We start from the raw sequence: 56,687 nt of genomic DNA on the forward strand, positions 1-56,687 counted from the left end.
CCGAGGGGTCGAGGGGACCACTGCTGAGGAACCACACCGGACACCGGGACAGCTCGCGGGCGTACCGCCGGCCGAAGCGGCGCGCGGGCTCACGCGCCCTTTCCGAAGGACCGCGGGTTCAGAAGGACCGCGGGTTCAGAAGGACCGCGGGTTCAGAGGAAGCTGAGAACTTGCTGTGCAAGGCTGACCCGCCCCACTGGCCGGCACGGAGAGACCGTGCGAGCACCGGCTCTTCACGGCCCGCCTTCTGGAGGAACACCCGATGAGCCTCACCGTCGTCAACGGTCTGCCCGCGCACGTCCTGGTCGTGCACTTCGTCATCGTGCTCGTCCCCTTGAGCGCACTCGCGGTCGTGATCGGCGCGATATGGCCGAGTGCCGCCCGGCGCATGGGGCTCGTGCTGCCGCTGCTGGCCCTGGTGACGCTGGCGAGCGTGCCCCTGGCCACGCACGCCGGCGAATGGCTGGAGGAGCACGTCGGCAGCAACGCCCTCGTACGCCGGCACGCCGAACTCGGCGACGGGTTGCTCCCCTGGGCCGCGGGCCTGTTCCTGCTGGCGACGGCGGTCTGGTGGACGGCCCGGAGGTCGGCCGTCGCACAGGCCGCCTCAGGGGACCGGTCCCGGTCCGCCTCGTCCCGGACCGCGACGGTCGTCCGCGTGGCGGCGGCGGTGCTGTCCGTCGGGGTGGCCGCGGGCGCCGTAGTGGACGTGTACCGGATCGGCGACTCCGGGGCGAAGGCCGCCTGGCAGGGCAGCTTCTCCAAGACCGCCACGGGCGACGGGGGTGACAACGGCTGACTCGGTCCGCTCGGTCGGTGGAGCGGAAAGAGCGCGGCCATGAGAGAAGCCTGCCCGGTCACACAGAAGCAGAGCGCGGAGGTCGCAGGGCTACTGAACCTGCGATTGCTCAGGCACGTGCACGTGCTCGGTGTCGCACTCGTCCACGGACTCCGGAGGTGGTGGTTTCCGGTCGGCGATCGCCTCGCGAAGGCGGCGTTGCGCGGCGGCGGACGCGCCCGCCGTCAGGAGTGCCTCGGTCACCGCCCCCACCACCGGTGGTACGTCGAGCACGCGGGGCCGGGCCAGCGGGGCCTCGACGGCCAGCCGTGCGTGGATGTGGTCCCGGAGCAGCACCTGATCGTTCTGCAGAGTTCCCCCGCCGAGCACCACCGGCGTCGGGGTGCGCAGGAGGCGAAGCCGGCGCAGCAGCGCGGTCACCATGGTGACGATCTCGTCGCCGAGCCGTACCACGATGCCCCGCGCCACGGCGTCGCCGCTCGCGGCGGTCGCGAAGACCAGGGGTGCCAGGCCGTGGAGGGCCGGAACCGGTATCTCGCCGCTGCTGACGGCCAGCGCGACGGATTCGACGCTGGCCAGGCCGAAGTGGGCAGGAAGATCCTGCCTGAGCCGGGTCGCCGGGCCCCGTCCGTCGCCCGCGCGGACCGCGGCCCCCAGTCCGGCCCGGGCCACGGCGAGCCCGCCGCCCCAGTCCCCCGTGATGTCGCCGAGGGAGAGGAAGCGGGCCGAGCGGCCCCCCGGATGGACTGCGGCCGCGTTGATGCCGGCGCCGGACACCACCGCGACCCCCCAGCCGTCCGGCGCCCCGGCCCGCAGCACGGCGAGCGTGTCATTGCGTACGACCGCCCGTTCTGCCACACCGAGCCGGGTCAACTGCCGTAGCGCCGACCGTTCCTGGGCCCGCCGGTCCACATTGGCGAGGAAGTACGCGCCGACCGCGACCGGGGTCGTCTTCGCGATACCCGCCTCCGCCAGTGCGCGCCGGCCGAGGTGGGCGAGCCGTTCGGCCGTGACCTCCATGCCGTCGGTGTGCGGGCGGGTGCCCTCGCCGCGGGCCCAGGCCAGCAACCGTCCCTCGGTGTCCGCGAGGACGAGGTCGGTCTTGGAGTTCCCGCCGTCGACGCCCACCACAAGGTCAGGCATCGACGGCCTCGCTTGCGAAGAACCGGGGAAGATGGCGGCGGTTGGCCTCCAACAGCGCGTCGAGGAGTGCGTCCGCCCGGCCCCATTCGCGTACGAGGGGGTTGGCCACGAGGGCGCGCCGGGCCACCGTCCGGTCCCCGGTCAGGGCCGCCTCGACGGTGAGGGTCTCGTACGCGGTGACCGACTGGACGAGCCCGAGCATCTCCGGCTGCAGCGGAGGTACGGGTTCCGGGTGCGGTCCGGCGGTGTCGACGTGGGCCGGTACCTCGACCACGGCGTCGTCCGGCAGGCCCGCCAGTACGCCGTCGTTGCGCACGTTCACGTAGTGGTGCGCACCGTCGCCGGTGAGCAGGCTGGTCACCAGGGCGGCCGCTGCCTCGCTGTAGTACGCCCCTCCCCTGCGTTCCAGCAGTTCGGGTTTGCGGTCCAGCGCGGGGTCCGTGTAGAGGGTGAGCAACTCCCTCTCGATGGCGATGACTTGGTCAGCCCGGTGGGTCCCGGCCTGCTGGCTGCGGACCTCGTCGTCGGTGCAGTAGAAGTAGTGCAGGTAGTACGAGGGGATGGCACCGAGATCGCGCAGCGCACCGGCCGGGACGCTCACCTGAGCGGCGAGTTCGTGGAGGGCGTCGCCGGTCAGCAGCTCCGGCAGGCGGTCCGCTCCGTCCACGGTGACCGAGCGGATCCAGGACAGGTGGTTGAGGCCCGCGTGGCCGAGCCGTACCCGGTCGGGGTCGGTGCCGAGCCGGGCGGCCAGCTGCCGCTGGAACTTGATCGCCACGTTGCACAGGCCGACGGCCCGGTGGCCGGCGTCCAGCAGTGCGCGGGTGACGATGCCGACCGGGTTGGTGAAGTCGACGATCCACGCGCCGGGCAGGGATCTGCGGCGTACCTCCGCGGCGATGTCGAGCACCACCGGTACCGTGCGCAGCGCCTTCGCGAAGCCGCCGGGCCCGGTGGTCTCCTGGCCGAGCAGCCCGAACTCGTTCGGCAGTGTCTCGTCCACCAGCCGGGCCGCCTGGCCGCCCACGCGCAGCTGGACGAGCACCGCGGCCGCGCCGTCCAGCGCGGAACCGAGGTCCGTCGTGATGGTCAGCCGGCCCCGGTAGTGGTGCCGGTCGAGGATGCGGCGGGACAGGCCGCCGACCACGGCCAGGCGTTCGGCGTCGATGTCGTGCAGGACGAGTTCGTCGACCGGCAGCAGTTGGGCACGCCGGGCGAAGCCCTCGACCAGTTCGGGTGTGTACGTACTGCCACCGCCGACAACGGTGATCTTCACTCGTGCTCCCAAGGCTGTGGGTGTGGGGGGCGCTGCGGGTGTGCGGGGTGTCAGCCCTTGACGCCGGTCAGCGCGATGCCCTCGACGAAGACCTTCTGTGCCAGGAAGAACAGCACCAGGACGGGCAGCAGGAACATCAGCGAGGCCGCCATCTGCAGCTGGTAGGCGTTCTGGTGCCCGTTCTTGGCGAGCTGGCTGAGGGCCACCGCGAGGGTCTGGCCGGTGTCGCTGTTCCCGGTGTAGAGCAGCGGGTTGTAGAAGTCGTTCCACGCGTACAGGAACGCGAAGAGGCCCACGGCGGCGATGGCCGGCCTGGTCATGGGGACCAGGACCCGCAGGAGGATGCGCAGCTCCCCCGCGCCGTCCATCCTGGCGGCCTCGGTGAACTCGTCGGGGATGGTGAGGAAGAACTGGCGCAGCAGGAAGATGCTGAACGCGTCACCGAAGAACGTGGGGACGATGAGCGGTTTGAGGGTGCCCACCCAGCCGATGTGCGAGTACATCACGTACAGAGGCAGGCTGGTGACCTGGGCGGGGATCATCATCGCGGCGAGTACGACCATGAAGACGGCCTCGCGGCCCCGCCACCGCAGCCGGGCCAGCGCGTAGGCCACCGGCACCGAGGAGACGACGACGCCGATCGTGGACAGCCCGGCGTACAGCATGGTGTTCACCAGGTCGCGGCCGAACGGCATGGCCGAGAAGACCTCCCGGAAGTTGCCGAACTCCCAGGGCGAGGGCCACAGCGAGCCGGTACCGGCCTGGTGCTGGGTCATGAACGCGGTGAGGACGCAGATCGTCAGCGGCAGCAGGAAGCAGAGGGCGACCGCGACGGCGGGCGCGTGCTCGGCCAGCAGGTACAACAGACGCCGCCTGAGCGGTCGTTGACGCCTCGTCAGATCGAGAGTGCTCATCGGCCACCGCCCGCGTGGTGTACGAAGCGGCGCGAGGCGCGGATGAACACCACGGTCGCCGCGAAGATGACCAGGAACAGCAGCCAGGCCATGGCCGAGGCGTATCCGGTCTTGAAGTAGGAGAAGCCCTGCCGGTACAGCTCCGTCGAGTAGAACAGCAGGGAGTTGCCGGGATAGCCGATCAGGTCGTTGCTGGACGACGTGGCGTTGGCCGAGCTGGAGGCGACGAACGCCTCGGTGAAGTACTGGAAGGTGTAGATCATCCCGGTGAGCAGGGCGAAGAAGATGACCGGGGAGATCGCCGGCAGGGTGATGCTCCGGAACTTCTGCAGGGCGTTCGCGCCGTCGAGTTCGGCGGCCTCGTACAACTCGCGTGGTACGTCGAGCATGGCGGCGGAGAAGATGACCATCACGTTGCCGCTGGCCCACAGCGCCATCATGACGAGGCTGGGTTTGGACCAGGCGGGGTCGGCGAACCATCCCGGGCCGCTCAGGCCCACCAGGTCCAGCAGCCGGTTGAGCGGTCCGACCGGGTTGAGCAGCACGATGAAGGACAGGGCGGCGGCCACCACCGGCACCATGGACGGCAGGAAGAACAGGGTGCGGTACACGGCCCTGCCGCGCTTGACGCGGATGATCACCCAGGCGGTGAGCATGGCCCAGCCGGTGCGCAGCGGCACCATGACGACGACCATCCACACGGTGTTCCGCACGGCCACCCAGAAGGTGTCGGACTGGCTGAACAGGGCGCGGTAGTTGCGCAGTCCGACGAACTGGACGGGCCGGTACGAGCCGGCCTGGAAGTCGGTGAGCGAGTAGTACAGCGTGGCGGTCACCGGGTACAGCACGAAGACGGCGAACCCGATGACGAACGGGGACAGGAAGCCGAGCACGACCCACCAGCGGGCCCTGCTCGGACGGCGCCGGGAACCCCGGGCGGGGCGCGCACGCGTCCCGCCCGGGGCGTCGCCGACGGGGGCGACCACGGTCGTCATCGTCACTGCCCGCTCTCGGAGTTGAGAGAGTCGATCTTCTTCCCGACGGCGGCCAGTCCGGCCGCGGCGTCCTTCACCTTGCCCTGCTCGTACTCGAGCAGGAACGCGCGCCAGGTGTCCATGTCCTCGACGCCCGCCGGGGTGAGCGTCTTGTAGGAGGAGTCCGGGTTCTGGAAGATGTCGACGAACGGCTTCCAGTGCGGGTCCGTGGCCTTGTCCCACGCCTTCAGCGCGGCGAACGTGGTGGGGATGTTGTAGACCGTGTCGGCGAGGGTGTTGAGGAAGGTGGTGTCGGTGGTGAGCTGCTGGAGCGCGAAGAACGCCTCCTGCTTGTGCTGCGAGCCGGCCGACAGATAGGCGACGGTTCCGAGGGTGGTGCCCGCGCCGTACGTCCCCGACGATCCGTCGAGCACCGGCATCGGGACGACGCCGTAGTCGAAGTCCTTCTTCTCGGAGGCGATCTCACCGACGTGCCACTCGCCGTCGAGTTCCATGGCCGCGGCGCCGGTCAGCAGCGGGTTGCCCGCGTCGTCGGCGTGCGGCTGGTAGCGGCCGACGAACTTCTGCACGTTCGCCTTGCCGTAGTAGTCGATGAGGTCCTGGTCCCACTTCAGCAGCTGCTGCCACTTGGGGTCGGAGGCGAAGGTGGTCTTGCCGTCCTTGCCGTAGAAGTCGCTGCCGCTGTGCGCCCCGGTGAAGGCGTACCGGTTGACGTCGAAGTCGGAGCGGGGCACGAAGCCGAAGGTCTTGATGGAGCCGTCCGCGTTCTTCACGGTGAGCTTCTTGGCGGCGGCGGTCAGCTCGGCGAGCGTCCTGGGCGGTTTGAGGCCGGCCGCGTCGAACATCTTCTTGTTGTAGTAGAGGGCGAACGCGTCGGTCAGCAGCGGCAGGGCGCACTGCTTGCTCTGGTAGCGGGTGTAGACGAGGGTCGCGGGCGGGAACGTCTTGGCCGTGTCCACACCGGCCGAGGACAGATACGGCTTCAGGTCGGCGACCGTGCCGTTGTAGCAGAACTTGGCCACGTTGTCGGGAGTGGAGCTGATGAACACGTCGGGCGGGTTGCCCGCGGCGACCGCCTTGGCGTAGGCGGCGTCGTCCTTGTTGGGCACGAACTTCACGGTCAGCCACGGATACTTGGTGTGCAGTTGGCCCAGCGTCGCCTTGAAGGCGGCGACCTCGTTGGAAAGGTGGTTGAACGTCCAGACGGTGACGGTGGTGGGCTTGTGTGACGCGCCCGCCGAGATGGCGGTATCGGGTTCCGACGACGTGGGCCCGGCGGACGTACAGCCGGCCAGCAGCAGTACGCCGGCAGCCGTGACGGCCGCGGCCCCGGTGATAGATTTGAACACTGATCGTCCTTCCTCGGAGATGGCATTCCCTGGGTGACGGATCGGTCGGTCGGTCGATCCGGGCGTGGCAACGCCCGGTGACCTATGGCGGCGACGCTGTCCGGCAAGACGGCGTCGCCGCGGTGCGTCAGGTCAGAGACAGCGGTGGCTCCGCCGGTGCGTCGGGGGTGGTGGCGGCGGCGAAGGCGGACTCACGCGCCAGCTCCGCCGACATGGTGGTGGCACCGGTGAGGACGGCGTCCGGACCGAGATCCGAGACGACCACCGGGGGCCGGAACGTACTGAAATCAGCCAGGTGACGAGCGACCGGTTCGAGGAGCAGGTCACCGTTGGCGCCGATGGCGCCGCCCAGCACGATGAGTGCCGGGTCGATCAGGGGCACCACGCAGGCCACCACGTAGGCGACGCTGCGGGCGGTGTCGTCCACGACCCCGAGCGCACCGGGATCTCCGGCACGGGCGAGTTCGAAGACGGTACGCGGACTGCCGTCACCCGGCAGACCCAGGCTGTGCGCCTGGGCGCTGATGTAACGCGCGCCCAGGTGGTCCTGTACGAGGTCCCGGCGCTGCCCGACCGGCGCGATCATCCGGTCGCTGGGCAGATAGCCCGCCTCGCCCGCCACTCCGGTGGCACCCCGCCGGACGCGGCCGTCGACCACCAGGCCGAGGCCGAGGCCGACCCCCAGGCTGACCAGGACGAAGTCGTCGACCTCCGTGCCGCGCCCGTGGGTGCGCTCGGCCAGCGCGGCGAGATTCACGTCGTTCTCCAGGACCAGCGGCACCGGTACGACGCGGCCGAGCGCCTCGCCGAGCCCCCGCCCGGCGTCGGGCAGGCCGGCCGCGTACGACAGGCTGCGTCCGTCCGGACCGACGGCGGCCGGCAGTCCCATGACGACCTGGGTGATGTCCTCCAGCGGACGGTCCACCCGCCGGGCCAGATCCACGCACATCCGAAGGACCTGCCCGACGAGCGCGTCGCCGCCCCGGTGGCCGAGCTGCTCGGCCTCCGACCGCGCCCGGACCCGTCCGGTGACGTCGGCGACAGCGGCGCGGATCTTCCGGTGCCCCACGTCCACGCCGATCGCGAAGGCGCAGTCGGCGTTCACCCGGTACTGCGCCGGTGCCGGCCCCTTGCGCCCGGTCACCGGACCCACCTCGGTGATCACACCGCGCTCCAGTAGCAGCCCGACGGCGGCCGCCACGGTCGGCCGTGACAGGGGGAACCGCCGGGCGAGGTCGGTGGTCGTGATCGGTCCCGCCTCGTCGATCGCCTCCAGCACGGCGCGCCCGTTGAGCGAGCGGAGCAGCCGCTGTGGGCCTGCTGGATAACGGCGGGTCACGGTGCGCCTCATCTCGCCATCTGGGCTCTGTAAGAAAGAAAGTTGCTTATTTATACGCGGCCGTCTGGCCGGAATCAACCCTTCGCCGAGCTCACTTCCGCACTCCTGGTGCCCGCTCGCGCGACCTCCGCGATACACGCCGCGAGCACGGCCCGATCCCGCGGTGAAGCCAGACGCCGTCCCGTCAGACATCGGTCCACTTTCCGCCTCCGCGGAGGGCGTCCGACCGAACTGCCCGCCTAACCTGCTAGTACAGCCCTCACTGATTTCCAATACGTCGGAGGTCTTCCCCTACGGCTCCTGGGGCCTGCACTATGCCCAGGAAGTTCACAACCAGAAATGGGAGGCACCTACGTGACCGCGACCCAAGTGAACGGGATCTCTCGAAGAGGCGTGATCGGCACGGCGGTCGCGGTCGCCGCCGGGGGCTGGTCAGCCGGGTCCGGCACCGCCTGGGCGGCGCCCCGGTCACCCGCTGGCGCGGAGGACGCGTACGAACGCATGGCCACAGCCGCCGCCTTGCGGTGGCGGCGGTTGCCCGGCGACTGGAAGGACGGCCCCTTCCTCGGCAACGGTCTGCTCGGGGTGCAGGTCTACCGAGGCGCGACGGCCAACTCCGTGAAAGTCATGGTCAGCCACAGCCAGGTGCAGGACCAACGACCTCAGTGGCGTGCCCCGTACGGTTTCTCCCGGTTGCCCATAGGGCATTTCGACCTCACGCTCGCCGGTGAGGTGACCGGCGTCGACTGGACCTTGGACATCTGGGACGCCGAGCTGCGCGGTACCGTCACCACCACGCGCGGCAGCGTCCGTTTCTCGATGCTGGTGCACAACGCCCGCACCGCACTGCTGATCTCCACCCGGCCCAGCGCCGGCGAGGAGACCGCGGCCTGGTCGTTCACATGGCTGCCTGCCATCTCGCCCCGCGAAAAGGACAAACCCGCCGACTACACGGGCAACCCGGACCCTCGCACCGGATCCGCCGGCCCCACCCACTACGTCGAGCAGCCGCTGATCGCGGGCGGCGGCTGGACCACCGCCTGGCGCGAACGGCGCGTCGGCAGCGGCAGGTTGCTGGCCGCGCACATCGTCTACGGCTTCCCCGAGGACCTGTCGCGCACGACGGAGCGGGCCGTCGCCGAAGTGACGCGCACGCTCTCCGCGGACCCGGACGAACTGGTGCGCGCCCACCGCGCCTGGTGGCACCGCTTCTACCGGCGCAGCCTGGTCTCGGTACCCGACAAACGCATCCAGAACTTCTACTGGATCCAGCTCTACAAGGCCGCCTGCGCCACCCGGGCCGGCGGGCCCTCGATGTCCGAGTGGGGACCGTGGTACCCGGAGACCGGCGGCAGTTGGAGCGCCGTCTGGTGGAACCTCAACGTGCAGATCGCCACCTGGCTGATCCAGGGCTCCGGCCACCCCGAACTCGACTCCGTCACCTCCACCTTCAAGAACTTCGAGAAGTACCTGCCGCTGTCCGTCCCGCCGGAGTACCAGGACGGCGACACCTACGCCCTGGCCCACCCCTCGGACTGGATGCTGCGCCCCGGCGCCAAGACGGTCGGCATCCCCGGCACCTCCACCAAGACCGACAACAACGGCAATCTCATCTGGGCCATGCACAACGTCTGGCTCAGCTACCGCCACACCATGGACGTGTCGATCGTGCGTGACGTCCTCTACCCGATCCTCGTCAAGGCGGTGAACTTCTACGACCACTTCCTGTACGAGGGCAGCGACGGAAGGCTGCACCTGCCGCTGACCCGGTCGCCCGAGTGGGCGGACGCCACCGACTGCACCTACGACCTCTCCCTGGTCCGCTGGGGCTGCGCCACCCTCCTCGACTGCCTGCGGATCCTCCGTACGGACCATCCGCGTGCCGGACGCTGGCGCGAGATCCTCCAGCGCCTGGTGGACTACCCCCGTGACGCGACCGGCATCAACATCGGCGCCGGCAAACCCCTCACCGAGTCCCACCGGCACTTCTCGCACATGCTGTGGCTCTTCCCGCTGCACGAGCTGGACTGGGACCGCCCATCCGACCGGGACACCATACGGACCACCTTCGACCACTGGGTCAAGGACCGCAGCCTGTGGGCCGGTTACAGCTACGCCGCCGCGTCCTCGATGGCTTCCTTGATCGAACGGCCGGAGGACGCCCTAGACTTCCTGACCTTCTTCACCGACGGCAACCTCATCAAGAACGCGTGGATGACCGCGAACACCATGTACGTGGAGGGCGGGAACCTGGCCATCGAGAGCCCGCTGACGGCGGCCCAGTCGGTCCTCGACATGGCCGTACAGAGCCACGGCGGCGTCGTACGGGCCTTCCCCTCCGTGTCCCGGCGCTGGCCCGACCTCTCGGTCCAAGGCCTGCGCACCCAGGGCGCGTTCCTCGTCGACGCGGACCGATCGGGCGGCCGGACCCGATGGGTGCGGGTCCACAGCGAGGCCGGCGCGCCGCTCGTGCTGCAGCACGGCATCGACGGCGCCGTCGACGTACGGGACGAGCGCGGGCGGCGGCTGCGCTACCGGGAGACAGGGCACGGCCGTATCCAGATCCCGCTCGGCCGGGACGAGACGGCCGTCGTACTCCCCCGCGGCACCGACCCGGACCTGGGCCCGCGTGACGTGCCGGCCATCGGCGACGCGAAACCGTGGGGACTGCCGGACTGAGCCGACGCCTCCTTCGAGCACTCAGGCATGGGGCATGCTCGTGGCCATCCGACGCCGACACCGTGGCCCGGCACCGCTACGGGATCCGCTCCTCAGAGGTCGTCCCGGACGTTCTCGCCCGGCGGGGGGGGGGGGGGGGGGGGCGGGGCCCCCCCCCCCCCCCCCCCCCCCCGCGGGGGGGGGGCCCCCCGGGGGGGGGGCGGGCCCCCCCCCCCCCCCCCGCGGCCGGGGGGCGCGCCCGCCCCCCCCCCCCCCCGCCCCCCGGCCCCCGCCCGCCCCCCCCCCCCCGGGCCCGGGGGGGGGGGCCGGCGCCCCGGCCCCCCCCCCCCGGCCCGGGGGGGGGGGGGGGCCCGGCCGCCCCCCCCCCCCCCCCCCCCCCCCCCCCCCCCGCCGCCGAGTTCGGCGCTGCCCAGGTGGCCTTGGTACCGGCCGACCTGCCGCATGCGGCGCTGTCGTTCACGGGCCGCCAGCGCCGCCGCGGCCTCCTCCGTGTGTACGTCCGCACGACGTGAACCCGACGACGTGAACCCTCCGCACAGTGTTCGCGGTCGCGTTCCTCGAAGTGGTACGACGTGGTCCCGGCGGGAAGCAGCAGGGAAGCGGCGTGACCTCCCCAGGCGTGCGCCGCTTCCCTGCCAGCAGCACGCGACTACCCAAGGTCGTTCGTTCTAGACCCGCCTTCCCCCGACAGTGCGCTACGCCACACCGCGGTCGCGGCCGCCGGATGTTTGTGCAGATCCGTGCGGCTGCGTCGGCTTGCGCGCCGGACACCGGAAGCCGAACGACCCCAGTCGCGCCCGCTTCCCGGCCTCCCCTACAGTACGTCCGTGGAAATCAAGTGCAGCCAGTGTCAGGCCACCGGGCTGCAGCCCGGGTTCATCGAAGACGGCGGTGACCACTCCAGCGGGTTCACCCGCTGGATACCCGGGCAACTGGAACGGGGGATCTTCGGAGGGGCCAAGCGCTGGGGGCGTCCGAGGTACCAGATCGACGCCTACCGGTGTTCCTCCTGCGGCCACCTCGAACTCTTCGCCCCGCACGAGGTCTGACGGCGCCCCCGTCGGCCCAACCCTGCCGCGCACGGGGCAGGCTGCGACGGCCTCGCCCGCACCCGTCGGCGACGGCACGCCGCCACCTGGCCGGAGCCGCAGCCGGCACCGGCCGGGCATCACGAGTACGCGACAGAGCCTGCGCCGGACACACAGCCGACCGGACACCAGGGCCAGGTGCGGACGCCCGCTCCGGACGAGACCCCCCGCGATGCCATCGCCGCCACGCTGTTGCGTTCCCTGTCGATGGACGGCGAGCTCGACAACGCCAGGCTCACCGCGTATCTCGATCTGGCCCTGCCCCCGGAGAAGACCCACTGACAGCCCGGTCCGGGCACGCTTCACTCTCCTGCGAGACGAGTTGGGCCCGGCCGCCGTCAACACCGCTGAACCTACCGGCAATTATGGCGCCCGCCCACCAGGGAGGACCCCGTGGACCGGCAGCCGGCGACCGCAGCACCCCTTCGGTGCCGCCACGGTCGAGTCCTGGGACACCTACAACGACGGCACCCGCAGGCCGCTGCTCACCGTGCAGCTGCCCTACGAGGTCGCACGTTGGGCGGCCGCCACCCGCTTCCAGCGGTGGGCGGCATCAGAACTCAAGGACATCGGCTTGCAGACCGAAGACGTCCTGACCAACGGCATGCCCTGGGACCTGGCCGCCGCGACTCATTTCCAAGTCAACCAACGAGCAGCGGGAAACGGCTCCTTGATGCGGGCATCGACCTCCGCGGTCCACTTCGCGGCCGCCGGCCAGGAAGCCACCATGGACGCCGCCCGCCGCATCGCCGCGCTCGCCCACGGCGACCGCGCGGCCTGGGAGGGCACCGCGATCTACCACGAACTCATCCGCCTCACATTCGAGGACACCGACCCCCTCGCCGCGCTCCCGGACATCCTCGCTCTCGTCCACCCCGACCACCGCGGCCGCTACGCCACCGTCCTCGCGCCCGACTGACACCCGATCAGGCGACCGAATTCAACAGCGCCGTCTGGCCCTGCCTGGGCTCAGCCGTCTGGGCCCTGCGCACCACCACCAGCTTCGAAGACGCGATACGCGCGGCGATCGACCTCGGCGGTGACACGGACACGGTCGCCGCGGTGACCGGAGACCTCGCGGGGGCGTACTACGGGCTGGATGCAATCCCCGCCCACTGGACCCAGTCGCTCCATGTCCCTCTCCCAGGATTCGATGGGCGAGTGTTGCACCTTGCAGATCTGCTCCACCTCGCGCACCGCCTCGGGGCTGAACCGGGTCTTGCTCACCAGTCGGCGGATGGATGAGCACTGGCACCGCAAAGGCCCCTGAGACCGCAAAGACTTGTTCGCAAAGGAATCTTTGCGAACAGATCTTTGCGGTCTAAAGTGGGCTGTATGACTGACCCGAACGTGAAGCCGGACGGCCCGAACGTTGAAGAGGACGCGGTTGTCCTGGATGCCAAGGGGCTGCGTGCCCTGGCGCATCCGGTGCGCGTGCAGTTGGTCGGGCTGCTGCGGAAGTATGGCCCGTCGACGGCCACCCGCCTCGCGGAACGGCTCGGCGTGAATTCCGGTACGGCCAGCTACCACCTCCGGCAGCTCGGTGCGGCCGGTTTCGTCGAGGAGGACACTGAACGGGGTAACGCGCGAGAGCGCTGGTGGCGTTCAGTGCACCGGACTACCTGGTTCAACGATCCGGAGCTGGCCGAGCGGGAGCCCGAGGCGGCACTGGCCTACCAGCAGTCCGTCGCCGCCATCTACACCCTGCGCACGCAGCAGACATTGAACGGGCTTCAGACCATGCCCCGCGCATGGCGGAACACCTTCGACATGAGCGACTGGGCCTTGCGGCTCACGCCCGAGGAAGCCGCCGCCCTGTACCGGGAGTTGACGGAAGTCATCGCGCGCTACCGGCGAGACGCGCCGGAGACCGCGGCACGTGCCCCCGAGGGAGCCGAACGGGTCGCCGTGATCACGCAGATCCTGCCCGAACTGGATGCGCCTGCCTCGTCCTCGCCCCCTTCCGGTCCTCAGGAAGAGGAAGGAAGCCCGACGTCATGACCGACGACGCCTCGGACACGGGCGGCATACCCGGCAAGAGGTCCTTACGGCCGCTGGGCGGTGTGCTGGCGGCCATGGTCGTATCGCTGACCGGCACGCGGATCTCCGTTGTGGCAGTGCCCTGGTTCGTCCTCGTCACCACCGGCAGCGCCACCCAGACCGGACTGGTCGCCTTCTGCGAGATGGCGCCCTACGTGGTGGTCAAGGCGTTCACCGGGCCGCTGGTGGACCGGATCGGCCCGCGGGCCGTTTCCTGGACCACCGACCTGGCCAGCGCGACCGCCGCCGCCGCGGTTCCTCTGCTCCACACCCTGGACCTGCTGTCCTTTCCCCTTCTGCTGGTTCTGGTCGTGCTGATCGGCGCGGCCCGGGGACCCGGCGACCTGGCCAAGGAGGTGATGGTCCCAGAGGCGGCCGAGCGCGGCCGGGTGCCGCTGGAGCGGGCCACCGGCCTGGCCGGTGTGATCGAGCGGCTCGCCTCCACCATCGGCCTGGCGGTCGGCGGATCCCTGGTGGCGGTGCTCGGTCCCCTGACCGGACTCGCCGTCAACGCGGGCTGCTTCGCCCTCGGATCGGTGATCATCAAACTCGCGCTGCCTCGCGGCATGGGGCACGCGGTCGAGGAAGCCCCCTCACCGGCCGAGGGAACGGGACCGGGCTACTGGCGGCGGTTCGGCGAAGGCTTCACCTTCCTGCGCGGTGAGCCGCTGCTGCTCACCGTCATCGTCATGGTCGGCATCACCAACCTGCTGGACGCGGCGATCACCTCGGTGCTCGTACCCGTCTGGGCCAGGGAGTCCGGCAACGGGCCGACCGCAATCGGCCTGATGGGCAGCGTGATGGGGGCCGCAGGGGTCGGCGGGAGCCTGATCGCCGCGGTGGCCGCGCAACGGCTGCGGCGGCGGGTGGTGGTTCTCACCGGGTTCCTGCTGGCCGGGGCACCGAGGTTCATGATCCTCGCCTTCGATGCCCCGTTGGGGGTGGTACTGGCCGTCTTCGCGGTCAGTGGGTTCGGTGCCGGCTTCGTCAACCCAGTGCTGGGGGCAGTCCTCGTCGAGCGGGTCCCGCGCCGGATGCTCGGCCGGGTCAACGCCCTCGGTGACTCGCTGGCCTGGGCCGGCATCCCTCTCGGCGGGCTGCTCGCCGGGGCGGCGGTGACCGCTGTCGGACTCGTGCCGGTGCTGCTCGTCTGCGGCGCCGCGTACTTCCTCACCACGAATCTGGCTGGACTGCGGCCGGAATGGCGCGAGATGGACCGTTCGCGTGGGCGGGGCGTCCTGAAGCGCACTCCAAGGAAGACGCCTCACACCACAGCACCAATGTAGCGATATGACCCTCCCGGAGGGAGGATGTACGACATCGACCTTCGCCTGCGCCTCGATGAACCTCGCGTTCCCTGCCGAGATGTTCTCCGCCCGGAAGTAGCGCTGATCGACCTGGACCAGGCGGGCCCGGGTACGTTCGGGGACGTCCGGCTTGATGACCGGGATCATCCCGATGTGGCACGCCTCGGGTAGCAGCACCGGGCAGAGGCTGGTGGTGAAGTCCTCCATGTGGGAGTCAGCGTCTGCACCGGGGCTCACCGCGGCCCTGTTTCCCTGGCCAAAGGCATGGTGGCACCTCCCCGCCGGAGAGGAGGTGCGGCAGTCCTTCCGGCGGCAGGATTCAACGCGTCACAGGAAGGGAGGCCACGGTGCCGCCCTGGCGGAGAGCTTCGCGCAGGGTGGCGTTCTCCGCTTCGAGTTCGGCGTTCCGCAGGCTCAGCGTCTGGATGTGGTTGGCGTAGCCGGCGATAGTGCCGCGTGCCTCCCGCTGCTCGGCCGCGTGTTGGGAGCGCAGCGTGCGGTCCGCCTTTTTGAGGCGGGCGATGTCCGCCGTCAGGGTGTAGGTCTGCGGTCGAGGCGCGTCCGGTGTCCGGAGCAGTCCGGTGATGATCTTCGCCAGGGGTGAGCGGTAGTAGGTGGCGCGCCAAATAGCCGCTTCCGTGCACAGCGTGGAGACAGTCAGGGCGCCGCTGGTGTGTTCGGGGTTGCCGGTCACGATCCGCTCGAAGGCGTTCACGACAGCCTGGTCGGTGCCCGGCTGTATGGTCTCAGAGGGAGTTGGGGTGGATCACTTCTTTGCGTCTCACAGCAGGGTGCGTCGGTTCTACGAGGCACCGCCGGGAGCCGATCTCGATGCGGTGGCGTACGTACAGCGGCTCGGGGCGGTGAAGGAGGGCACGCCCTTCTTCCTCGCGCTCGGCCCGAATGGAACGCCAAGGTCGCCCGACCCGTCCTCCGCACCCCCGGCGGGGCCGCCCGGGACGAGACGATCACCGAACTCCGCAAACGGCTTCGCGAGGCACGATCCGTGATCACTCAGCTCAACGGCAAACTCGACGCCCTCGCGACGGTGACCGCAAACCTCTGCCATGAGAACCTAGCCCTGAAGAAGCACGACAGCCGCCGAAGACTCGCCGCTCTCCCCTTCTCGGCCCGGGAGTCCTGACTCAGACACCAGCCGCATGGTCGGTTGCCAAGCGGCTTCGGTGAAGTTCGCTGCTGATCCCTTGACACGTGTGTATTGCCGGTTCAGGCCTGGTTGACAGCGGTGGTGATCGCGTCGGTGGTGGTGTGGCTGCAAGACCGGGCGTCGGTGATCAGCGCCCGGGGGCCGCGGCGGGTTGGGCGCGCAGAAGTGCAGCGGCGAGTTGGGTGAGCTGGGTGCGCTCGGTCGAGGTGAGGTGTCCGGCGAGCTCGGTGATGCGGCGGCCGATCTCCGCACTGCCCTCGTCGGCGAGCTGTCGGCCGTACGGGGTGAGGGAGACGAGCACGGACCGGCCGTCACGAGGGGACGGTGAGCGTCTCACCAGGCCGCGTTTCTCGGCGCGGCTGACCAGGCCGGTCATGGAGGACTTGTCCAGGCCGAGGTGGCTGCCGAGTTCGAGCATGCCGGCCTGCCGGTCGCGCAGCACGCCGAGCAGTCGCATCTGGATGACCGACAGGTCGTGCTCGGCGCCGGTGGCGGACAGGATGCGCTGGATCAGGAAGGACAGCTGCACCAGGGCGTCCGCGGTGTTCAAGGGGCGATCGTCGGTACTGCCGGCCGGGGCGGGTTCGGTGGTCATGTGGCCAGTCTAGTTGCGTTGGTACGTGCCACAAACTATCTTCGATTTAGTACGTGCCGCAAACCAGATTCGGATGGCGGCTGTTCCGCCGCGCCGCCGGCCATTGCAGGCGGCGCGGCGCAGGCAACGAGAAATCGGAGACCCCCATGCGCGCAGCAGTCGTTCGCTCCTTCGACGCCCCTCCCTGCTACGGGGAGTTCGAGACGCCCACTCCCTCGGGTGAGCACGAGGTACTCGTCAACGTCCTCGCGGCCGGTCTGCATCCGCGGGTACGCTCCTCCGCCGACGGCAGCCACTACACCTCCGACGGCACTCTGCCGTTGATCCCCGGCATCGACGCGGTCGGCTGCACCGCAGACGGTGAACTGCTCTACTTCGTCGCCCCGGACACCGCGCTGGGCACCATGGCAGAACGGGCCGTCGTCGACCGCCGCCGTGCCATCACCCTGCCGCCCGGAACCGACCCCCTCGCCGTGGCCGCGGCCATGAACCCCGGCATGTCCTCCTGGGTAGCGCTGCGCCGCCGTATCGGCTTCCAGGCCGGCGACTCCATCCTGGTGCTGGGCGCCACCGGCAACGCCGGACAACTCGCCGTCCAGATCGCCAAGCGCCTCGGCGCCTCCCGCGTCGTCGGCGCCGGCCGCAACGCGCAGCGCCTCGACCTGCTCATGGACTTCGGCGCCGACGAGACGGTCAGCCTCGACGGCGACGAGAAGGACGTCGCCGAGCGGCTCGGCAGGGCGGCCGGGGACGTCGACGTTGTCATCGACTACCTGTGGGGCCACCCCACCGAGCGCGCGATACCCGCGCTGCTGACCGCCCGCCCTGACCGCTCCAAGCCGCTGACCTGGATCCACATCGGTTCAGTCGCCGGACAGGAGATCACCCTGTCGTCCCACCTGCTGCGCGCCGGAGCCCTCACCGTCATGGGCAGCGGCCAGGGCTCGGTGACCACAGCCGGCATCCTCGCCGAACTTCCCTCCCTTGTCGCCGAGATCACCGCAGGCGGCCTGGCCGTGGCCCCCGTAGCGATGCCCCTGTCCCAGGTCGAGCAAGCATGGAACACCTCCACCGGTCCCGGGCAGCGCATCGTGTTGACCCCTTGAAACCGACGCCGGACCCATCACACAAGTACCGAATACAAGGAAGAGCCCTCTCCCCATGGCAAGCCATACAGGCGGAACGCCCCGCACGTGGCGGGAGCACCGTCAGGTCCGCGCCGCGGCCCAGCTGCGGCGCTCCGCCGCGCAGAACGAGCTGAACCATCTCCAACGGCAACTCGGCCGCGACCTGCGCATCCTCCGCAGGCACGGCGAGACCACCGCCATCGTCACCCGCTCAAGACTGGCCGAGATCGGGCTCCGCGGCCTCATACGCCTGGCAGCCCGGACCCCCGCCGACCGTTAAGCGGTTTCGGTGCTGTCTGCGTCGGTTCGGGTATGGGTTTCGGCAGGGGGTGTGTACCGTGCCGAAGATCTTAACGGTTGAGCTGACGCAAGGTCAGGAAAGCGATGTTCGGGAGCGGTTGCGCAAGCGTGACCTGGCACCGCACACGCGACTGCGGCTGGAGTGCATCCGGCTGATGGCCCGTGGCATGACCGTGCCGGAGGTCGCGGATGTGCTGGAATGCAACGACGTCACCGTGCGCGCCGCCGTGCACCGCTTCGCCAGGGGTGGTTTCGAGGCACTGGAGGACGCCCCGCGCACCGGACGGCCGCCGTCGCTCAGCCGCGCCGACCGTGACGCGCTGGCCGGGCTGCTGGCGGAGTCCGCGAACCAGGGACGGACGTGGACGGCTGCGGCACTGTGCGAGTGGCTGCACGCCGAACGCGGCGCGGAGATCTCGCCGGCCTGGCTGACCGAGGTGCTGCGCCAGGAAGGCTTCCGCTGGAAACGCACCCGGGACACCCGGCGGCACAAGGCCGACCCCGTCCTCCAGCAGGCCGCCAGGGCCCAGCTGGAGGACTTGCGGCCTTACGGCAGGGCGCTGACGCCGGGGTGAGCGACCTGTACTTCCTGGACGAGGCCGGCTTCGCACCGACCATGCCCACCGGTTACACCTGGGTGCGCATTGGCGAGCGGGCGGTGGTGCCGCGCGAGGACAAGAAGCGCCGTCGCGTCAACGTACTCGGCGCGTTATCCACCGGGCCCCACGCGGACCTGGTATGGGAGACCACCTGCGGCACTGTGGACGCCGGGATGCTGCTGGAGTTCGTCTGCGCCCGCCTGGCCGGCCTGCCGGGCGGGGCCGCCGCCCTGGCCGCCCCGCCTCCGGGCTGGCAACGCCAACGGCCATGCACGATCGTCCTGGACAACGCCTCCGCCCACGTGGCCCGCCTTCAAAGGCCGCCGCCAGGAGCTGGCCGCGATCGGTGTCGACCTGTTCTACCTCCCACCACGCAGCCCCGAACTCAACGACATCGAACGCATCTGGCGCTCGGCGAAGTACGAGGACGACCCGGTCCGCAGCCACACCACCGACGCGGTCACCACCGCGGTCGACCACTCCCTGACCCGGCAACGCACACGCATCAAAGGATCAGCAGCGAACTTCACCAAAGCCGCTCAGGGCCTGTCTCCTCGATCAAGAGAGCCTGAGTTGTGGCTGACCGACTTCTAGGCTACTTTCGATACGCAACCGTAGCGTATCGAAAGTAGGGAATGGGCGTGGCAAGCGCATCGAGCAGCTCGGGAAGTGGTGGCACGGTGGGGCCGCCCGCCATGGGGCGGCCGCGTGACACCAGCCGTGGCCTGGCCATTCTTGATGCGACGCTGGCGCTGCTGACCGAGGTGGGCTACGAGCAGCTGTCCATGGAAGCGGTCGCGAGCCGTTCCGGGGCGGCGAAGACGACGATCTACCGGCGCTACCGCGACAAGGCCGCGCTGGTCGCGGCCGCGGTCGAGCACCGCTCGCACGCCACGCCTCCCGAGCCTGCCGCAGGTGATTTGCGAGGAGACCTCCTCGCTCTCGTCACCTGGCTGGCTCGGCAGGTCGCCGAGCAGGAGATCGGCCTGCTGGGCGCACTGTTCGCCGGGATGCGCAGCGACGCGCGCCTCGCGGAGGAGATGCGCCGCATTCTGCGCCGGGACGAGGCGGCGATGACACATGAGCCGCTGCGCAAGGCGATCCGGCATGGAGAACAGCTGACGCCCCGGGCCGCCGAACTGTTCGCCGAGGTCGTTCCGGCCGTGATCGTCCACCGCATCGTGATCGCGGGCGAGCCGTGCGACGAGCCATTCATCGAGCATCTCGTCGACGACATCCTCCTGCCGCTCCTGCGCAGCCATTGACACCACCCGGCCTGCGCCCAGTGCACCGGGGAAATGAAAGGAATACCCTCATGATCGTCGTCACCGGAGCGACCGGAGCCTTGAACGGTGCCACCGTCGAGCACCTCCTCAAGCGCATGCCCGCCGAGCAGATCGGCGTCAGTGTCCGCGATGTCGCCAAGGCGCAGCATTTCGCCGACCGCGGGGTGCGGGTCCGTCAGGGTTCCTATGAGGACCCGGCTGCGCTGGAGCACTCCTTCGAGGGCGCCGAGCAGGTCCTGCTCGTGTCCTCCAACGACCCGCACGCCGATGCCGTCGCGCTGCACCGCGTCGGCATCGAGGCGGCCGTTGCAGCCGGAGCCGGGCGCATCCTCTACACCAGCCACCAGGGCGCCGGCGCCGACAGCCCTTTCCACCCGGCGCGCGACCACGCCGCCACCGAGCAGCTTCTGGCCGACTCGGGCGTCGCCTGGACCGCGCTGCGCAACGGCTTCTATGCCCACAGCCTTGCCTGGCTGCTGGGCCCTTGGCAGCAGACCGGCACCATCGTTGCCCCGGTTGACGGTCCGGTCTCCTGGACCGACCGCGCGGATGCCGCCGAAGCGGCAGCGGTCATCCTGGCCGGTGAGCGAGGCTTTGACGGCCCGGTCACGCTCACCGCCGGCCAGGCCGTGACGTTCGACGACGTCGCCGCGATGGCATCGGCGGCCATTGGTCGTGAGGCCACGCGCGTCACGCTGGACGACGAGGCATGGATCGCGGACAAGGTCGCCGCCGGTACTCCGGAGGCGATGGCGCGGATGACGCTCACCACCTTCCAGGCCGCCCGGCAGGGCCGCTTCGCGGGAGTCGATCCGTTGCTCGCCGAACTGCTGGGTCGCGAGCCCCGCAGTGTCGCCGAGCAGCTCGCGGACGCGCACGCCGCCTGAAGGAGAGGCCACCGTCGTGCTCAGCAGGGGGGATCTCACCGATGACGAGTGGCAGTGCTGGAGCCTCTGCTGCCCAGGAGCAACAACCGCTGCGGCCGCTGGCGGGACCATCGACAGGTGATCAACGGAATCATTCACCGGTTGAGCAGCGAATGTCAGTGGCGTGAGCTGCCCGCTCGTTTCGGCCCGTGGCAGACCATCCACAAGCGTCACAGCCTGTGGTCAGCCGACGGCACCTGGGAGCGGCTGTTACAGCACGCGCAGGCGAGATCGCCGACAAAGCCGGTGGCATCGACTGGAACATCAACGTCGACTCCACCTCCATCCGAGCCCACCAGCACGCCGCCGGGGCCCCGAACAGTCCGCCACCAGCACCTCCGAGTACCTCAAAAGGGGCCCTGCAAAGATCAGTTCACATGCGCGCGCACATGCGCCCGTGCTTGGCGGAGACGGCGCAGCAGAAGAGGCCCTCGGCCGTTCCCGGGGCGGCCTGACCACGAAGATCCATCTGAGTGCGGACGGCAGATGCCGTCCCCTTTCCCTGGTCCTCACGCCCGGACAACGTGCGGACTGCACCCAGTTCGAGCTCGTCATGGACAAGATCCGCGTCCCCCGACTCGGCGCGGGCCGGCCACGGCGACTGCCGGACAGTGTCGGCGCCGACAAGGCATACAGCAACAGCCTGATCCCTGCCTATCTGCGACGACGCGGTATACCGCACGTGATCCCGGAGAAGCGCGATTCCAAAACCGCACGCAGGCGCCGAGGGTCGGACGGCGGCCGACCTCCCGGCTTTGACAAGAATCGGTACAAAGCCAGGAACACGGTCGAGCGGGCGATCAGCAAGCTCAAGCAGTTTCGAGCCGTTGCCACCCGCTATGACAAGCGCGCCTACGTCTACTCGGCACCGTCACGGCTGCCGCGCTCCTTGTCTGGCTCCGATCGTGATCGAGGAGACAGGCCCTAGTCGTAAATGGTCAAGCTGGATGGGACTGGTGTCATGACAGTAGCTGAACGCCTCTTTGACGCCCGGCTCAGGTAGTTGACCGACGGCGTCAGTGTCCCATCGTGGCCTGCTGGTCCTCGCGGGCCCACTCAACTCCTACTGATCCTCCCGTTCAACAGGAGGCGGTGTACGGCACGTTGCGCACGTAGGTCCGCCATTCGGACAGTGACAGGCCGGAGCCGGTGCGCCGACAGACCTCAAATGCCACCCGGTCGGGAGCGATCTCGTAGCGTTCCAGGGGTACATGTCGGCTGGAGACGTACAAGGTTCGGTCGTCTTTGCGGAATGCCAGCGCCATGACGGGGCCTCCTGAGCTGTAGAGAGCCGCGCCGATCGCCAGTCCAGTCGTGACGTCCCACAGCTGAACGCGGCCGTCATCCGTTCCCACGGCCAGAGTCCTGCCGTCATGGGAGAAGGCCATCGCCGAGACCCCCTCGGAGTCGTCGCCGTCCGACGCGACAGCGGAGCAGATGGGCAACTCACCCAGACGCCGCCAGGTACGGCGGTCCCAGAGCGTGACCCAGCCGGAATCGTCACCGGCTGCCAACCGCTCGCCGTCGTGGCTGAGTGCCACCGCTGTGGGTTCTCCTTGAGTAAGGCTGCGATGCGTGGCCTTGCCCGATGCGAGGTCGATGACTTTCCCGTCCGGGGTCACCAGCAGCCGACCGTCATCGTGCGTGGCTAGGGATCCCCGTAGACGTGTGGCCATCGGCCCGTTCTGACATGACGGCGTATGTCCCATCTCTCGATCCGATCACTGGACAGCGACAGCAGCGCGGTCCGCCTGTCACCCAATGCAAGCGCGTCGATGTCCGCCACTGCGCCGGGCGGTGCCGGGACGCGGAGAGGGGTCCGCGCTGCGGGATGGCGGATGTCGACGACATGCAGAGTCAGTTCGTCGTCGTCTTCCTCCCAAGCGCCGGAGAAGTAGACGAGGGCCCGGCCGTCGGGAGAGAACGCCGTCCTGTCCGTGCAGCCCGGCTCCTCTTGGTCTTCAAGGGGGCAAGCCGCCGTGGGCAGATGATCGGCGAGCACCCTGTCGTGTAACACGTCAATCAGCCGCAGGCGATGCCGGCCGCCGACTGCCGTGCCACGGCAAGCAGCCCCCCGTCCGGGCTGAAGGCGGCGCTCGTCGTCACGTCCTCTCGGTAGCTCGGCCGCAGGGCGTGGCCGAGCGAAAGCGACCACACTGTGGTGCTCGCGCCACTCGACACGTACCGGATCAGACCGTCGCGCCGGTCGAGCTGCAGTTCCGTGGAGACCTGAGCCGTCACAGCGGCCCGGAACAAGGGCGTCTGCGGTGCGTCGAGCCTCCACAGGGCCATCTCCCTGTTGTCGGAGGCGATGGTCAGCCGACCGTCCGACGTGTTCGCCGCCGCCTTAAGACCGCGGTGTTCGATGCGGGTGCGTGCCTTTCCCGAAGGCACGTCCCAGATGCGGATGCCACTGTCGGTGGCGATCGCCAGTTCGTCGCCGCCTGGAACGAAACGGATGCCCGCGGATGGGCACTGATCGCTGTGCAGCGCCGTCCATGGGCCCGGCGACCGACGGTGCGTCTCGACGTTCCAGACCTCGATTCTGTTGTCGGAGCAGAGTGCGAGGAATCGGTCGTCGGCACTGACGTCCGCGTCGCCAGGGAGCATGGCGGCCTGGGCGACGGCTTCGTCGCTGCCGCCGGCGGGGTCGTTCAGCCCTCCTGCGCCGGGCGCCTTGCCGGCCTGGAACAGCAACTTATGGCGGCGTACGTCCCACAGTCGCGCCACGGAGGCAGTCCCGATTCCGGTGGCGGACAGCAGCAGGGTGCGCCCGCTGGGGCCGAAGGAGGGCGATGCCACTTCGACGTCCGGCAGCCGCCCGGTGCGCCGGCCCGTGCGCACGTCGTACAGGTTCACGTACCGACCGGTGGCAGCCGCCAGGGTCCGTCCGTCCGGTGAACGAGCGCTCCTCATGGGGGTCAGCCCGTCAGCCACTGGGATGGGGAAGGAAGAGAGCCGGTGATGTGCGCGCACGTCCCATCGCGTGACTTGGCCGCTCCGGACGGACACGGCGAAGCGTCCGCCATCAGTGAGGTAGGTCGCGTCGGTGTCGGAAGACCCCGGTATCCGGAAGGCGTCCTCGTTTCCCTGGGCCATGGATGCCAACAGTGCCGAACGAGTCTCCGGCAGGTTGGCTATTTTCCACGCCGCGAGGCTGAGCCGCATCGCGATGGCGGGCTCGGACGAACGCAGGCTTTCCGCGACGGCCGCGACCCGGCGGGCTTCATCCTGGACGCGTCGGCGCTGACTGGCTCGGTTCTGCTGCCACGCAACCAGGCTGGCCATCAGCGCCAGGACGACCAAGCACGACAGGGTCACAACGAACGTACGCAGCCGCCTGGTGGAACGTGCTGCCGACTGCTTCTCCTGGTCGCGAGCCGCGAAACCGGCGGACAGGAATGACTGTTCCAGTGGGGTGAGGTGAGCGCGCCGCTCCGGTGCTGCGAACGCCTCCAGGGCGATGGCCAGCCGAGTACCTCGGTAGAGGGCGCCCGGGTCGCGGTCGAGGTCCTGCCAGGCTCGCGCGGCCTCGGTCAGCTGGCGGTGGGTTCGTATGCGGTCGCGTTCGGCGTCGATCCATCCGCTCAGCCTGGGCCACGCGCTGATCAGAGTCTCGTGGGCGAGGTCCACCGTGTCGTCGTCCAGGATGATCAGCCTGGCGTGCGCCCATCGTTCCAGGACCACATCGGCATCGGCTTGTGCGCTGTTCGGGGCGACAGCGGCTTGCGCGGGACGCGGGAGATGAGGCGCTCGAGCCGGCCGCCAAAGCCGCAGCGCGGCACGGGCATCCCCCGCGCCGCCACCGGCCACCGGCCATGACGTCGTCGCCAGAACGTAGTCGCCGAGTGCGGATCAGCGCCTGGCCGCGGGTCCCGGGCGGGCGCGACAGTCAGGACGCTTCTACTGCTCCCGCTGCTCGGTTCGGTTCAGACCGCGGGCGATCTCCTGGAGGATCTCCTGTTCGGACTTTCCGGTCATGTGGGCCATTTGGTTCAGCAGCAACGCGCACAGTGCCGTAGCGCCGTCCGCGACCTGATCGAGATTGCCGTCGGAGTCGCGGCGTTCCCTCATGTACGTCGCCATGAGGGCGTTGCCGGAAATGTATGCGGTCATGGCCTCGATGCCGAGGCGTACGCGGTCGTAGTCGCTGTCTGGCATCAGGCCACCGTTCCATGGATGCACTGGTCGGCGCCACTTTCATCTCTCCAGTGCCCCTGGTACAGCCCAGGGCGCGGGAAGTAGGTGCCGGAAAGCCGACGGTGCTCGCGTACATGACAGCACTCCGCGCGCCCTGCCTCCGGTGCCGTGACGTCACACTGAACCCACCACGAACGCTTTGTTGGTACGTCCTGACAAACCTGTTGACATCCTCGCAAGGCGGCCCCCATAGTCTCTGCAACTAGAGCGCGCTACTAAAGCGCTCCAGTGGACAGGCAGGCGGTCCGCACCTATGAGTTCCGCGGAAACGCGCCGTCACGTCCTCAGGCACGGCAGCACGTCCAGACCCGTCCCGCGACGCGTGGCCCGCTCGGCGGTCGCGCACCGGTCACTGACGTCAGCGGCGCTCCCGCCCCCCCACCGACTCCAACCCGACCAGCACAGCGAGGTGCAAGGGACATGCAAAGACACCACCGAGCCGCCATCCTCACCGCCACCGTCCTCGCCGGCACCCTGCTCGCCGCCGGCTGTTCCAGCGGCTCGGGCGGCAAGAAGTCCGAGGAAGAGGGTGGGAGCGTCTCGGCGGGCAAGGCCGGCACCCCGCGTATGACGGTGGCCATGGTCACCCACGCGGCCCCCGGTGACACCTTCTGGGACCTGGTCCGCAAGGGCGCCCAGGCCGCGGCCTTCAAGGACAACATCAAGCTCGTCTACTCCAGCGACCCCAGCGCCGGCAGCCAGGCCGGCCTGGTGCAGAACGCGATCGACCAGAAGGTCGACGGCATCGCGCTCACCGCCGCCAAGCCGGACGCCATGAAGGACGTCGTGGCCAGGGCCAAGGCGGCCGGTATCCCGGTCGTCGGCTTCAACTCCGGCGTGGACGACTGGAAGAGGCTCGGCATGCTCGAGTACTTCGGTCAGGACGAGAACGTCGCCGGACAGGCCTTCGGCCGGCGCCTCAGTCAACTCGGCGCCAAGCACGCCGTCTGCGTCATCCAGGAACAGGGCCAGGTCGCCCTGGAGGCCCGATGCGCCGGGGTGAAGAAGGGTTTCAACGGCAAGACGGACATCCTCTATGTCAACGGCACGGACATGCCGTCCGTGAAGTCGACGATCACCGCCAAGCTCAGCCAGGACAGAACCGTCGACCAGGTGGTCACGCTCGGCGCCCCGGTCGCGCTGACCGCCCTGCAGTCGTTGTCCGACGCGGGCACCAAGGCCGGGCTCGCCACTTTCGACCTCAACAAAGACCTGGTCAAAGCCGTCCAGGATGGCCGGATCGAGTTCGCCGTCGACCAGCAGCCCTACCTCCAGGGCTACCTCGCGGTCGACTCCCTGTGGCTCTACAGGACCAACGGCAACTTCAGCGGCGGCGACACCGCGCCGGTACTGACCGGCCCGGCCTTCATCACCAAGGACAACGCCGACAGCGTCGCCGAGTTCGCCGCGAAGGGCACCCGGTGATGAGTGCGACCCCGTATGCCGAGCCGACCGTGGTCACCCCGCCGGTTCCCGGGCCCGGCAAGACCGGCGGCCGGACCTCGCAACGCCCTCTGGCCGCCCCGGTCGGGAGGCCTCAGGCCGACGTCTCCGGTGCCGTATCGCTGGTGCCGCGCACCACCAGCTTCGGGTCCAGGACCGCCTCCCGGGGCTCCGACTCCGGGTTCTCGAGTCGCTCGACGGCGAATCGCACCGCATGCTCCGCCATGAGCACGGCGTCCTGGCGGACGGTGGTCAGGCCGATGGGCATCAGATGGGAGAGGTGGCTGTCGTCGTAGCCGACTACGGACAGGTCGCGCGGGACCTCGACGCCGGCCCGCGTCAGGGACATCAACAGGCCCATGGCGCTGCGGTCGTTGCCCGCAAGGACCGCCGTCGGCAGCGGCTGCCCCTGGTCGTGTTCCGCCAGGAGCAGCCGGCCCGTCTCGATGCCCGAGTGCTCCGTGTGGTCTCCCGGGATCACCCGCACCTCTGACTCCAGCCCCCGGCGACGCATCGCCGCCCGGTAGGCCCGGCGCCGCTCTGCCGACCCGGGGCCACGGCCGCCGTCAAGGTGCACGATCCGCCGGTGCCCCAGTTCGAAGAGGTGTTCCATGGCCTGCCGTACGCCCTTGCCCTCGGCGCTGTGCACGAAGTCCACCCGGGCACCGGGAACGCGGCGACTGACCGAGACGGCGACCGTACGCCGCCCGAGCTCGTCGAGATACGCGGCCTCGGCGTCCGAGCCCAGCAGGATGAGTGCCTCGCAGCGGTGGCTGAGCAGGGCCTCGACCGCCTTGGCCTCGCTGCGGCCCTCGGTGGCGGCGGAGAGCAGGACGTCGTAGCCGAGGCGTTCGGCCTCGGGGTAGATGCCCGCGATGAGGTCTGTGTGGAAGGCCTGGTGGACGGTGAACATCACGCCGAGGGTGCGGCTGCGACCGCGGGCGAGCAGCCGGGCCGCGCTGTCGGGGTGGTAGCCGATCTCGTCGGCGACCCGCAGCACCCGCTCCCGGGTCTCTTCGCTCGCGCCTGGCTGACCGCGGAAGATGATCGAGACGAGCGCCCGGGACACGCCCGCCCTTGCGGCGACGTCCGCCATCGTGGGCCGCTGCTTTCCTGACGCATCCACCCGTGAACCCACCCTCCGACGCGGTCCACCCTACGGGCAGTTCCGAAAACTCCCCGCACCCATGTATTGACATGACATTTGGACAGGAGTCATCGTACACAAACTAGAGCGCTCTAGTAGAGCGCGCCAACGGATCTTGTGGCAGATCCCGGTCTCCCACATGAAGCGGAGGTTTCCGGTCTCAGGTCACGGCCGGCTTCGACTTCCCCATCTCCAGCTGACCCCCAAGCGCCCTGTCCCCTCACCCCGAAGGACCGACCATGGCAACGCCATCCCCGCTCCGTACCGTCGCGGGCAATCTGTGCCTCGGCTCCGCCCCTGACTCCTGGGGGCGTGTGGTTCTGTCACCTCCGGCCGGCCCGCCCGAACCGGCCGACGTGGTGGCCGAACTCGCGGAGCGGGCCGCCGAGTTGTTCGTGATCGTCGATCAGGATCTGTACCCGTGCGCGCCCGAGGTACCGCTGCCCATCGCGGTCAGCACGCGTGAGCACCTGGCCGGCCGGGGACTGGCAGGAACACGACGCCCGCACCACGACCGTTAGGAGGCGGCCATGGACGTCAGGAACGACGCGCCCCAGGCAGGCACCGCAACGCCCACCCTCATCGACGACTCACCGCCGCGCGTACGCCGTCGGCTGCGGCTGATCACCGTCATCGCCACCTTCGGCGGACTCCTGTTCGGCTACGACACCGGCGTCATCAACGGCGCCCTGCCCTACATGACCGACGACCTGGGCCTGACCCCGGTCACCGAGGGCATGGTCACCAGCTCCCTGCTGCTCGGCGCCGCGCTGGGCGCGGTGACCGGCGGCAGGTTGTCGGACGCGCGCGGACGCCGCCGCACGATCCTCACCCTCGCCGTGGTGTTCTTCGTCGGCGCCCTCGGCTGCACGCTGGCCCCCAACACCGCGGTCATGATCGTGGCGCGGTTCGTGCTGGGCCTCGCGGTCGGCGGCGCGTCGGTGACCGTACCGGTCTACCTCGCGGAGGTCTCGCCCGCCGAACGGCGCGGCGCGCTCGTCACCCGTAACGAACTCATGATCGTCAGCGGTCAGTTGCTCGCCTTCACCAGCAACGCGATCATCGCCCGGGTCGGCGGCGAGTCCGGCGGTGTGTGGCGCTACATGCTCGTGCTCGCCACCCTCCCGGCCGTCGTGCTGTGGTTCGGCATGCTGGTGATGCCCGAGAGTCCGCGCTGGCTGGCCTCGAAGACCCGCTTCGGCGAGGCCCTCGACGTACTCAAACAGGTGCGGTCCCGGCAGCGGGCCGAGGCCGAGCTCGCCGAGGTGTCCGCGCTCGCCGTCAAGGAGGAGCGGGAGAAGCTCGGCGGCTGGCAGGACATGAAGGCCACCCCGTGGCTGCGCAAACTGATGCTCGTCGGTTTCGGCATCGCGATCGTGCAGCAGATCACCGGCGTCAACACGATCATGTACTACGGCACCCAGATCCTCACCGACGCCGGATTCGCCTCGGACAGCGCCCTGACCGCGAACATCGCCAACGGTGTCATCTCTGTCCTGGCCACCGTCGTCGGCATCTGGCTGCTCGGCCGCGTCAACCGCCGACCGATGCTGATGACCGGTCAGGTGGGTACGACCGCCGCCCTGTTGCTGATCGGCGTCTTCTCCCTGGTGCTGCCGTCCGGCGACGCGCGGGCGTACGCGGTACTCGCCATGACCGTCACCTTCCTCGCCTTCCAGCAGGGCGCCATCTCGCCGGTGACCTGGCTGATGCTCTCGGAGATCTTCCCCATGCGGATGCGCGGCTTCGGGATGGGTGTCGCGGCGGTGGTGCTGTGGCTGACCAACTTCGCGATCGGTCTGGTCTTCCCGTCCCTGGTGTCCGGGATCGGGATCTCCAACACCTTCTTCCTCTTCGTGGTGGCGGGCGTCGTGTCCCTCGCCTTCGTCAAGCGCTACGTCCCGGAGACCAAGGGACGCACGCTGGAAATCCTCGAAGCCGAACTCCGCGCCCGCTTCGCCTGAGCCCCCCCTCCCCGTGCCGACGACGGTCCGGGGCCGCTGAAAGGACCACCACCCATGACTGTGCGTGTAGGCGTCATCGGCGCCGGCTGGATCGGCACGGAGCACATCCGGCGCCTCACCGACACCGTCACAGGCGCCCGCGTCACCGCGGTCACCGACATCGACGCCGTCCGCGCCGAGGAGGCAGCGGCGCCGGTCGGCGCCCGAGTGCTGCCCGACGGCGTGACCCTGATCGAGGCGGACGACGTCGACGCCGTCCTCGTGACGTCCTGGGGCCCGACCCACGCCGAGCACGTGCTGAACGCGGTGGCCGCCGGGAAACCGGTCTTCTGCGAGAAGCCCCTGGCCACGGCCGCCGAGGACTGCCTGAAGATCATCGAGGCCGAGACGGCACACGGTCGCCGCCTCGTGCAGGTCGGCTTCATGCGCCGCTACGACGCCGGATACCGGCAGCTGAAACAGGTCATCGACTCCGGACGCATCGGTGAGCCGCTGATCGTGCACTGCGCCCATCGCAACCCGACCGCGCCCAAGGCGTACACCTCCGCCATGGCCGCCCTGGACACTGCGGTGCACGAGGTGGACGTGCTGCGCTGGCTGCTCGACGACGAGATCGTGTCCACCCAGGTGGTCACGCCCCGAGCCACGAGCAAGCGGTTCGCGCACCTCAAGGACCCGCAGATCATGCTCTTCGAGACCGCCAAGGGCGTCCGCATCGATCTGGAGGTCTTCGTCAACTGCCAGTACGGCTACGACATCCAGTGCGAAGCGGTCGGCGAGGAAGGGCTGGCCCGGCTGCCCGACCCGGCCGCGGTCGGCGTGCGCAGCGCCGGAGGGCACAGCACGGAGGTACTCACCGACTGGATGGGCCGCTTCGCGGACGCCTTCGACAGCGAGTTCCGCGAGTGGATCGCGGGCCTCGCCGCCGGCACCGAGCCCAGCGGCCCCTCCGCGTGGGACGGCTACGCCGCCACCGTCATCACCAGCGCGACCGTCGAGGCCCTGGAATCAGGCCGCGTCGTCGCCACCGACCTCAAACCCCGTCCCGCCTTCTACGGAGGTGCCGCGTGAAGATCGCCCTCGACCCGTACATGTTCCGTGCCCTGCCGATCGACGACATGGTGCGCACCGTCGCCGAACTCGGTTACGACTACATCGAGTTGTCCCCGCGCGACGACTTCATGCCGTTCTTCCTCCACCCGCGGGCGGACGACGCGCGCATCGCGGCACTGAAGAAGTCGCTGCGCACGCACGGCGTGCGGCTGTCCTCCGTGCTGCCCCTCTACAAGTGGTCGTCCCCGGACGAGACCGAGCGGCAGACCGCCGTCCGCTACTGGAAACGCATGATCGAGATCACGGCCGACCTCGAATGCCCGCTGATGAACTCGGAGTTCAACGGACGCCCCGAGCGCGCCGCCGAGAGCGAAGCCGCGTTCTGGCGCTCCCTGGAGGAGCTCCTCCCGCTCTTCGAACGCGAGGGCATCGCCCTCGACCTGGAAGCTCACCCGGACGACTTCTGCGAGGAGAACACCCCGGCGGTCGATCTCGTCCGCGCCGTCAACAAGCCCTGGGTGAACTACCTCTACTGCGCCCCGCACTCCTTCCACCTCTCCGGGGCCTGCGAGGTCGGCGCGGACATCGCGGCGATGATGCGCTACGCGGGCGACAAGCTCCACCACGTGCACATCGCCGACTCCTTCGACCACAAGGGTTCCTCCGGCCTGCGCTACATCCTCAACCCGCCCGGCACCCCTGCCCGAATCCATCAGCACCTCGACATCGGCCAGGGCGAGGTCGACTGGGACGCCTTCTTCGGCACCCTTCGCGAACTGAACTTCGACGGCGTCGCCACCGCCTGCGTCTTCGCCTGGGAGGAACGGGCCCGCGAGTCCTCGGCATTCATGCTGGACCGCATCACCAAGGAGCTCGCCATGTGAACGGCCGGTTCCGGAGGAACCGAAAAAGGCGCCTGCGCAGGGGTCACCGAGCCTCTCGACGTGACCAGGCAGGCTGGTCGCGCCATCCGAGCGGGGGCGCGGCCCTGCCCGGCGTCGGCGGATGTCTCAGAACGTCGCCCGGATGATCCCCACGGTGCGCGCCAGGTGCGGCTCGCGGCGTTCGGCGCGGTGGGCGACGGCCAGCTCCACGCGTGCGTCGGCCCCGGCCAGCGGTAGGTAGGCGACGCCGTCGAGCGCCAGCGCGGTCACGGGCTCGGGCACGACGGCGACACCCAGGCCGCCGGCCACGAGCGTGATCAGCGTCGAGGTCTCGCCGACCTCGTGGCGGATGTGCGGCTCGACACCGGCGTCGCGCAGCAGGCCCAGCACGACGTCGTACATCACCGACCGGCGGTCGGCGGAGTGCACGATCAGGTCGGCACCGGCCAGGTCCGCCGCCCGCAACCGTTTCCGGCGGGCGAGGGGGTGGTCGACCGGTACGGCGACGACGAGCCGGTCCCGGCGCAGGGTGTGCACGGTGAGGGAGGGGTCGGCCGCCACCGGGCGCAGCAGCGCGACGTCGATCGCGCCGGTGCGCAGCGCCTCGACCTGGTCGGGCGCGAGCATCTCGCCGCGGAAGGAGAAGTCGACGCCGGGAAGCTCCTCCGTGAGCCGCCGCGAGAGCGCGGGCAGGAGGCTGTACGTCGCCGAGCCCACGCACCCGATCGCGAGGTGGCCCACCGCGCCGGCGGCGACGAGCCGTGCGTGGTGGGCGGCCTCGTCGACGTCGGCGAGGATCGCACGCGCCCGCTCGAGGTAGGCCCGGCCGGCTTCGCTGAGATCGACGCGGCGTGTGGTGCGGTGGAGCAGTTCGACGCCGAGTTCGGCCTCGAGCTGGCGGATCTGCGTGGAGAGCGGCGGCTGGGCCATGTGGAGCCGCTCGGCCGCGCGACCGAAGTGGCGCTCCTCGGCGACTGCCACGAAGTACCGCAGGTGGCGCAGATCCATATGTTGTCCGTATCAATCGTCTCGGATATGCGTACTTCAGAATATCGCGGTCCGGCACTAGCGTCGCTGCCATGAGTGCTTTCATGTTCGCCGCGACGCGGACGCCGTTCGGCCGCTTCAACGGCGCGCTGGCCGGCGTCCGCCCCGACGACCTCGCCGCCGCCGCGATCACCTCGACGCTCGCCCGGGTGCCGGGCCTCGACCCCGCCGCGATCGACGACGTGGTGTGGGGCAACGCCAACGGCGCCGGCGAGGAGAACCGCAACGTCGGCCGCATGGCGGCGCTGCTCGCCGGGCTTCCGGTGAGCGTGCCCGGCACCACGGTCAACCGGCTGTGCGGTTCGAGCCTCGACGCGGCGATGGCGGCCAGCCGGACGATCGAGTCCGGCGACGCCGAGGTGGTGCTGACCGGCGGCGTGGAGTCGATGACACGTGCACCGTGGGTGCTGCCGAAGTCGGCGAAACCGTTCCCGGCCGGCGACGTCACCGCGGTCTCCACCACGCTCGGCTGGCGGCTGGTCAACCCGCGGATGCCGAAGGAGTGGACCGTCAGCCTCGGCGAGGCCAACGAGCAGCTCGGGGCGCGCTACGGGATCTCCCGCGAGCGGCAGGACGAGTTCGCCGCCCGCTCCCACCAACTCGCCCACGCTGCCTGGGAGTCGGGCTTCTACGACGACCTCGTGGTGCCGGTCGACGGCGTCGACCTGGCCCGCGACGAGGGCATCCGGGCCGGATCCACGCCGGAGGTACTGGCGGGGCTCAAGCCGGTCTTCCGTACCCCGGAGCAGGGCGGCACCATCACCGCGGGCAACGCCAGCCCGCTCAACGACGGTGCCTCCGCGGTGCTGCTGGGCAGCGAGAGGGCCGCGGCCAGTATCGGGGCCGACCCGATCGCCCGCATCGCCGGCCGCGGCGTGATGGCGCTGGAGCCGCAGGCATTCGGTTATGCCCCGGTCGAGGCCGCGAACCGTGCGGTGGCCCGGGCCGGGATCCGCTGGGACCAGGTGGGCGCGGTCGAACTCAACGAGGCCTTCGCCGTGCAGTCGCTCGCCTGCCTCGACGCGTGGAAGGTCGACCCCGCCATCGTCAACCAGAAGGGCGGCGCCATCGCGATCGGGCACCCGCTGGGCGCCTCGGGCGGCCGCGTCCTCGCCACGCTGGCCAAGGTGCTGCGGGAGACGAAGCAGCGCTACGGCGTCGCGGCGATCTGCATCGGAGTCGGTCAGGGCCTGGCCGTCGTACTGGAGAACTGCGACGTCACGGGGGTGGCCCGGTGAGCCGGGCGGAGGTCGTCGAGAGCACCGATGCGGCGGTCGCCGGCATCGAGGACGGGTCCACGATCCTCGTCGGCGGTTTCGGCCTGGCCGGGATGCCGTTCGATCTGATCGACGCGCTCATCCGCCAGGGCGCGAAGGACCTCACGATCGTCTCCAACAACGCCGGCAACGGCGATGTCGGACTGGCCGCGCTGCTGGCCGCCGGCCGGGTGCGCAAGGTGCTCTGCTCCTTCCCGCGCCAGGCCGACTCGTGGGTCTTCGACGCCCTTTACCGCGAAGGGAAGATCGAGCTCGAGGTGGTGCCGCAGGGCAACCTCGCCGAGCGGATGCGCGCGGCCGGTGCCGGCATCGGCGCGTTCTACTGCCCGACCGCGGTCGGCACGCCGCTGGCCGAGGGCAAGGAGGAGCGGGAGATCGACGGCCGGAAGTACCTGCTGGAGTACCCCATCAAGGGCGACTACGCACTGATCGGCGCGCACGTCGCGGACGCGATGGGCAACCTCGTCTACCGCAAGACCGCCCGCAACTTCGGACCGGTCATGGCCACGGCCGCGACGACGACCGTCGTCCAGGTCGACGAGGTCGTCGAGCCCGGGAAGCTCGACCCCGAGGCCATCGTCACCCCGTCCATCTACGTCGACCGGGTCGTCCAGGTGCAGGCCCGTCACTACACCGTGCAGGGGGCGCGATGACCATGACCTCGAGCGACCAGGCGCACGCCGGCCGCCGGCTCTCGATGGACGAGTTGGCCGCCGTCATCGCACGCGACATCCCGGCCGGTTCCTTCGTCAACCTCGGTATCGGGCAGCCCACCAAGATCGCAGACCACCTGCCGGCCGGCTCCGGAGTGGTGCTGCACACCGAGAACGGCATGCTCAACATGGGTCCGAAGGCCGAGGGCGACGCGGTCGACCCCGACCTGACCAACGCGGGCAAGGTCCCGGTGACCGAGCTGCCGGGGGCGGCGTACTTCCACCACGCCGACTCCTTCGCGATGATGCGCGGCGGGCACCTCGATGTCTGCGTCCTCGGGGCCTACCAGGTCGCCTTCGACGGCGATCTCGCCAACTGGACCACCGGCAAGCCCGACGACATCCCTGCCGTCGGCGGCGCCATGGACCTGGCCATCGGCGCCAAGGACGTCTACGTGATGATGACGCTCTTCACCCGCTCCGGTGAACCGAAGCTCGTGCCGCGGTGCACCTACCCGCTCACCGGCGTCGGCTGCGTCAGCCGCGTCTACACGGACTGCGGCGTCTTCGACGTCGGCCCCGACGGCGTACGGATCCGGGAGACCTACGGCATCAGCGCCCACGAGCTCGCGGAACGACTCGGTATCACGCCCTCCTGGAGCACGTGACGCGTTTGGGTGCCAGGTGCGCGTGCAACCAGCCGGCGACCTGTTTGGTGAGGCGTTCTTGCACCTGGGGCCGGCAGGCGAAGTGCCCGACGACCGGGCCGGTTCGGACAGGCCGAGGGTGCGCCGGCCGGGCAGGTAGCCGACGCGCGCGGTCCCGACGAACGGCAACAGGTGGTGCCCGCACACCGACCGCAGCGGGATACCGCGCCGGGTGCGCCACCGGGGGCGGCCGCGCTGACGCGTCCGGGCCGGATCGGCGCCGAGCGGGGCCTCACCGTCACGCCGGTGAACGGCAGGTCGGGTGGGTCACAGCGGGCGGGACGGACGGTCCTCGGTCGTCAGCGACGTCAGATGGGCGAGGTCTCCGGGCGGAGGCGAGGTCACCGACCAGAGCGGAGCGGGGGATCCGTCGGCTACCGCGGCCGGCGCGTCGGTCAGGTTCATCCGTTCGCGCAGCCGGCCGTAGAAGTCCATCCGCCCCAGCCGTACGGCCCGCAGCCGGCGCGGGGCGGCGTAGACGCCGATCCAGTCCCCCGGTCCGAGAACGCCCCGCAGTTGGCCGTCGATGCTGACCGCGGCCGGGCCCGAGCGTTCGAGGACACGCAGCCCGACGGGCTCGTCGGGGGCCGTGACCACCGACCGGTCGAACGCCATGTGCGGGGCGACCGGCGTGAAGACGAGGGCGTCGGCGCGGGGCGAGACAACGGGACCACCTGCGGCGAAGCTGTAGGCGGTCGAGCCGGTCGGGGTGGCCACCAGCAACGCGTCGGCCGAGTACGACGCCAGGAGCCGGCCGGCGATATAGACCCCGACCGACACCTGCCGGTCCCTGGCCAGCTTCTCCAGGACGATGTCGTTGAGCGCGGTGACGTTGAGGGGGATGCCCCACTCGTCGTCGACCTCGCAGTCAGGGCGCACCTGAGGCGGCGGCAGGAGCGGTCCCCTGCCGTACTTCATCCATTCCTCCATGTCCGCCGGCACCTCCAGGCGGCGGGAGGCCCGCAGGGTGAGCAGCATACGGCTGTCGATCGCGAGCCGCTCCTCGCGTACCGCGTCCAGCGCCGCGCGCACCCCGGCCGCCGGCACCTCCGTCAGGAAGCCCACCCGCCCCAGGTCGACGCCCAGGACCAGCGCGTCGTTCTGCGCGGCCAGGCGAGCGCCGCGCAGAAAGGTGCCGTCGCCGCCCAGGGTGACGATCAGGTCGGGGTGGCCGGCGGCCTCGACCTCCTCATGGGAGCTGCGCCGCTCGCCCTCGTGCCACACATCGATGTCCGTACACGGCACGGTGTGCTCCTCGCACCATGCGCGAACCACCCGGGCCGCCTCCGCGGCCTCCGAGCGGCCACCGTGTACGACCAGGCCGACCCGAGCCACCGTCACCTGTTCCTCCAAGAGATCTCGCCCGCAACCACCGCACCGCCGCGCACCGCACGGCTCCGGTTCAGTCCATCACCCTTGTGCCCTTGTGCCCCGCAGGACAGTCCTGCGGGGACCGACGGACGAAAGATCAGCCAGGTGACCTACCGGACCAGGCAGGGGCGCTTGCCGTCGAACTCCCAGCCGGGGATCAGGTATTGCATGGTGACGGCATCGTCGCGGGCCCCCAAGGCCTTCTCCTGGTAGAGGTCGTGGGCCGCGAGGAGCCGGTCCATGTCGAGGCTCACCCCCAGCCCCGGGGCGTCAGGGACGGCGATCTCGCCGCCGACGATGCGGGGAGGGGCGGTGGTGAGCCGTTCCAGCCCTTCCTGCCAGATCCAGTGGGTGTCCAGGGCGTTGTACTCGCCGGGGGCCGCGGCGCCGCAGTGGGTCACCATGGCCAGCGAGATGTCGAAGTGGTTGTTGGAGTGGCAGCCCCAGGTCAGGCCCATCGCGTTGCACAGTTGCGCCACGCGGACCGAGCCCTGCATGGTCCAGAAGTGCGGGTCGGCCAGCGGGATGGACACCGACTGGAGGGCCAGGGCGTGGGCCATCTGACGCCAGTCCGTGGCGATCATGTTGGTCGCGGTGGGAAGACCGGTGGCGCGACGGAACTCGGCGAGGATCTCCCGTCCGGAGTAGCCGCCTTCCGCTCCGCAGGGATCCTCGGCGTAGGCGAGGGTGCCGACCAGAGGCCGGCACAGCTCGACCGCCTCACGCAGCGACCATGCGCCGTTCGGGTCGAGGGTGATCCGGGCCTCGGGGAAGCGGTTCTTCAGGGCGCGTACGGCCGCGACCTCCTCGGCACCCTCCAGAACGCCTCCCTTGAGCTTGAAGTCCCGGAACCCGTAGAGGTCGTACGCCGCCTCGGCCTGCCGGACGATCGCCTCCGGCGACAGGGCCTCCTCGTGCCGGATCCGGTACCACTCCACCGGGGAGCCGGGTTCGCGGACGTACTCCAGGTCGGTCCGGTCCGGGTCGCCGACGTAGAAGAGGTAGCCCAATACCCGTACGGCGTCCCGCTGTCGGCCGTCGCCCAGGAGCGCGGCGACGGGCACGTCGAGGTGCTGTCCGAGGAGGTCGAGCAGCGCGGACTCGACGGCCGTGACCGTGTGGACGGTGGTCCGCAGGTCGAAGGTCTGGGCGCCCCGCCCGCCGGCGTCACGGTCGGCGAACCGGTCGCCGATCTCACGCAGGACGCGCTTGTAGTCGCCCACCTTCGCCCCGACGACGAGGGATTCGGCGTCGCGCAGTGTCTGGGTGATCTTCTCGCCGCCGGGCACCTCCCCCAGTCCGGTACGTCCCTCCGAGTCGGTGAGGACGACGATGTTGCGGGTGAAGTAGGGCCCGTGCGCGCCGGAGAGATTCAGCTCCATGCTGTCCCGGCCGGCGACCGGGTAGACGGAGAACGCCGTGACGGTCGGCTGTCCGATGCTCATGGGTGCCCTTCTGCGGTGGTGAGGTGATGGGGCGGAGGTTTCCGCGGTTCGGGAGTCTTCCCGGTTCAGAGACTGAGGACGTCGAGGGCCCACTCGGCCACCAGCACGCCGCCCAGCCCGAGGACGGCCAGGACCGTCGTATAGGTGGTACGGACCTTGATCGCTTCGATGACGGAGAGGTTGAAGTACTCCTTGAACAGCCAGAATCCCGGGTCGTTGACATGGGAGCAGGCGATGGAACCGCAGGCGACGGCGAGCACCATCATCTCGGGGTGCACCCCACTGCCCGCCAGCAGCGGCAGCACCACGCCGGAGGCCGTGACGACGGCGACCGTCGCCGAGCCGAGCGCTATGCGGAGGATGACGGCGACGAGCCAGGCGAGGATGATCGGCGAGATGGACCAGCCGTCCGTGGCGTCCTTGATGTAGTCGGAGATCCCGCCCTCGACGAGGACGTTCTTGAAGGCCCCGCCGGCGCCGATCACCAGGAGGATCATCGCCATCGCCTGGGCCGCCGAGGTGCAGGAGGCGCCGACCTCCTCCAGGCTCCGGCCGATCCGCGGCCCGAACGCCCAGACCGCCAGGCACAGGGTCAGCAGCAGCGCGATCGGTGCCGAGCCGATGAAGGCGACGACGTTCAGGAACGGGCTCTCGGTGGAGGTGGCCATGTCGGTCACGGCGGCGGCCACGATGAGCGCCACCGGGAAGAGCGCCACGAACAGCGACCAGCTCAGCGCGGGCATCTCCTCGTCGGTGAACTCGCGCTCGCTGACCAGTCCCTTGGGGATGGAGGGGTTCATCGCCTGGACGAACGGAAGGCGAGGCCAGGTCAGCGCGATGAGCGCACCGGCGGGAACGGCGATGAACAGGCCGTAGAACAGGGTCAGTCCGACGGAGGCGTGGAAGGTCGCGGCGACGGCGGTGGGGCCGGGGTGCGGCGGCAGGAAACTGTGCATGGTGGACAGGGCGATGGACATCGGCAGTCCGACCCACAGCAGCTTCGTCCCGGTGACCCGGACCAGGGTGAACGCGATCGGCACGATGATGATGAAGGCGACCTCGTAGAACATGGTCACGCCGATCAGCATGGCCGTGACCACCATGGCGACCTGGACCCAGCGGGGTCCGAACGCGTCGAGGAGCTTGCCGGCTATTCGCTGCGCGGCACCGGAGTCCCCCATGACGCGGCCGACCATGGCGCCGAGTCCGATGGTGAGCATGGTGTCGCCGATCTGGCCGCCGATGCCTTCGGACAGGACGTCCGGGATGGTCGCCACCGGAATTCCCCGGACCAGTGCGACACCGACCGCCACCAGCAGCAGGGCCGCGAAGCCGTTGAGCCTCAGCCTGGTCATGAGGAGAAGCAGGATCAGAACACTTACTCCTACTACGAGGAGAGGCATGGCAGTTCCCCTTTGAACTGTTCAGTGAGCGGTGGGCGGCGCTGTCGGCTCCGCGTACGGCTCGATCGGTGTGCTGCGTGGCCGGCCGCACGCCCCGGAGAAGCAGGGGGCGCTGACGTGTGTGGCGGCGGGGGGACGTACGACCGTGTCGGGGCCGCTCCGGACCCGGACCGCTCCCGACCCGGGCCGCGGGTCATCCGGCGGACACCACGCGCCCGCAGTGTCGCCGGGTGGGCGCGGGGTGCGCCCGGGTGCGTCAAACGGGTCGTCGTCCGGCGCCGAGTACGGCGTTCGCGCTCTCGGGTGCGAAGGCGTGGAGGGCGGAGGAGCGGGCGGGGACGCCGACGGCACGGCTGCCGCGTCCGCGTCGGCCCGCTCCGCGATACGGACGCACCGCGACGACCGCGCCAGGCCGTGGCCGATTCCCGCGATGACCGACAACCGCCCGTCGGCTTACCCCGCTCACCGTTCCGCCACCCAGTGGCCCGGCGACCCCTTCGGTCCGCACGGCCTCCACACTCATCCCTGTCACGCACGCCATCCCTGTATACAGACTCTGTCTACGTATGCAGATGGAGGCTAGATGGATGAACGGGACGGGTCAATGGGTAGGCGGGCACGGATTCGCGCGGACTTACGATGGGCCCATGTCGGAGGGGAGAGGTGTCCGCGGTGTGAAGTCGGCGGCGCGGACCGTCGCACTGCTGGAACTGCTCGCCGCACGGGGCGCGGAACCCTCGCGGCTGGACCAGCTCGCGGAGGACCTGGGTGTCCCGCGCAGCAGCATGTACCAACTGCTCCGGACGCTCGTCGACTGCGGCTGGGTCCGTACCGACGCCACCGGTTCCCTCTACGGGATCGGCATCCGTGCCCTGCTCACCGGCACCAGCTATCTCGACGGCGACCGACGCGTCCGTGCGGTCCGCCCCTACCTGGACGAGGCGTCGGACACGCTCGGCGAGACGATCCACCTGGCGCGGCTCGACGGCCCCGACGTCGTCTACCTCGCCACCCGCGAGTCCCACGAGTACCTGCGCACCATCAGCCGGGTCGGACGCCGGGTACCGGCCCACGCCGGCGCGCTCGGCAAGGCGCTCCTCGCCGAGCGCGCCGACGACGAACTCCGGCTCCCCCACGGGCCGTTGATCTCCCTCACGGAGAACACGCACACCGACCACGGCGCGCTGATCGCCGACCTGGCCCAGGTGCGTGAGCGCGGCTACTCCATCGACCGCGAGGAGACGGTGACCGGTATCGCCGGCTTCGGTTTCGCCCTGCGCTACGACGCACCGGCCACCGACGCCATCAGCTGCTCGGTCCCGGTGGCCCGCCTGACACCGGAACACGAGACCCACATCGTCTCGGTGATGCGGGAGGTGCGGGCCAAGGTCGAAACTCACCTGCCGCCCGTCTCGGGCGTACCCGACTGGCGCTGAGGCCTGTTCGAGGACCGGTCCGGCGTCACCAGGTCAGGGTCAGCGAACCTCCGACCGGCAGCGTGTGCCAGCGGTCGGCGTAGTCGTCGAAGCGGGACACGATCCGGTCGACCACCGGGGGGATCTCCCCCGCCGTCACATACACCGGCAGCTCCCTCGCGTGGCCGTGCCGCACCTCCCACACGGGTAGGGCGATGCCCGCCAGCTCTTCCGACCTGGCCATGTCGGCGCGCGCCTGGGGGGACGACTTCGCTCGCTTCGACTTGCGGCGCCGGGCGGCCTTGGCGCGCTCCGCGGGGTCGGCGGGCCAGAACAGGCCGTTGTCACCGGCGGCCAGCCGGCCGTAGACCCCGAGCTCGATGCCCGCCTCCGCCTCGACGAGGAAGTGCACCAGGTCGTGCGGGAGATACGGATGCCCCCCGGGCCCGCCGCGCGGGGCGAGCGCGGCACCGGTCTCCCGGTGTACGGCGATGTGGTAGCTCGTCCAGGGACCTTTGGTGAACACAACGCGCATGTCAAGCACGGTAGGTGACGGTCCCGGCCGCACGCACCCGGTTTTCCGGCCCGCGCGGCGGCGCACCGCACAGCCGCGATGGTCGTCTCCCGTCAGCCCGTGGTCAGCTCGTTGCGGCACGCGTCGCAGCAGTTGCCGCGCAGGCAAGCGGGCAGGCGGGCGGGCACGCCCGACCCGCAGGTCGCGCGCGGCAGGCACGCGGTCGAACGTGCGTGATACGGACGCGACGGGGCCGGGCAGCGAGGTTCTGTTTCCCGCCGCCCGGCCCGGTCATCGGACGTCAGGGCCTGATCGTCAGCCAGTCGAGGGCGGCGATCCGCCCCGTGCCCTTGGCCACCAGGTAGAGGTCGTGCGTGCCGGTGACCTCCCGTTTCAGGGTCACGGACTGCTCCTGCCAGTCCCCGGCACCCGTGACGGGCACCGATGCGACCGTCGGACCGTCCGGCGCGTCCAGGCGCAGCTGGAGCGAACAGCCCTTGGCGCAGGTGGGGTTGAATCGTACGGTGAGGTGCTTTCCGCGGAGGTTCGCCTTGCGGAAGGCCACCCAGTCGCCGGAGCCGAGGACTCCGGTGGCCGCCGTGCCGCGCTGAACGCCTCGTACGGTCGTGGCCCGTTCGGCCTGGAGCGTCGAGGCGGCGTCGGGCCCGTCGCCGTACAGCCGGATGTCGTTGACGACCCACGGCACGGGACCGCTCGCGGTGAGCGTGATCCGCACATAGCGGGCGCTGGTCTGGCGCGGGAACACCGCGTCCTGGGTGAAGGAACGGCCGGAGACCCGGGCGAGCGGCGTGCCCCAGTGCGTGCCGTCACTGCTGACGGAGACCGTGAAGCCGTACGGCTGCTGGCCGCCGGTGTCGCGGCCCGCGTCGAGGGAGAGCCGGTTGAACGTCTTGCTCTCGCCGAGGTCGACGGTCAGGGACTGGCCGGCGGCCTGCGGAGCGGCGCCCGTCCAGCGGGTGTTGATGTCACCGTCGACGGTGACGGCGGCGTCGGTGCCGTCGCTCGCGGTGGCACTCCAGTTGCCGTGCCGCACCCGCTGCTGGCACCCGGGCAGGTCGCAGCCGGTCGACCAGATGGGTGCGCCGTACTCGTAGGCGCCCTGGTCCGGAGCCGTGCCCAGGGTGTCGGTGGTGATGCCGTCGACCACCTCGCCCGCGTCGATGGCGGGCGATCCGGGGGTCAGCCACAGCTCGCCGTTGACGGCGTTCGTGTAGCCGGGGGTGGCGCTGATCAGGTTGGAGCGGACGATCGGCAGCGGGTTGCCGGTCTGCGTCGCGGTGACCGGCTTGGGTCCGATGATGTTGCTGAAGTACGAGCCGGACGCGTCCGTCGCGCCGCCGAGGGCGGACGAGGCGGTACCGATGCCCACACCGTAGCTGGAGTTGTGGTCCTCGTTGGCGATGCTGGGGCCGGTGTGGCCGTTGAAGTAGACGCCCCTGGCCCCGGTGTTCCAGGCGACGTTGTGGTGCAGCCGGAAGTGGCCGGAGTAGTTGTCGACGTAGAAGCCGTTCTGGCCGCTGGAGTCGTGCGCGGTGTTGTGGTCGATGGAGCTTCCGGTGCCGTTCAGGTAGCAGCACACGTAGAAGGGTGAACCGTCGCGGGAGGTGCGCATCGACTCGGAGATGTCGTTGTAGGCGATGCGGTTGTCGTGGTACTCGGTGCCGTTGATCTGGTAGGCGGTGTCGATGGCCGCCCGTCCGGTGCGCCGGATCGTGTTGTGGGTGACCGTGTGGCCGTTGCCGTTGATCTCGATTCCGGGCGTGTAGCTGCCCATCCAGCCGACGTCGTGGATGTAGTTGTTGGTGACGGTGTTGCCGTTGCCGCGCACCAGGACGCCGTCACCGGCCGACTGCGCGATCTCGCTGTTCTTCAGCGTGTTGCCGCTGCCGAGGATCTGGATGCCGGAGTCGAGGATGCGGGAGGCGACGATGTGGCCCTCGGCCGGCTCGATCGCGAGATCGCTGTCCGGCGGCATGGGCAGGGTGGAGTACTCGGAGATGTACGTGGCGTGCAGTCGGTCGACCACGACTCCCGTACTGGACTTGCCGGTGCGCAGGGAGGTTCCCCACAGGTCCAGGCCGCGCACGGTGACGTACGAGCTGTCACTCAGGTCGACGCCCCACAGCCGGTGCTTGGCGGTCACCGTGTGTCCGGCCATGCCGCCCTTCGGGGGGACCATGTAGAGCCGGTGCGCCGTCTCGTCGTAGTACCACTCCCCCGGCTGGTCGAGGGCGGCCTTCGATCCGACGAGGTAGTAGTTGCGGTAGGGCTGGTTGCCCATGCACAACGGGGTGCAGCGGTAGTTGCCGCCCTTGAAGTCCAGCTTGCCGGGTGCCGAGGCCGTGGCTGTGCCGGTCTGCTGGGCCCACGGGTTGGACCCCGCCCACAGGTGCACGGTGGCGCCCGTCCAGTCGGCGTCGGGCAGGTCGGTGTCGTCGATGTGCTGGTCCGTGGAGGTGGTGTCGGCCTCGGCCCAGGTGGTGTTGAGCGGATCGGCACCGGAGTTGGGCCAACGGCCCTCCGCGGCCCGGGTGTCGTCCACGAACACCGCGTTGAAGTCGGGGTCGGGCGGCAGGTCGGTGTCGGCGGCGATCAGTCCGCCGCCGGCGTCCTTCCAGCCGGTCACCTTCTCGGTCCCGTCGACGGTCACGGGGCCGTCGCCGTACGCGGCGATCGTGATCGGGGCGCCCTCGGTGCCGGAGGGCGGGGTGAGCTGTTCGCGGTAGGTGCCCTGGTGGATCAGGCAGGTGTCGCCGGGGCGTACCCGGTCGAGACAGGCGCCGATGGTATGCAGGGGGCTTGCCTGGGTGCCGGAGGCGTGGTCGCTGCCGCGGGGAGCGACGTGGTACGTGTGGCCGGACTGGGCCGCGTGCGCCTGAACCGGGGAGGTCAGCAGCGCGGTCACGGCGGCCAGTACGGACAGGTGTCTCAGTCTCATGTCCCGTCTCCAGTCGTCGGATGAGCGGTGGTCGGGGGGTGTGATGCGGTCGGGGGGTGTGATGCGGTCGCGGAGCGTGCGGTGGTCGGGGGTTCTCGCCAGGCCGTCTCGCCTTCGGGACCGCCCGGGACGCCGAGCACGGCACACCGCAACCAGTGCTCACCGGGCGGGAGCCGGCCGACGAGCACGGGCAGCGCGGTGCGTCGTGCGAGGACGTTCGTGCCGGGCAGGCAGTCGACGACCTCGCCCTCGCGCCGGCCGTCGAGGTCGCGCAGTCCGGTGAGGCCGGCGGGCGCCGACACTCGCGCGTACGCCGGCCCGGTCCCGCGGTCCGTGCCCGCGTCCCGGTCGACGGCGAAGCCGCCCTCGGCGGTGTGCAGGGCGCGAGCGGTGCGGATGCGGTGGGTCCGTACGTGCCAGGGCACGGCGGCCGTCAGCCAGGTGGTGATCTCCACGTCGGGCCACGGGTGCCAGGTGCTGAGGACCGTGTCGGCGGTGACGTAGTGCGCGGCCGGTTCCTCACGCACCCGGTAGTGCGCCCCGCCGTCGTCGCTCAGCGCCAGCATCGAGTCGTAAGCGCCCTGTTCGAGCCCCAGCGTGCCGTTCGGCAGGCTGAAGCCGAAGCGGGTCGAGTACGCGAACTTGGCGTACTTCTCGGCACCGTGACGCACCCACGGGTGGTGCTGACGCCCGGCGAGCAGGGTGACGTCGCCGGACTCCCGCATGAGTACCGCCCCGGCGTGCGGCTGGGCGCTGACGGCGGGCAGTGCGGGAGCCGGCTCCTCCTTCGCGGTCCAGAACGCGTGCTGGGCCGGCAGCGCGAGCGGCAGATACGCCTTGAGCGACCAGTAGGGCGAGCCGGGCGCGTTGTACTGCTCGGCCAGCGCGGGCTGCGGATAGCCGTATCCGATGGACAGCAGCCCGTCCGGCCCGGTCACCGGCCGCCCGCGCCACCAGCGCAGGTGCCGCAGCAGATAGCCCTTGACCTCGCCCCACGGCAGGACGTCGACGCCCGCGAACGGCAGCGCGCCCCAGAACGCGGCCTGTGCCCAGCGGTAGGTGAGGCTGCGGCCGTACGGGACGGCGGCGCCGTCGTCTGCGAACCAGTGCCGGAAGTCGCCGGCGAACCGGGCCGCCCGTTCCTTGAAACGGTCGCCGCCGGTGAGCGTGTCGTGGAGCAGCCCGTAGAAGTGCATGGCCCACGGGACGTAGTAGTCGCGGCGTTCCGTGGGGCCGTCCGCGTACCAGCCGTCGCCGAGCCAGAAGGTCTCCAGGCGGTCGAGGCGCTCGGTGATCAGCGAGCGGTCGTAGGAGACCCCCACCCGGTCGAGGCCGAGGCTGACCAGTACCGGGAAAAAGAGCCAGTTGTTGTCGGTGGTCTGGCGGGACAGCGCACTGAGCAGCCAGCGGGCGAGCCGGTCGCGTTCGGGGCCGCTGAGCGGGTCCCACCACTGCTCGGGGGCGAGGGCGAGCGCGAAGCCGATGGCGGCCATCTCCACGATGCGCTGGTCACGGTCGACCGGCTCGCCCCAGTACTCGGGGTGCGCGGGATCGCTGCCGTGGGCGAGCCCCTGGACCCACAACTCGGTGTTCGGTACGGCCTGGCCACCCGCGGCCAGAGGCGCCAGTCCCCATAACGGCCGGGCGAACGCCTCCAGTTCGGCGGCCGTGTCGTCGTGGATAGCGGTGTTCACGCCGAGCCGGACGCGTGCCCGGCCCGCACTGAAACGCGATGCGACGGGCTCCAGCAATCGCCTTACGTCGGCCGCGAGTTCGGCACGTTCGTCGTCCATCAGCCCTCCTGCGTCCATGTCGATCAGCCTCTCTCCGCGCATCAGCCCTTCTCCGCCCCGGCCAGCAGCCCGGTGCGCAGGAAGCGCTGGGCGAGGACGAACCCGATCAGCAGCGGGGCGCAGGCCACGAGCCCGGCCAGGGCCGCCTCCGGCTGGTGGATGTCGAGGTCGGCGAAGCCGCTGGAGTTGTTGACCGCACCGGTGGACTGCAGCAGGGACATCAGGCCCAGCTGGAGGGTGAAGGTGCGGTCGTCGGAGAGCATCACGAAGGGCAGGAAGAAGTCGGTCCAGCAGCGGACGAAGCCGAAGAAGGCGATCAGCGCGATGGCGGGCCGGGCCAGCGGCACCGCGACCGACCAGAACAGCCGCAGTTCGCTCGCCCCGTCGACCCGTCCGGCGTCCAGCAGGCTGTCGGGCAGGTTCGCCTGGAAGTGCAGGAAGGCGAGGTAGACCCCGAACGGGTAGAAGGACAGCGGCAGGATCACCGACCAGACCGTGCCGGTGAGGTTGAGCGCCGACATCTCCAGGTACAGCGGGAGGACCAGCGCGGCCGGGGGCAGGATCATCGTCACCACCGACAAGGTGAGCAGCACACGGCGGCCGGCGAAGTCGTGTTTGGCGAGCACATAGCCCGCGGGCACACACAGCAGCAGGGCAAGGGCCACACTGGCCGCCGCGTAGACGATCGAGTTCCCGATCCACAGGGTGATCTCGCCGTCGTTGTACGACGTCAGGTGCGACCATGCGTCGCCCACGTTGCCCAGTGAGCCGAAGCCGAGCGGTGAGCCGGTGGTGAGGTCGTCGGCCGTGCGGGTGGGGGCGAGCAGCAGCCAGAGCAGGGGCAGTCCGAAGAAGACGGCCGCGCCGAGCAGGAACAGGGCGCGGGCGCCGCGCGACAGAGCGGTCATCGCCTCACTCACCGGGAGTCGGAGGAGTCGGTGGCGTACATACGGGTACGGGTGATCACGATCCAGGCGGCCAGTACGCCGACCGCGAGCATGGCCAGCGACAGCGCGGCGGCCTTGCCGAAGTCACCGTCCTGGGTGGCGTAGGTGTAGGCGAGCTGGTTGACGGACCAGGTGGGGCTGATCTGGCCCGGGGCGCCGGTGGACAGCACGGTGGGCTCGACGAACACCTGACTGCCGGAGGCGAAACTGGAGATCAGCACGAAGGCGACGTACGTACGGACCATCGGCAGCTTGATGTGCCACATGGTCCGCCAGGCCGAGGCGCCGTCGACCTGCGCGGCCTCCAGGACGTCCCTCGGGAGCGCGTTGAGCGCCCCGTACAGGACCACGATCCAGCCGCCGGCGTGCACCGCGACGCCCATCACGGTGAGGACGGCGATGACGCTGCCACCGGACAGCGCCTCCGTGGCGCTCTTGACGTCCATCAGCTTGAGCAGGGGGGAGAACGGGCTGCTGTCCGGGCTGACCATGAACAGCCACAGCAGGGCGGCGGCCGAGCCGGTGACCGCGCCGGGCAGGTAGTAGACGAGTTGGAGCGCGCTCGTCGAGCGGCCCGGGCGGGCGTGCAGGGTGAAGGCGAGGGAGAGGACGGACAGCAGCAGGATCGGCAGCCACAGCAGCAGATACGTCGTCACGTGGGCGGCCGCCTCGCCGAGCCGGTAGTCCTGGAACACGGCCGCCCAGTCGCGCCCGCCGGAGAAGGAGCCGTGGTCGACGAACGAGGTCCACAGGGCGTATCCGGCGGGCGCGAGCCCGAACACCGCGAGGAAGACCGTGTAGGGGCCGACGAGGATCCAGACGGCGGTGGTACGGGCGGGGCGGCGCCGACGGCGGGGGCTCGCCGGGGACGGCGCCGCCACCACAGGTGGGCGGGGTGTCGTGAGCGTCCTCATCCGACCGTGTACCCGCTGGTCTTGGCCGCCGCCTCCAGCTTGTCCTGCCAACTCCCCAGCGTGCCGCGGAGATTGCCGCCGGAGTCGATCGTCTTGCCGACCGTGTCGTTGAAGCTGCTCTGCCAGTCGGCCTCGTAGCGGACCGCGCCGAAGCCGGGGCGCAGTGCGTTCGCCGCCGCACTGAGGGCGGGCATCGGGTCCGAGGCGTAGTACGGGTCCTCCGACTTGGCCTCGCCCCACTTCTTCGCGGCTGCCGTGAAGGCGGGATAGGTGGGCTGCTTCGCCTGGAGGTTCACGTCGGTGGTCATCCAGCGCACCAGGTCCGCCGCCTCCTTGGTACGTCCGCCGGCGTGTGCGGAGACGAGGAAGGCGCCGCCGCCGACCTGTCCGGCGTACGGCTTGTTCTCGCCGGGCCAGGTGGGCATGGGTGCGGCGGAGATGCGGCCCTTGGGCACCTTGAAGGCGGGGCCGAACATGAAGTCGCCGAACCAGGCCGGGGCCGGCAGCATGAGGATCTTGTCGCCCTTGCCGAACTTGGCGAAGCCCGGGTCGATGGGTACGACGGTGGTGACGGCCTTCTCACGGGCGAGCGGCTGGAGCAGATCGGCGACCCGGGTGCAGGTCGGCCCGCCGAGGTCGATGTGGACCTCGGTGAGGCTGAGCGTGTCGCGGGTGGGGCAGCCGCTGCTGCCGAAGTAGATCCCGGCGCCGTACTTGCCGTTGACGGCTCCGACGATGGTGCCGGGGTGTTCCTCGGCCGCCTTCAGACCGGTCCGCTGGTACTCGGCCCAGGTCTTGGGGACCTGGTAGCCGTATCGCTTCATCAGCGTCGCGTCGTACCAGAGAACGGTGGGGGCGATGTCGTTGCGCAGGCAGTACGTCTTGCCACCGAACGTGCAGGTGTCGAGGGAGCCGGGGGTGAACCCGTCCCGGACGGACTTCGCGACGAGGCCGTCGAGCGGGGCCGCGTAGCCGAACTTCTCGCCGGCGAGCGTCGCCGCCTCGGCCGGGTTGGCCAGGAAGACCACGTCGGGCCAGCCGCTCTTGGTGCGGTTGGCGAGCGAGATCTTGGTGGGCACGTAGCCCGCGTCGGGCGGGATGGTGACGATGCGCATCTTCAGGTCGGGGTGGGCCTTCTTGTACTGCTGGGCGGCGGGCATACGGGTGTTGTCGACCCAGACCAGCAACTCGCCCTTCCCGCCGCCCGAACCGCCGGCACCGCCACCGGTGCCTCCGCAGCCGGCCAGCACCAGAGCCACGGCCCCGGCCAGAGACGCCGCGCGCCATCTCTTCCTGCGGGTGTTCCGGGTCTTCGTCGGGGTCTTCATGGGGGACCACCTTTTCGCCGAGGAGCCTTACTGCGGGACCGAGGATTGCGATAGTTTTCGCAAAGCCTGATCGCCCCGGCAACGTAGGAGATTCATCCGATGACGTCAACGGTTCGGACAGGATCCAGCGAGGGAAGACGGCGCACGCTGGCCGAAATCGCCGAGCAGGCAGGCGTATCGGTGTCCACCGTCTCCAAGGTGCTGCACGACAGATCGGATGTATCGGCGGCGACGCGGGCCAAGGTGCAGCGGCTGTTGGAACAGCACGGCTATCTGGCGAAACACCGTCCGGCGGCCACCGCGGCCCCGCCCGGCGGACTGATCGACTTCGTCATCAACGAACTGGACAGCCCCTGGGCGGTCGAGCTGATCCGGGGCGCGGAGGACGTGCTGCACGACGCGGGCATGGGGCTGGTGGTCTCCTCCACCCACGGCCGGACCAAACGCGCCCGTCAGTGGCTGGACTCACTGGCCACCCGCTCCACACGCGGCGCGATTCTCGTCGTACCCGAACTGACGCCCGAACAGCACGAGGAGCTGAGCCGGCTCGGCATCCCGTACGCGCTGGTGGCGCCGATCGACGAGCCCGCGCCGGGCACGCCGTGGGTGGGCGCGACGAACTGGCCCGGCGGGCTGGCCGCGACCCGCCACCTCATCGAGCTGGGTCACCGGCGCATCGCCATCATCAGCGGCCCGGAGCGCCGGCTCACCTCTCGGGCGCGGGTCGACGGCTACCGCTCGGCACTGGCGGAGGCCGGTCTGCCCTTCGATCCCGAGCTGGTGCGCTACGGCGACTTCACCCACGGTCTCGCACACCGACACGCCCTGGAACTGCTGGCGTTGCCCGACCGCCCGACCGCGATCTTCGCCGGCAGCGACCACCAGGCACTGGGTACCTACCGGGCCGCCGCCGAACTTGGCCTGCGCATCCCGGCCGACGTCAGCGTGGTCGGCTTCGACGACCTGCCCTTCGCGGACTGGGTCACCCCACGCCTGACGACGATCCGCACGCCCCTGGCCGACATGACCGCGCTCGCCGCCCGGATGGTGCTGCGGCTGCTGTCCGGGGAGCAGCCGGAGACAACCCGGGTGGAGGTGGCGACGGAACTGGTGGTGAGGGAGAGCAGCGGACCTCGTCCCAAAACCTGAGCTTCCCTCTGCCGCGGTATCGGCCGTCGCGGCCCTGACGGTCTCGCTACTGTGGCCCGGATGACGACAGCCTCATCCTCCACGCAACTGGTGGTGCTGCGCGGCAACAGCGCCTCCGGCAAGAGTTCGGTGGCGGCCGGACTGCGCGAGCGCTACGGTCGCGGCATCGCGCTGGTCAGCCAGGACACGCTCCGCCGCGACGTGCTGCGCGAGCGCGACGTCCCCGGCGGCGCGAACATCGGACTGATCGACCTGACCGTCCGTCACGCCCTTGAGCACGGCTTTCACACCGTCCTTGAGGGACTCATGTACGTCGCGCACTACGGAGACATGCTTGCCGGCCTGCTCGCCGACTACCCGGGCCGCACCCACTGCTTCTACCTGGACGTGCCCTTCGAGGAAACCCTCGCCCGGCACGCCACCAAACCGATCGCCGACGAGGTCACCGCGGCCGAACTCCGGTCCTGGTACAGGCCGCTGGACCTGCTGCCCGGCGGGATCGAAACGGTGATCCCCGCGAGCAACTCGCTGACCGAGACGATCGACCACGTGATGCACGCGTCCGCGTTGAGAGCGCCGGCCCCGGAACCCGGCAGTCGCTGATCAACGGCTGTCACGGCCCGCTGGCGCCTCCCCCTGCGCCGGCCCCGCCCGTCCGCCACGAGGGAAGCGCGGGGCCGTACGGAGGTTGCGCCGGCTCAGGGGCGCTGCGCCGGCACGCTCTGGTGCACGAGATGCGGATCCGTCACCGCCACCGGCAGCACGATCTCGTCGATGCGCGCCATCAGATCCGCGTCCAGCGTCACACCGGCCGCCTTCGCGTTCTCCGCGACCTGCTCCGGCCGGGACGCGCCGACGATCGCGGCGGACACGTTGCTGTTCTGCAGCACCCACGCGACCGCGAGCTGAGCCAGGGTCAGGCCCGCCTCGTCGGCCAGCGGCTTGAGCCGCTGCACCGCCTCGAGCACCTCGTCGCGCATGAAGCGGCTGATCATCGCCGAGCCCCGGTCGTCCGTCGCCCGCGACCCGGCCGGCGGCTGCTGTCCGGGCAGGTACTTGCCGGTCAGCACGCCCTGGGCGATCGGCGACCACACGATCTGCCCGATGCCCAGTTCCTCGCTGGTCGGCACGACCTCACCCTCGATCACCCGCCACAGCATCGAGTACTGGGGCTGGCTCGACACCAGCGGGATCCGCAGCTCCCGCGCCAGCGCGTGTGCCCGCCGTATCTGATCGGCCGACCACTCAGATACGCCGATGTACAGCGCCTTACCGGAGTGGACCACGTCGGCGAACGCCTCCATGGTCTCCTCCAGCGGCGTGAACCGGTCGAACCGGTGCGCCTGGTAGAGGTCGACGTACGAGGTCTCGAGCCTGCGCAGGGAGTTGTCGATCGACTCCATGATGTGCTTGCGCGACAGCCCTCGGTCGTTCTTGCCGGGGCCGGTGGGCCAGTACACCTTGGTGAAGATCTCGATCCCCTCGCGACGCTCACCCTTCAGCGCCCGCCCGAGCACCGACTCGGCGCGGGTCTCGGCGTAGACGTCAGCGGTGTCGAACGTCGTGATGCCCGCGTCGAGTGCGGCTCGCACACAGGCGAGGGCGGCCTCCTCCTCGACCTGAGAGCCGTGGGTCAGCCAGTTGCCGTAGGCGATCTCACTGATGATCAAGCCGCTGTTGCCGAGATGCCGGTATTCCATCGTTGAACCCCTCGTTGCGTAGGTGAGCTCATGATCCCTCTTGGACCGGTCGTCGATGCGACCGGCCCAAGAGGGATCATCCACCGAGGGCAGGCCGGGCGCGAGAGCCGGCCTGCACCTCAGACGTTGCAGGAGTTCCCCGATCTCGGCAGTGCCCTCCCCGAGTCTGCGGGCAACCGTCCCGACAGCGGCCGCCGACCCCCGCGCAGTCCTCAGTTCCAGGAGTTCCAGGACCGTGAAACCGTCGTGAAACCCCGCTGAATGCGCCCTGCCGCAACCTCTGCGGCATGACGACAACGACATCCCGCTCACTCGCCATCGCGGCCAAGGGGCTGCGCAAGGCCTACGGGGACAAGACGGTCCTCGACGGCATCGACCTGGCGGTACCGGCCGGCACGGTCTTCTCCCTGCTCGGCCCGAACGGCGCCGGCAAGACCACCGCGGTCAAGATCCTCTCCACCCTCATCACCGCCGACGCCGGCGAGTTGCACGTCGGCGGCCACGACCTGGCCACCGCGCCGCAGGCGGTGCGGGCCGCGATCGGTGTCACCGGGCAGTTCTCCGCCGTGGACGGGCTGATCACCGGCGAGGAGAACATGCTCCTCATGGCGGACCTGCACCACCTCTCCCGCGGTGAGGGCCGCCGCAGGGCCGCCGAACTGCTTGAGCGCTTCGACCTGGCGGAGGCCGCGAAGAAGCCCGTCTCCACGTACTCCGGCGGCATGAAGCGCCGCCTCGACATCGCCATGACGCTGGTCGGCGAGCCGCGGATCATCTTCCTCGACGAGCCGACCACCGGCCTCGATCCGCGCAGCCGGCACACCATGTGGGGGATCATCCGGGAGCTGGTCTCCGGCGGCGTCACCGTCTTCCTCACCACCCAGTACCTGGACGAGGCCGACGAACTCGCCGACCGCATCGCGGTGCTGAGCGACGGCAGGCTCGCCGCCGAGGGAAGCGCCGACGAGCTGAAGCGGATCGTCCCGGGCGGGCATGTGCGGCTGCGGTTCACCGACCCGGCCGCGTACCGGTCCGCCGCCGTCGCCCTGCGCGAGGCCACCGGGGACGACGAGGCGCTGTCGCTGCAGATCCCCAGCGACGGCAGCCAGCGCGAGCTGCGCGCCATCCTCGACTGGCTGGACTCGGCCGGCGTCGAGGCGGACGAGCTGACCGTGCACACCCCCGACCTCGACGACGTGTTCTTCGCCCTGACGGGCGGCACCAACGTCCCCCACCAGACCGACCAGACCGAGGAGACCGTCCGATGAGCACCCCCCTGGCTCCCGCCCGCCCGACCCGGTTCTCCCTCGCCGTACGCGACTCGTCCACGATGCTGCGCCGCAACCTGCTGCACGTACGGCGCTACCCGTCCATGACCCTGAACCTGCTGCTCACACCGATCATGCTGCTGCTGCTCTTCGTCTACGTCTTCGGAGGCGTGATGAGCGCGGGCATCGGCGGCGGCGGCGCCGACCGCTCCGCCTACATCGCCTATCTCGTACCGGGCCTGCTGATGATGACCATCGGCAGCACCGTGATCGGGGCCGCGGTCTCCGTCTCCATGGACATGACCGAGGGCCTCATCGCCCGCTTCCGTACGATGGCGGTCTACCGCGGGTCCGTGCTCGTCGGGCACGTCGTCGGCAGCGTGCTGCAAGTTCTCGCCAGCCTGGTTCTCGTCGGTGCCGTCGCCGTGGCCATCGGCTTCAGGTCCACGGACGCCACGGCCCTGGAGTGGCTGGCGGCGTTCGGACTGATCGCGCTGTTCACCCTGGCGCTCACCTGGATCGCGGTCGGGATGGGCATGGCCAGCCCGAACCCCGAGGCGGCCAGCAACATGGCCACGCCGCTGATCCTCCTCCCGCTCATCTCGAGCGCCTTCGTCCCCATCGACGCGATCCCGGGCTGGTTCCAGCCGATCGCCGAGTACCAGCCGTTCACGCCGGCCATCGAGACCCTGCGCGGCCTGCTGCTCGGCACCGAGATCGGCGACAACTGGTGGATCGCGGTCCTCTGGTGCGTCGGCCTGACCGTGCTCGGCTACCGCTGGTCGACGTCGCTGTTCAACCGAGACCCGAAGTAACCGCCATGACGGCGCGGGCTGCCTCCCGCAACTCGTCCCGCCCCAGGGCGGCGTACTCCGACACCGCGTCGGAGTACGCCGCCCTGGCGGCCTTCCCGGCGGCCCCGACCGCCTTCCGGGCGCGGTCCGCCGACATCGTCGGCTGGAACTCGCGCAGCACCCGCAGTCGTTCGGCCAGCGCGATCATCCGTACGGCGGAGGCGTCGCCGGAAGCGAGCCCCGCCATGCCGAGTGCGTGCAGCACCGTCCCGAACACGGGGAGCTCCATGGGCGAGCCGGACGGAGCGGAGAGCAGCGTCCGCAGCGCCTGCCGCAGCCGGGCGACCGGCCCCGCGACGAGTTCGACACGGCCGGCGTGCGCGTGCGCCGTCACCGCCGCCGACTGGACCTGCAGCGACCACCGGTCGAAGAAGGGGTCGCCGCCCTGCGAACCGGCCGCGGGCATCCGCTCCACGGCGTTGCGCCACAGACCGAGCCCGACCTCGGTCAGCCCGCGGGCGAGCGCGATCTCGGCGCGCCCGCCGAAGTCGGGGCTGTAGAAGTCGTCCTTCTGCGGGGTGTTGTCACCCTCCGCCTGCCGCAGCCAGTACTCGGCCTCGTCGGGGTCGCCGCGGTGCAGACAGGCGAGAACGAGGCCCCAGCGGACGCCGATGGCGTCGTGCTCGTCGCCGAGCCGCGGCAGCGCCTCCAGCGCGGCCTTGAGGTGACCGTACGCGGCGTCGCCCCGCTCCGTCTGCATGTACAGATCGCTCAGCCGGGCGTGGCCCATGAGCTGCAGGAACGGGTTGTCGGCCGGCGTCAGCACGGCGATGATCCGGCGAGCCGAGGCGAGCGCGCGGTCGATGTCGTGCTCGTACTCCCAGACGTAGGTGGCGACGCACTCGGCGATGCCCGCGAGCAGCGGCTGCTCGCTGTCGCAGAGCCCCCGCAGCACGTCGTAGTCGGGAGGCAGCATCTCAGGGACCGCGCTCAGCACGGTCGCGATGGCGCGCAGCAGCGTGTCCGGCGGGGCCTGGGGCAGCCGGCGCAGGGTGACGAGATGGCGTACGGCGCGCGGGCCGTAGCCCATGAACAGGCTCGCCGTGCAGAACACCGCGGCGGCGCGGGCGACTTCGACGTACTCGGGGTCGGGGTAGTAGTGCGACAGCGACGGGCCGGTGTCCGCGGCGAGTGCGGTCAGGCGGGGGTAGCTGGAGCCGGTGGACCACAGGGCGGCCAGCACGGCGGTGAGGGCTGCCGTGGTGGGGCCGTCCGCGCGGGCCAGGGCGTGCCGCAGGGCCAGCACGAGGTTGTCCTGCTCGGCCCTGATCCGCCCCCAGGCGGTCCCCGGCTGCGAGCCGAGGAGCCAGTCGTGGTGCGCGACCCCGAAGTCCCGCGCCCAGGCGAGGAACCGGCCGACGGCCTCCTCGTCCTCGCCCGCCTCCGTACGCCGGTCCGCGCTGAACTCCCGTACCGTCTCCAGCATCCGGAACCGCACCCCGGCCGGGGTGTCGGCGACGGTGAGCAGCGACTGATCGGCCAGCTGCTCCAGCGCAAGCAGCGCGTCCTCGCCGAGGACCTGCTCCGCCGCCTCGCCGGAGAAGCCGCCGGGGAAGACGGACAGCGTGCGCAGCGCCGCCCTGGCGTCCTCCGTGAGCAGGTTCCAGCTCCACTCCACGACCGCGTGCAGCGTGCGGTGGCGTTCCGGTGCGTCCCGCGCCCCGCCGCGCAGCAGCGCGAACCGGTCTCCGAGGCGGCGGGCGATCTCCGGCACCGACAGCGCGCGCACCCGCGCCGCGGCCAGCTCCACGGCGAGCGGCAGCCCGTCGAGGTGGCGGCACAGCTCGGCCACCTCGTCCGGCGGCAGCTCCACGCCGGGCCGGGCGGCCCGGGCCCGCTGCGTGAACAGCTCGACCGAGGTGTCCAGACGGAGCTCCGGCAGCGCGTACACCGCCTCCGACGTGAGGCCCAGCGGGGCCCGGCTGGTGACGAGCACCCGCAGGTCCTTCGAGGACGAGACCAGGGCCTGTACGAGGTCGGCGGCGCCCTTGACGACCTGCTCGCAGTTGTCGAGGACCAGCAGACCGGGCCCGGAGCCGAGCACGCCGAGGACGCCGGACACCGGGTCGGCCGAGGCGAGGCCGCCCACGGCGCCGTGCCGTCCCTCGCCCGCGCCGAGCGCCGAAGCCACCTCCGCGGCCACGTCCTCGTCCGCGGTGACGCCGGCGAGCGGCACGAAATACACCACGCGCTGCTCGGACCGGCGGCTGACGGCGTGCGCGAGCCGGGTCTTGCCGAGGCCGCCGGGGCCGACGACGGTGACGGCGCGGGAGACGCCGAGCAGCCGTTCCACCGCCGCGATGTCCTCGTCCCGGCCGAGGA

Annotated in this window: 49 protein-coding genes and 6 pseudogenes (1 of these 55 running past the window's edge); 29 read left to right on the forward strand and 26 right to left on the reverse strand. The window is 70.3% G+C overall.

All coding sequences use genetic code 11. The annotated features are described in order from the left end of the window. Positions 1-262 precede the first annotated feature (262 nt). Complete coding sequence (locus ACIBK3_RS15855; protein WP_399365892.1) at positions 263-799, forward strand: DUF2231 domain-containing protein; 537 nt, start codon at positions 263-265, stop codon at positions 797-799. Between the two features lie 90 nt (positions 800-889). Here ACIBK3_RS15855 and ACIBK3_RS15860 read toward each other — a convergent pair whose 3' ends face one another. The 6 genes from ACIBK3_RS15860 to ACIBK3_RS15885 all read right to left on the reverse strand — a co-directional run bounded on the left by ACIBK3_RS15860 (position 890) and on the right by ACIBK3_RS15885 (position 7,827). After that, positions 890-1,942 (reverse strand): N-acetylglucosamine kinase, encoded by a 1,053-nt coding sequence (locus tag ACIBK3_RS15860; RefSeq protein WP_399365894.1) that lies wholly within the window; start codon positions 1,940-1,942, stop codon positions 890-892. Next, positions 1,935-3,218 carry a 6-phospho-beta-glucosidase gene (locus tag ACIBK3_RS15865; RefSeq protein ID WP_399365896.1) on the reverse strand — a complete coding sequence of 428 codons (1,284 nt, stop codon included), beginning with the start codon at positions 3,216-3,218 and terminating at the stop codon, positions 1,935-1,937. Before ACIBK3_RS15865 ends, ACIBK3_RS15860 begins: the two co-directional genes overlap by 8 nt. Positions 3,219-3,268: 50 nt before the next feature. Further along, positions 3,269-4,132, reverse strand: coding sequence for a carbohydrate ABC transporter permease (locus ACIBK3_RS15870; protein ID WP_399365898.1), 864 nt, complete (start codon positions 4,130-4,132; stop codon positions 3,269-3,271). After that, a complete protein-coding gene (locus ACIBK3_RS15875; RefSeq protein WP_399366819.1) occupies positions 4,129-5,127 on the reverse strand; it encodes a carbohydrate ABC transporter permease in 999 nt (332 codons plus the stop codon). Before ACIBK3_RS15875 ends, ACIBK3_RS15870 begins: the two co-directional genes overlap by 4 nt. Positions 5,128-5,129: 2 nt before the next feature. Beyond that, positions 5,130-6,476, reverse strand: coding sequence for an ABC transporter substrate-binding protein (locus tag ACIBK3_RS15880; protein WP_399365900.1), 1,347 nt, complete (start codon positions 6,474-6,476; stop codon positions 5,130-5,132). A gap of 127 nt (positions 6,477-6,603) precedes the next feature. After that, positions 6,604-7,827: an ROK family transcriptional regulator gene (locus ACIBK3_RS15885; protein WP_399365902.1), complete on the reverse strand. Its 1,224-nt coding sequence runs from the start codon at positions 7,825-7,827 to the stop codon at positions 6,604-6,606. Positions 7,828-8,169: 342 nt separating this feature from the next. On the opposite strand from ACIBK3_RS15885, the gene ACIBK3_RS15890 reads away from it, so the two are divergent. The 6 genes and pseudogenes from ACIBK3_RS15890 (at position 8,170) to ACIBK3_RS15915 (ending at position 14,908) form a co-directional block, all read left to right on the forward strand. Continuing rightward, positions 8,170-10,494: a glycosyl hydrolase family 95 catalytic domain-containing protein gene (locus tag ACIBK3_RS15890; protein WP_399365904.1), complete on the forward strand. Its 2,325-nt coding sequence runs from the start codon at positions 8,170-8,172 to the stop codon at positions 10,492-10,494. Between the two features lie 827 nt (positions 10,495-11,321). Further along, the gene (locus ACIBK3_RS15895; protein WP_399365906.1) at positions 11,322-11,543 is read left to right on the forward strand and encodes a hypothetical protein; all 222 of its coding nucleotides are present in this window, start codon (positions 11,322-11,324) and stop codon (positions 11,541-11,543) included. 177 nt (positions 11,544-11,720) lie between these two features. Then, positions 11,721-11,864, forward strand: coding sequence for a hypothetical protein (locus tag ACIBK3_RS15900; RefSeq protein WP_399365908.1), 144 nt, complete (start codon positions 11,721-11,723; stop codon positions 11,862-11,864). Between the two features lie 250 nt (positions 11,865-12,114). After that, positions 12,115-12,827: pseudogene (locus ACIBK3_RS15905) on the forward strand (ADP-ribosylglycohydrolase family protein); the annotation flags it as partial. Positions 12,828-12,917: 90 nt separating this feature from the next. Further along, positions 12,918-13,583 carry an ArsR/SmtB family transcription factor gene (locus tag ACIBK3_RS15910; protein WP_399365910.1) on the forward strand — a complete coding sequence of 222 codons (666 nt, stop codon included), beginning with the start codon at positions 12,918-12,920 and terminating at the stop codon, positions 13,581-13,583. Beyond that, positions 13,580-14,908 (forward strand): MFS transporter, encoded by a 1,329-nt coding sequence (locus tag ACIBK3_RS15915; protein ID WP_399365912.1) that lies wholly within the window; start codon positions 13,580-13,582, stop codon positions 14,906-14,908. Before ACIBK3_RS15910 ends, ACIBK3_RS15915 begins: the two co-directional genes overlap by 4 nt. Positions 14,909-14,950: 42 nt before the next feature. Here ACIBK3_RS15915 and ACIBK3_RS15920 read toward each other — a convergent pair. Together ACIBK3_RS15920 and ACIBK3_RS15925 are read right to left on the reverse strand one after the other, a co-directional pair. Continuing rightward, a pseudogene (locus tag ACIBK3_RS15920) lies at positions 14,951-15,166 on the reverse strand (Tn3 family transposase); the annotation flags it as partial. Positions 15,167-15,248: 82 nt separating this feature from the next. Then, complete coding sequence (locus tag ACIBK3_RS15925) at positions 15,249-15,644, reverse strand: hypothetical protein (protein ID WP_399365914.1); 396 nt, start codon at positions 15,642-15,644, stop codon at positions 15,249-15,251. Positions 15,645-15,935: 291 nt separating this feature from the next. Here ACIBK3_RS15925 and ACIBK3_RS15930 point away from each other — a divergent pair, with 291 nt between their 5' ends. Beyond that, complete coding sequence (locus tag ACIBK3_RS15930; protein ID WP_399365916.1) at positions 15,936-16,073, forward strand: hypothetical protein; 138 nt, start codon at positions 15,936-15,938, stop codon at positions 16,071-16,073. A gap of 151 nt (positions 16,074-16,224) precedes the next feature. Here the strand turns inward: ACIBK3_RS15930 and ACIBK3_RS15935 are convergent, their stop codons facing one another. Next, a complete protein-coding gene (locus ACIBK3_RS15935) occupies positions 16,225-16,692 on the reverse strand; it encodes a MarR family winged helix-turn-helix transcriptional regulator (RefSeq protein WP_399365917.1) in 468 nt (155 codons plus the stop codon). A gap of 146 nt (positions 16,693-16,838) precedes the next feature. On the opposite strand from ACIBK3_RS15935, the gene ACIBK3_RS15940 reads away from it, so the two are divergent. From ACIBK3_RS15940 to ACIBK3_RS15975, 8 genes and pseudogenes are all read left to right on the forward strand, one after another. Continuing rightward, positions 16,839-17,798 carry a zinc-binding alcohol dehydrogenase family protein gene (locus ACIBK3_RS15940; protein WP_399365919.1) on the forward strand — a complete coding sequence of 320 codons (960 nt, stop codon included), beginning with the start codon at positions 16,839-16,841 and terminating at the stop codon, positions 17,796-17,798. A 55-nt stretch (positions 17,799-17,853) separates the two neighbouring features. Further along, on the forward strand, positions 17,854-18,099 hold the full coding sequence (locus ACIBK3_RS15945) for a hypothetical protein (protein WP_399365921.1): 246 nt from the start codon (positions 17,854-17,856) through the stop codon (positions 18,097-18,099). Positions 18,100-18,157: 58 nt separating this feature from the next. Beyond that, the gene (locus tag ACIBK3_RS15950) at positions 18,158-18,694 is read left to right on the forward strand and encodes a transposase (RefSeq protein ID WP_399365923.1); all 537 of its coding nucleotides are present in this window, start codon (positions 18,158-18,160) and stop codon (positions 18,692-18,694) included. Beyond that, positions 18,691-19,020: pseudogene (locus tag ACIBK3_RS15955) on the forward strand (transposase); the annotation flags it as partial. The gene ACIBK3_RS15950 and the pseudogene ACIBK3_RS15955, both read left to right, overlap by 4 nt. Before the next feature lie 52 nt (positions 19,021-19,072). Beyond that, entirely contained in the window at positions 19,073-19,312 is a 240-nt protein-coding gene (locus ACIBK3_RS15960) for a hypothetical protein (protein WP_399366821.1), read from the forward strand. An 86-nt stretch (positions 19,313-19,398) separates the two neighbouring features. Then, positions 19,399-19,983 (forward strand): TetR/AcrR family transcriptional regulator, encoded by a 585-nt coding sequence (locus ACIBK3_RS15965; RefSeq protein ID WP_399365925.1) that lies wholly within the window; start codon positions 19,399-19,401, stop codon positions 19,981-19,983. A 50-nt stretch (positions 19,984-20,033) separates the two neighbouring features. After that, positions 20,034-20,891, forward strand: a complete 858-nt coding sequence (locus ACIBK3_RS15970; protein WP_399365927.1) for an NmrA family NAD(P)-binding protein — start codon at positions 20,034-20,036, stop codon at positions 20,889-20,891. Between the two features lie 16 nt (positions 20,892-20,907). Continuing rightward, a pseudogene (locus tag ACIBK3_RS15975) lies at positions 20,908-21,839 on the forward strand (IS5 family transposase). Positions 21,840-22,009: 170 nt separating this feature from the next. Here the strand turns inward: ACIBK3_RS15975 and ACIBK3_RS15980 are convergent. From ACIBK3_RS15980 to ACIBK3_RS15990, 3 genes are all read right to left on the reverse strand, one after another. Continuing rightward, complete coding sequence (locus ACIBK3_RS15980; RefSeq protein WP_399365929.1) at positions 22,010-22,552, reverse strand: WD40 repeat domain-containing protein; 543 nt, start codon at positions 22,550-22,552, stop codon at positions 22,010-22,012. 400 nt (positions 22,553-22,952) lie between these two features. Then, complete coding sequence (locus ACIBK3_RS15985; protein WP_399365931.1) at positions 22,953-24,743, reverse strand: WD40 repeat domain-containing protein; 1,791 nt, start codon at positions 24,741-24,743, stop codon at positions 22,953-22,955. Between the two features lie 90 nt (positions 24,744-24,833). Next, positions 24,834-25,091 (reverse strand): hypothetical protein, encoded by a 258-nt coding sequence (locus ACIBK3_RS15990; protein WP_399365933.1) that lies wholly within the window; start codon positions 25,089-25,091, stop codon positions 24,834-24,836. A gap of 459 nt (positions 25,092-25,550) precedes the next feature. On the opposite strand from ACIBK3_RS15990, the gene ACIBK3_RS15995 reads away from it, so the two are divergent. Continuing rightward, on the forward strand, positions 25,551-26,555 hold the full coding sequence (locus ACIBK3_RS15995; RefSeq protein ID WP_399365935.1) for a substrate-binding domain-containing protein: 1,005 nt from the start codon (positions 25,551-25,553) through the stop codon (positions 26,553-26,555). A 112-nt stretch (positions 26,556-26,667) separates the two neighbouring features. Here the strand turns inward: ACIBK3_RS15995 and ACIBK3_RS16000 are convergent, their stop codons facing one another. Further along, positions 26,668-27,669 carry a LacI family DNA-binding transcriptional regulator gene (locus ACIBK3_RS16000; protein ID WP_399366823.1) on the reverse strand — a complete coding sequence of 334 codons (1,002 nt, stop codon included), beginning with the start codon at positions 27,667-27,669 and terminating at the stop codon, positions 26,668-26,670. Positions 27,670-28,034: 365 nt separating this feature from the next. Here ACIBK3_RS16000 and ACIBK3_RS16005 point away from each other — a divergent pair. From ACIBK3_RS16005 to ACIBK3_RS16020, 4 genes and pseudogenes are all read left to right on the forward strand, one after another. After that, positions 28,035-28,241: pseudogene (locus ACIBK3_RS16005) on the forward strand (2-keto-myo-inositol dehydratase); the annotation flags it as partial. Positions 28,242-28,250: 9 nt separating this feature from the next. Next, on the forward strand, positions 28,251-29,684 hold the full coding sequence (locus tag ACIBK3_RS16010) for a sugar porter family MFS transporter (protein WP_399365937.1): 1,434 nt from the start codon (positions 28,251-28,253) through the stop codon (positions 29,682-29,684). A 54-nt stretch (positions 29,685-29,738) separates the two neighbouring features. Then, entirely contained in the window at positions 29,739-30,755 is a 1,017-nt protein-coding gene (locus tag ACIBK3_RS16015) for a Gfo/Idh/MocA family oxidoreductase (protein WP_399365938.1), read from the forward strand. Further along, positions 30,752-31,621 carry a sugar phosphate isomerase/epimerase family protein gene (locus ACIBK3_RS16020; RefSeq protein WP_399365940.1) on the forward strand — a complete coding sequence of 290 codons (870 nt, stop codon included), beginning with the start codon at positions 30,752-30,754 and terminating at the stop codon, positions 31,619-31,621. Before ACIBK3_RS16015 ends, ACIBK3_RS16020 begins: the two co-directional genes overlap by 4 nt. Positions 31,622-31,747: 126 nt before the next feature. On the opposite strand, the gene ACIBK3_RS16025 is transcribed toward ACIBK3_RS16020, so the two are convergent. Continuing rightward, positions 31,748-32,629 carry a LysR substrate-binding domain-containing protein gene (locus ACIBK3_RS16025; RefSeq protein WP_399365942.1) on the reverse strand — a complete coding sequence of 294 codons (882 nt, stop codon included), beginning with the start codon at positions 32,627-32,629 and terminating at the stop codon, positions 31,748-31,750. Positions 32,630-32,700: 71 nt separating this feature from the next. On the opposite strand from ACIBK3_RS16025, the gene ACIBK3_RS16030 reads away from it, so the two are divergent. The 3 genes from ACIBK3_RS16030 to ACIBK3_RS16040 are packed head-to-tail and all read left to right on the forward strand — an operon-like array spanning position 32,701 to position 35,266. Then, entirely contained in the window at positions 32,701-33,906 is a 1,206-nt protein-coding gene (locus tag ACIBK3_RS16030) for a thiolase family protein (RefSeq protein ID WP_399365944.1), read from the forward strand. Continuing rightward, positions 33,903-34,598 (forward strand): 3-oxoacid CoA-transferase subunit A, encoded by a 696-nt coding sequence (locus ACIBK3_RS16035; protein WP_399365945.1) that lies wholly within the window; start codon positions 33,903-33,905, stop codon positions 34,596-34,598. The genes ACIBK3_RS16030 and ACIBK3_RS16035 overlap by 4 nt, the downstream gene beginning before the upstream one ends. Next, positions 34,595-35,266: a 3-oxoacid CoA-transferase subunit B gene (locus ACIBK3_RS16040; protein ID WP_399365947.1), complete on the forward strand. Its 672-nt coding sequence runs from the start codon at positions 34,595-34,597 to the stop codon at positions 35,264-35,266. The genes ACIBK3_RS16035 and ACIBK3_RS16040 overlap by 4 nt, the downstream gene beginning before the upstream one ends. On the opposite strand, the pseudogene ACIBK3_RS16045 reads toward ACIBK3_RS16040, so the two are convergent. From ACIBK3_RS16045 to ACIBK3_RS16060, 4 genes and pseudogenes are all read right to left on the reverse strand, one after another. Continuing rightward, positions 35,265-35,473 (reverse strand): annotated as a pseudogene (locus tag ACIBK3_RS16045) (GTP cyclohydrolase I); the annotation flags it as partial. The gene ACIBK3_RS16040 and the pseudogene ACIBK3_RS16045 sit on opposite strands and share 2 nt — an antisense overlap. Before the next feature lie 99 nt (positions 35,474-35,572). Then, complete coding sequence (locus tag ACIBK3_RS16050) at positions 35,573-36,646, reverse strand: NAD(+)/NADH kinase (RefSeq protein ID WP_399365949.1); 1,074 nt, start codon at positions 36,644-36,646, stop codon at positions 35,573-35,575. Between the two features lie 140 nt (positions 36,647-36,786). After that, on the reverse strand, positions 36,787-38,115 hold the full coding sequence (locus ACIBK3_RS16055; protein ID WP_399366824.1) for an enolase C-terminal domain-like protein: 1,329 nt from the start codon (positions 38,113-38,115) through the stop codon (positions 36,787-36,789). Positions 38,116-38,186: 71 nt separating this feature from the next. Then, positions 38,187-39,524, reverse strand: coding sequence for a gluconate:H+ symporter (locus ACIBK3_RS16060; protein ID WP_399365951.1), 1,338 nt, complete (start codon positions 39,522-39,524; stop codon positions 38,187-38,189). Between the two features lie 647 nt (positions 39,525-40,171). Between ACIBK3_RS16060 and ACIBK3_RS16065 the strand changes: the two genes are divergently transcribed. Then, entirely contained in the window at positions 40,172-40,960 is a 789-nt protein-coding gene (locus ACIBK3_RS16065) for an IclR family transcriptional regulator (RefSeq protein WP_399365953.1), read from the forward strand. 25 nt (positions 40,961-40,985) lie between these two features. On the opposite strand, the gene ACIBK3_RS16070 is transcribed toward ACIBK3_RS16065, so the two are convergent. The 6 genes from ACIBK3_RS16070 to ACIBK3_RS16095 all read right to left on the reverse strand — a co-directional run bounded on the left by ACIBK3_RS16070 (position 40,986) and on the right by ACIBK3_RS16095 (position 49,394). Then, positions 40,986-41,474 carry a hypothetical protein gene (locus tag ACIBK3_RS16070; protein WP_399365954.1) on the reverse strand — a complete coding sequence of 163 codons (489 nt, stop codon included), beginning with the start codon at positions 41,472-41,474 and terminating at the stop codon, positions 40,986-40,988. 280 nt (positions 41,475-41,754) lie between these two features. Next, complete coding sequence (locus ACIBK3_RS16075; RefSeq protein ID WP_399365956.1) at positions 41,755-44,412, reverse strand: discoidin domain-containing protein; 2,658 nt, start codon at positions 44,410-44,412, stop codon at positions 41,755-41,757. Further along, positions 44,409-46,205, reverse strand: coding sequence for a DUF2264 domain-containing protein (locus ACIBK3_RS16080; RefSeq protein WP_399365958.1), 1,797 nt, complete (start codon positions 46,203-46,205; stop codon positions 44,409-44,411). Before ACIBK3_RS16080 ends, ACIBK3_RS16075 begins: the two co-directional genes overlap by 4 nt. Before the next feature lie 41 nt (positions 46,206-46,246). Then, positions 46,247-47,113 (reverse strand): carbohydrate ABC transporter permease, encoded by an 867-nt coding sequence (locus ACIBK3_RS16085; protein WP_399365960.1) that lies wholly within the window; start codon positions 47,111-47,113, stop codon positions 46,247-46,249. Between the two features lie 8 nt (positions 47,114-47,121). After that, positions 47,122-48,066 carry a carbohydrate ABC transporter permease gene (locus ACIBK3_RS16090; RefSeq protein WP_399365962.1) on the reverse strand — a complete coding sequence of 315 codons (945 nt, stop codon included), beginning with the start codon at positions 48,064-48,066 and terminating at the stop codon, positions 47,122-47,124. Further along, complete coding sequence (locus ACIBK3_RS16095) at positions 48,063-49,394, reverse strand: ABC transporter substrate-binding protein (protein ID WP_399365964.1); 1,332 nt, start codon at positions 49,392-49,394, stop codon at positions 48,063-48,065. Before ACIBK3_RS16095 ends, ACIBK3_RS16090 begins: the two co-directional genes overlap by 4 nt. Positions 49,395-49,493: 99 nt before the next feature. Between ACIBK3_RS16095 and ACIBK3_RS16100 the strand changes: the two genes are divergently transcribed. Both ACIBK3_RS16100 and ACIBK3_RS16105 read left to right on the forward strand, forming a co-directional pair. Beyond that, a complete protein-coding gene (locus ACIBK3_RS16100) occupies positions 49,494-50,543 on the forward strand; it encodes a LacI family DNA-binding transcriptional regulator (RefSeq protein WP_399365966.1) in 1,050 nt (349 codons plus the stop codon). Between the two features lie 60 nt (positions 50,544-50,603). After that, positions 50,604-51,146, forward strand: a complete 543-nt coding sequence (locus tag ACIBK3_RS16105) for an AAA family ATPase (RefSeq protein ID WP_399365968.1) — start codon at positions 50,604-50,606, stop codon at positions 51,144-51,146. A 95-nt stretch (positions 51,147-51,241) separates the two neighbouring features. On the opposite strand, the gene ACIBK3_RS16110 is transcribed toward ACIBK3_RS16105, so the two are convergent. After that, on the reverse strand, positions 51,242-52,243 hold the full coding sequence (locus ACIBK3_RS16110) for an aldo/keto reductase family protein (protein WP_399365970.1): 1,002 nt from the start codon (positions 52,241-52,243) through the stop codon (positions 51,242-51,244). Positions 52,244-52,530: 287 nt separating this feature from the next. Between ACIBK3_RS16110 and ACIBK3_RS16115 the strand changes: the two genes are divergently transcribed. Continuing rightward, the gene (locus ACIBK3_RS16115; RefSeq protein WP_399365972.1) at positions 52,531-53,511 is read left to right on the forward strand and encodes an ATP-binding cassette domain-containing protein; all 981 of its coding nucleotides are present in this window, start codon (positions 52,531-52,533) and stop codon (positions 53,509-53,511) included. Further along, complete coding sequence (locus ACIBK3_RS16120) at positions 53,508-54,326, forward strand: ABC transporter permease (RefSeq protein WP_399365974.1); 819 nt, start codon at positions 53,508-53,510, stop codon at positions 54,324-54,326. Before ACIBK3_RS16115 ends, ACIBK3_RS16120 begins: the two co-directional genes overlap by 4 nt. On the opposite strand, the gene ACIBK3_RS16125 is transcribed toward ACIBK3_RS16120, so the two are convergent. Next, positions 54,307-56,687 carry the 3' portion of an ATP-binding protein gene (locus ACIBK3_RS16125; RefSeq protein WP_399365976.1) on the reverse strand. The gene runs 772 nt beyond the window's last position, so 2,381 of the gene's 3,153 nt are visible here — the last part of the coding sequence; its start codon lies off the right edge, out of view; its stop codon occupies positions 54,307-54,309. The two genes, ACIBK3_RS16120 and ACIBK3_RS16125, sit on opposite strands and share 20 nt — an antisense overlap.

It is taken from the genome of Streptomyces sp. NPDC050287 (assembly GCF_044459385.1).
GTDB lineage: Bacteria > Actinomycetota > Actinomycetes > Streptomycetales > Streptomycetaceae > Streptomyces.

What these genes read in the sequence shown, in the direction of transcription:
- ACIBK3_RS15860 (WP_399365894.1), bottom strand. Translation starts at nt 1,942, where the DNA reads ATGCCTGACCTTGTGGTGGGCGTCGACGGCGGGAACTCCAAGACCGAC.
- ACIBK3_RS15870 (WP_399365898.1), bottom strand. Translation starts at nt 4,132, where the DNA reads ATGAGCACTCTCGATCTGACGAGGCGTCAACGACCGCTCAGGCGGCGT.
- ACIBK3_RS15970 (WP_399365927.1), top strand. Translation starts at nt 20,034, where the DNA reads ATGATCGTCGTCACCGGAGCGACCGGAGCCTTGAACGGTGCCACCGTC.
- ACIBK3_RS16090 (WP_399365962.1), bottom strand. Translation starts at nt 48,066, where the DNA reads ATGAGGACGCTCACGACACCCCGCCCACCTGTGGTGGCGGCGCCGTCC.
- ACIBK3_RS15940 (WP_399365919.1), top strand. Translation starts at nt 16,839, where the DNA reads ATGCGCGCAGCAGTCGTTCGCTCCTTCGACGCCCCTCCCTGCTACGGG.
- ACIBK3_RS16065 (WP_399365953.1), top strand. Translation starts at nt 40,172, where the DNA reads ATGTCGGAGGGGAGAGGTGTCCGCGGTGTGAAGTCGGCGGCGCGGACC.
- ACIBK3_RS15995 (WP_399365935.1), top strand. Translation starts at nt 25,551, where the DNA reads ATGCAAAGACACCACCGAGCCGCCATCCTCACCGCCACCGTCCTCGCC.
- ACIBK3_RS16070 (WP_399365954.1), bottom strand. Translation starts at nt 41,474, where the DNA reads ATGCGCGTTGTGTTCACCAAAGGTCCCTGGACGAGCTACCACATCGCC.
- ACIBK3_RS16105 (WP_399365968.1), top strand. Translation starts at nt 50,604, where the DNA reads ATGACGACAGCCTCATCCTCCACGCAACTGGTGGTGCTGCGCGGCAAC.
- ACIBK3_RS16025 (WP_399365942.1), bottom strand. Translation starts at nt 32,629, where the DNA reads ATGGATCTGCGCCACCTGCGGTACTTCGTGGCAGTCGCCGAGGAGCGC.
- ACIBK3_RS15990 (WP_399365933.1), bottom strand. Translation starts at nt 25,091, where the DNA reads ATGCCAGACAGCGACTACGACCGCGTACGCCTCGGCATCGAGGCCATG.
- ACIBK3_RS15885 (WP_399365902.1), bottom strand. Translation starts at nt 7,827, where the DNA reads ATGAGGCGCACCGTGACCCGCCGTTATCCAGCAGGCCCACAGCGGCTG.
- ACIBK3_RS15875 (WP_399366819.1), bottom strand. Translation starts at nt 5,127, where the DNA reads ATGACGACCGTGGTCGCCCCCGTCGGCGACGCCCCGGGCGGGACGCGT.
- ACIBK3_RS16030 (WP_399365944.1), top strand. Translation starts at nt 32,701, where the DNA reads ATGAGTGCTTTCATGTTCGCCGCGACGCGGACGCCGTTCGGCCGCTTC.
- ACIBK3_RS16000 (WP_399366823.1), bottom strand. Translation starts at nt 27,669, where the DNA reads ATGGCGGACGTCGCCGCAAGGGCGGGCGTGTCCCGGGCGCTCGTCTCG.
- ACIBK3_RS16120 (WP_399365974.1), top strand. Translation starts at nt 53,508, where the DNA reads ATGAGCACCCCCCTGGCTCCCGCCCGCCCGACCCGGTTCTCCCTCGCC.
- ACIBK3_RS15935 (WP_399365917.1), bottom strand. Translation starts at nt 16,692, where the DNA reads ATGACCACCGAACCCGCCCCGGCCGGCAGTACCGACGATCGCCCCTTG.
- ACIBK3_RS16110 (WP_399365970.1), bottom strand. Translation starts at nt 52,243, where the DNA reads ATGGAATACCGGCATCTCGGCAACAGCGGCTTGATCATCAGTGAGATC.
- ACIBK3_RS16115 (WP_399365972.1), top strand. Translation starts at nt 52,531, where the DNA reads ATGACGACAACGACATCCCGCTCACTCGCCATCGCGGCCAAGGGGCTG.
- ACIBK3_RS16075 (WP_399365956.1), bottom strand. Translation starts at nt 44,412, where the DNA reads ATGAGACTGAGACACCTGTCCGTACTGGCCGCCGTGACCGCGCTGCTG.
- ACIBK3_RS15910 (WP_399365910.1), top strand. Translation starts at nt 12,918, where the DNA reads ATGACTGACCCGAACGTGAAGCCGGACGGCCCGAACGTTGAAGAGGAC.
- ACIBK3_RS16015 (WP_399365938.1), top strand. Translation starts at nt 29,739, where the DNA reads ATGACTGTGCGTGTAGGCGTCATCGGCGCCGGCTGGATCGGCACGGAG.
- ACIBK3_RS16040 (WP_399365947.1), top strand. Translation starts at nt 34,595, where the DNA reads ATGACCATGACCTCGAGCGACCAGGCGCACGCCGGCCGCCGGCTCTCG.
- ACIBK3_RS16095 (WP_399365964.1), bottom strand. Translation starts at nt 49,394, where the DNA reads ATGAAGACCCCGACGAAGACCCGGAACACCCGCAGGAAGAGATGGCGC.
- ACIBK3_RS15855 (WP_399365892.1), top strand. Translation starts at nt 263, where the DNA reads ATGAGCCTCACCGTCGTCAACGGTCTGCCCGCGCACGTCCTGGTCGTG.
- ACIBK3_RS16100 (WP_399365966.1), top strand. Translation starts at nt 49,494, where the DNA reads ATGACGTCAACGGTTCGGACAGGATCCAGCGAGGGAAGACGGCGCACG.
- ACIBK3_RS16085 (WP_399365960.1), bottom strand. Translation starts at nt 47,113, where the DNA reads ATGACCGCTCTGTCGCGCGGCGCCCGCGCCCTGTTCCTGCTCGGCGCG.
- ACIBK3_RS16060 (WP_399365951.1), bottom strand. Translation starts at nt 39,524, where the DNA reads ATGCCTCTCCTCGTAGTAGGAGTAAGTGTTCTGATCCTGCTTCTCCTC.
- ACIBK3_RS15945 (WP_399365921.1), top strand. Translation starts at nt 17,854, where the DNA reads ATGGCAAGCCATACAGGCGGAACGCCCCGCACGTGGCGGGAGCACCGT.
- ACIBK3_RS16010 (WP_399365937.1), top strand. Translation starts at nt 28,251, where the DNA reads ATGGACGTCAGGAACGACGCGCCCCAGGCAGGCACCGCAACGCCCACC.
- ACIBK3_RS16080 (WP_399365958.1), bottom strand. Translation starts at nt 46,205, where the DNA reads ATGGACGACGAACGTGCCGAACTCGCGGCCGACGTAAGGCGATTGCTG.
- ACIBK3_RS15915 (WP_399365912.1), top strand. Translation starts at nt 13,580, where the DNA reads ATGACCGACGACGCCTCGGACACGGGCGGCATACCCGGCAAGAGGTCC.